Source organism: Paenibacillus polygoni (assembly GCF_030263935.1).
Classification (GTDB): Bacteria; Bacillota; Bacilli; order Paenibacillales; family Paenibacillaceae; genus Paenibacillus; species Paenibacillus polygoni.
On sequence record NZ_CP127162.1, the window covers coordinates 1,050,515 to 1,108,185 of the forward strand.

The 57,671-nt window shown below is 43.5% G+C and carries 48 protein-coding genes and 1 pseudogene (2 of these 49 running past the window's edge); 36 read left to right on the forward strand and 13 right to left on the reverse strand.

Going from position 1 to position 57,671, the window contains the following annotated elements; translation table 11 throughout:
- From metE to QPK24_RS05040, 3 genes are all read left to right on the forward strand, one after another.
- Window positions 1–2,009, forward strand: the 3' portion of a protein-coding gene (metE, locus tag QPK24_RS05030; RefSeq protein ID WP_285746689.1) for a 5-methyltetrahydropteroyltriglutamate--homocysteine S-methyltransferase. Its footprint begins 289 nt before the window's first position; the window shows 2,009 of its 2,298 coding nt (coding positions 290–2,298); the start codon falls outside the window, past its left edge; its stop codon occupies window positions 2,007–2,009.
- Between the two features lie 197 nt (window positions 2,010–2,206).
- Complete coding sequence (locus QPK24_RS05035; protein WP_285746691.1) at window positions 2,207–3,157, forward strand: MsnO8 family LLM class oxidoreductase; 951 nt, start codon at window positions 2,207–2,209, stop codon at window positions 3,155–3,157.
- 129 nt (window positions 3,158–3,286) lie between these two features.
- Window positions 3,287–3,715 carry a hypothetical protein gene (locus QPK24_RS05040; RefSeq protein ID WP_285746693.1) on the forward strand — a complete coding sequence of 143 codons (429 nt, stop codon included), beginning with the start codon at window positions 3,287–3,289 and terminating at the stop codon, window positions 3,713–3,715.
- Between the two features lie 25 nt (window positions 3,716–3,740).
- On the opposite strand, the gene QPK24_RS05045 is transcribed toward QPK24_RS05040, so the two are convergent.
- Window positions 3,741–4,832 carry a glycosyltransferase WbsX family protein gene (locus tag QPK24_RS05045; protein ID WP_285746695.1) on the reverse strand — a complete coding sequence of 364 codons (1,092 nt, stop codon included), beginning with the start codon at window positions 4,830–4,832 and terminating at the stop codon, window positions 3,741–3,743.
- A 74-nt stretch (window positions 4,833–4,906) separates the two neighbouring features.
- Window positions 4,907–6,049 carry a glycosyltransferase family protein gene (locus tag QPK24_RS05050; protein ID WP_285746697.1) on the reverse strand — a complete coding sequence of 381 codons (1,143 nt, stop codon included), beginning with the start codon at window positions 6,047–6,049 and terminating at the stop codon, window positions 4,907–4,909.
- Between the two features lie 245 nt (window positions 6,050–6,294).
- Here QPK24_RS05050 and QPK24_RS05055 point away from each other — a divergent pair, with 245 nt between their 5' ends.
- The 4 genes and pseudogenes from QPK24_RS05055 to QPK24_RS05070 all read left to right on the forward strand — a co-directional run.
- Complete coding sequence (locus QPK24_RS05055; RefSeq protein WP_285746699.1) at window positions 6,295–8,004, forward strand: methyl-accepting chemotaxis protein; 1,710 nt, start codon at window positions 6,295–6,297, stop codon at window positions 8,002–8,004.
- Between the two features lie 49 nt (window positions 8,005–8,053).
- Window positions 8,054–9,049 (forward strand): TRM11 family SAM-dependent methyltransferase, encoded by a 996-nt coding sequence (locus tag QPK24_RS05060; protein ID WP_285746701.1) that lies wholly within the window; start codon window positions 8,054–8,056, stop codon window positions 9,047–9,049.
- 105 nt (window positions 9,050–9,154) lie between these two features.
- Window positions 9,155–9,844, forward strand: a complete 690-nt coding sequence (locus tag QPK24_RS05065) for a helix-turn-helix domain-containing protein (RefSeq protein ID WP_285742199.1) — start codon at window positions 9,155–9,157, stop codon at window positions 9,842–9,844.
- A gap of 265 nt (window positions 9,845–10,109) precedes the next feature.
- Window positions 10,110–10,718 (forward strand): annotated as a pseudogene (locus QPK24_RS05070) (IS3 family transposase); the annotation flags it as partial.
- Window positions 10,719–10,840: 122 nt separating this feature from the next.
- Here QPK24_RS05070 and QPK24_RS05075 read toward each other — a convergent pair.
- Complete coding sequence (locus QPK24_RS05075) at window positions 10,841–11,797, reverse strand: D-2-hydroxyacid dehydrogenase (protein ID WP_285746703.1); 957 nt, start codon at window positions 11,795–11,797, stop codon at window positions 10,841–10,843.
- A 495-nt stretch (window positions 11,798–12,292) separates the two neighbouring features.
- On the opposite strand from QPK24_RS05075, the gene thpR reads away from it, so the two are divergent.
- The 7 genes from thpR (at window position 12,293) to QPK24_RS05110 (ending at window position 23,955) form a co-directional block, all read left to right on the forward strand.
- Window positions 12,293–12,865 (forward strand): RNA 2',3'-cyclic phosphodiesterase, encoded by a 573-nt coding sequence (gene thpR, locus QPK24_RS05080; protein ID WP_285746705.1) that lies wholly within the window; start codon window positions 12,293–12,295, stop codon window positions 12,863–12,865.
- A gap of 324 nt (window positions 12,866–13,189) precedes the next feature.
- Window positions 13,190–14,089, forward strand: a complete 900-nt coding sequence (locus QPK24_RS05085; protein WP_285746707.1) for a cell wall hydrolase — start codon at window positions 13,190–13,192, stop codon at window positions 14,087–14,089.
- 77 nt (window positions 14,090–14,166) lie between these two features.
- The gene (locus QPK24_RS05090; protein WP_285746709.1) at window positions 14,167–14,850 is read left to right on the forward strand and encodes a metal-dependent hydrolase; all 684 of its coding nucleotides are present in this window, start codon (window positions 14,167–14,169) and stop codon (window positions 14,848–14,850) included.
- A gap of 228 nt (window positions 14,851–15,078) precedes the next feature.
- Complete coding sequence (locus tag QPK24_RS05095; protein WP_285746711.1) at window positions 15,079–15,666, forward strand: TetR/AcrR family transcriptional regulator; 588 nt, start codon at window positions 15,079–15,081, stop codon at window positions 15,664–15,666.
- A gap of 327 nt (window positions 15,667–15,993) precedes the next feature.
- Window positions 15,994–18,456, forward strand: coding sequence for a YhgE/Pip domain-containing protein (locus QPK24_RS05100; protein ID WP_285746713.1), 2,463 nt, complete (start codon window positions 15,994–15,996; stop codon window positions 18,454–18,456).
- A gap of 493 nt (window positions 18,457–18,949) precedes the next feature.
- A complete protein-coding gene (gene gltB, locus QPK24_RS05105) occupies window positions 18,950–23,548 on the forward strand; it encodes a glutamate synthase large subunit (protein WP_285746715.1) in 4,599 nt (1,532 codons plus the stop codon).
- Window positions 23,549–23,802: 254 nt separating this feature from the next.
- A complete protein-coding gene (locus tag QPK24_RS05110; RefSeq protein ID WP_285746718.1) occupies window positions 23,803–23,955 on the forward strand; it encodes a hypothetical protein in 153 nt (50 codons plus the stop codon).
- A 132-nt stretch (window positions 23,956–24,087) separates the two neighbouring features.
- Here QPK24_RS05110 and QPK24_RS05115 read toward each other — a convergent pair whose 3' ends face one another.
- Window positions 24,088–24,456, reverse strand: coding sequence for a helix-turn-helix domain-containing protein (locus QPK24_RS05115; protein WP_160032346.1), 369 nt, complete (start codon window positions 24,454–24,456; stop codon window positions 24,088–24,090).
- 217 nt (window positions 24,457–24,673) lie between these two features.
- Between QPK24_RS05115 and QPK24_RS05120 the strand changes: the two genes are divergently transcribed.
- The gene (locus tag QPK24_RS05120; protein WP_285746721.1) at window positions 24,674–25,105 is read left to right on the forward strand and encodes a hypothetical protein; all 432 of its coding nucleotides are present in this window, start codon (window positions 24,674–24,676) and stop codon (window positions 25,103–25,105) included.
- 882 nt (window positions 25,106–25,987) lie between these two features.
- A complete protein-coding gene (locus QPK24_RS05125; RefSeq protein ID WP_285746723.1) occupies window positions 25,988–26,479 on the forward strand; it encodes a hypothetical protein in 492 nt (163 codons plus the stop codon).
- Window positions 26,480–26,590: 111 nt separating this feature from the next.
- Here QPK24_RS05125 and QPK24_RS05130 read toward each other — a convergent pair whose 3' ends face one another.
- The gene (locus QPK24_RS05130) at window positions 26,591–26,719 is read right to left on the reverse strand and encodes a hypothetical protein (protein WP_285746725.1); all 129 of its coding nucleotides are present in this window, start codon (window positions 26,717–26,719) and stop codon (window positions 26,591–26,593) included.
- A gap of 289 nt (window positions 26,720–27,008) precedes the next feature.
- On the opposite strand from QPK24_RS05130, the gene QPK24_RS05135 reads away from it, so the two are divergent.
- The 4 genes from QPK24_RS05135 to QPK24_RS05150 all read left to right on the forward strand — a co-directional run bounded on the left by QPK24_RS05135 (window position 27,009) and on the right by QPK24_RS05150 (window position 30,224).
- Complete coding sequence (locus tag QPK24_RS05135; protein ID WP_285746727.1) at window positions 27,009–27,299, forward strand: hypothetical protein; 291 nt, start codon at window positions 27,009–27,011, stop codon at window positions 27,297–27,299.
- A gap of 88 nt (window positions 27,300–27,387) precedes the next feature.
- Complete coding sequence (locus QPK24_RS05140; protein ID WP_285749096.1) at window positions 27,388–28,272, forward strand: ABC transporter ATP-binding protein; 885 nt, start codon at window positions 27,388–27,390, stop codon at window positions 28,270–28,272.
- Window positions 28,265–29,044 carry an ABC transporter permease gene (locus QPK24_RS05145; RefSeq protein ID WP_285746729.1) on the forward strand — a complete coding sequence of 260 codons (780 nt, stop codon included), beginning with the start codon at window positions 28,265–28,267 and terminating at the stop codon, window positions 29,042–29,044. Before QPK24_RS05140 ends, QPK24_RS05145 begins: the two co-directional genes overlap by 8 nt.
- Window positions 29,045–29,144: 100 nt before the next feature.
- The gene (locus QPK24_RS05150; protein WP_285746731.1) at window positions 29,145–30,224 is read left to right on the forward strand and encodes an AI-2E family transporter; all 1,080 of its coding nucleotides are present in this window, start codon (window positions 29,145–29,147) and stop codon (window positions 30,222–30,224) included.
- A 108-nt stretch (window positions 30,225–30,332) separates the two neighbouring features.
- On the opposite strand, the gene QPK24_RS05155 is transcribed toward QPK24_RS05150, so the two are convergent.
- Window positions 30,333–31,685 (reverse strand): hemolysin family protein, encoded by a 1,353-nt coding sequence (locus QPK24_RS05155; protein WP_285746733.1) that lies wholly within the window; start codon window positions 31,683–31,685, stop codon window positions 30,333–30,335.
- 308 nt (window positions 31,686–31,993) lie between these two features.
- Here QPK24_RS05155 and cls point away from each other — a divergent pair, with 308 nt between their 5' ends.
- Together cls and QPK24_RS05165 are read left to right on the forward strand one after the other, a co-directional pair.
- A complete protein-coding gene (cls, locus tag QPK24_RS05160; protein WP_285746735.1) occupies window positions 31,994–33,439 on the forward strand; it encodes a cardiolipin synthase in 1,446 nt (481 codons plus the stop codon).
- Between the two features lie 179 nt (window positions 33,440–33,618).
- Complete coding sequence (locus tag QPK24_RS05165; protein WP_285749098.1) at window positions 33,619–34,509, forward strand: YitT family protein; 891 nt, start codon at window positions 33,619–33,621, stop codon at window positions 34,507–34,509.
- A 135-nt stretch (window positions 34,510–34,644) separates the two neighbouring features.
- On the opposite strand, the gene ligD is transcribed toward QPK24_RS05165, so the two are convergent.
- The 4 genes from ligD to ku form a co-directional block, all read right to left on the reverse strand.
- Entirely contained in the window at window positions 34,645–35,535 is an 891-nt protein-coding gene (gene ligD / locus QPK24_RS05170) for a non-homologous end-joining DNA ligase (RefSeq protein WP_285746737.1), read from the reverse strand.
- Complete coding sequence (locus tag QPK24_RS05175; RefSeq protein WP_285746739.1) at window positions 35,535–36,494, reverse strand: ATP-dependent DNA ligase; 960 nt, start codon at window positions 36,492–36,494, stop codon at window positions 35,535–35,537. Before QPK24_RS05175 ends, ligD begins: the two co-directional genes overlap by 1 nt.
- 29 nt (window positions 36,495–36,523) lie before the next feature.
- The gene (locus QPK24_RS05180) at window positions 36,524–37,393 is read right to left on the reverse strand and encodes a VOC family protein (protein ID WP_285746741.1); all 870 of its coding nucleotides are present in this window, start codon (window positions 37,391–37,393) and stop codon (window positions 36,524–36,526) included.
- Between the two features lie 180 nt (window positions 37,394–37,573).
- The gene (ku, locus tag QPK24_RS05185; RefSeq protein ID WP_285746743.1) at window positions 37,574–38,485 is read right to left on the reverse strand and encodes a non-homologous end joining protein Ku; all 912 of its coding nucleotides are present in this window, start codon (window positions 38,483–38,485) and stop codon (window positions 37,574–37,576) included.
- A gap of 150 nt (window positions 38,486–38,635) precedes the next feature.
- On the opposite strand from ku, the gene QPK24_RS05190 reads away from it, so the two are divergent.
- The 6 genes from QPK24_RS05190 (at window position 38,636) to tsaD (ending at window position 42,206) form a co-directional block, all read left to right on the forward strand.
- A complete protein-coding gene (locus QPK24_RS05190; RefSeq protein ID WP_285746745.1) occupies window positions 38,636–38,941 on the forward strand; it encodes a hypothetical protein in 306 nt (101 codons plus the stop codon).
- 1 nt (window position 38,942) lies between these two features.
- Window positions 38,943–39,125 (forward strand): H-type small acid-soluble spore protein, encoded by a 183-nt coding sequence (locus QPK24_RS05195; RefSeq protein ID WP_285746748.1) that lies wholly within the window; start codon window positions 38,943–38,945, stop codon window positions 39,123–39,125.
- A gap of 206 nt (window positions 39,126–39,331) precedes the next feature.
- The gene (gene tsaE / locus QPK24_RS05200; RefSeq protein ID WP_407082951.1) at window positions 39,332–39,820 is read left to right on the forward strand and encodes a tRNA (adenosine(37)-N6)-threonylcarbamoyltransferase complex ATPase subunit type 1 TsaE; all 489 of its coding nucleotides are present in this window, start codon (window positions 39,332–39,334) and stop codon (window positions 39,818–39,820) included.
- Window positions 39,817–40,629 carry a tRNA (adenosine(37)-N6)-threonylcarbamoyltransferase complex dimerization subunit type 1 TsaB gene (tsaB, locus tag QPK24_RS05205; RefSeq protein ID WP_285746750.1) on the forward strand — a complete coding sequence of 271 codons (813 nt, stop codon included), beginning with the start codon at window positions 39,817–39,819 and terminating at the stop codon, window positions 40,627–40,629. The genes tsaE and tsaB overlap by 4 nt, the downstream gene beginning before the upstream one ends.
- Window positions 40,630–40,647: 18 nt before the next feature.
- Window positions 40,648–41,169 carry a ribosomal protein S18-alanine N-acetyltransferase gene (gene rimI / locus QPK24_RS05210; protein ID WP_285746752.1) on the forward strand — a complete coding sequence of 174 codons (522 nt, stop codon included), beginning with the start codon at window positions 40,648–40,650 and terminating at the stop codon, window positions 41,167–41,169.
- Complete coding sequence (gene tsaD, locus QPK24_RS05215) at window positions 41,166–42,206, forward strand: tRNA (adenosine(37)-N6)-threonylcarbamoyltransferase complex transferase subunit TsaD (RefSeq protein ID WP_285746754.1); 1,041 nt, start codon at window positions 41,166–41,168, stop codon at window positions 42,204–42,206. The genes rimI and tsaD overlap by 4 nt, the downstream gene beginning before the upstream one ends.
- A 497-nt stretch (window positions 42,207–42,703) precedes the next feature.
- Here tsaD and QPK24_RS05220 read toward each other — a convergent pair whose 3' ends face one another.
- Entirely contained in the window at window positions 42,704–44,650 is a 1,947-nt protein-coding gene (locus tag QPK24_RS05220; protein WP_285746756.1) for an ABC-F family ATP-binding cassette domain-containing protein, read from the reverse strand.
- 288 nt (window positions 44,651–44,938) lie between these two features.
- Between QPK24_RS05220 and QPK24_RS05225 the strand changes: the two genes are divergently transcribed.
- The 8 genes from QPK24_RS05225 (at window position 44,939) to QPK24_RS05260 (ending at window position 50,769) form a co-directional block, all read left to right on the forward strand.
- Window positions 44,939–45,598 carry a 5-formyltetrahydrofolate cyclo-ligase gene (locus QPK24_RS05225; RefSeq protein WP_285746759.1) on the forward strand — a complete coding sequence of 220 codons (660 nt, stop codon included), beginning with the start codon at window positions 44,939–44,941 and terminating at the stop codon, window positions 45,596–45,598.
- 56 nt (window positions 45,599–45,654) lie between these two features.
- The gene (gene moaC / locus QPK24_RS05230; RefSeq protein ID WP_285749101.1) at window positions 45,655–46,128 is read left to right on the forward strand and encodes a cyclic pyranopterin monophosphate synthase MoaC; all 474 of its coding nucleotides are present in this window, start codon (window positions 45,655–45,657) and stop codon (window positions 46,126–46,128) included.
- 16 nt (window positions 46,129–46,144) lie between these two features.
- Window positions 46,145–46,630: a MogA/MoaB family molybdenum cofactor biosynthesis protein gene (locus QPK24_RS05235; RefSeq protein WP_160032308.1), complete on the forward strand. Its 486-nt coding sequence runs from the start codon at window positions 46,145–46,147 to the stop codon at window positions 46,628–46,630.
- Window positions 46,631–46,765: 135 nt separating this feature from the next.
- Window positions 46,766–47,008, forward strand: a complete 243-nt coding sequence (tatA, locus tag QPK24_RS05240; RefSeq protein ID WP_285746762.1) for a twin-arginine translocase TatA/TatE family subunit — start codon at window positions 46,766–46,768, stop codon at window positions 47,006–47,008.
- A gap of 139 nt (window positions 47,009–47,147) precedes the next feature.
- Window positions 47,148–47,927, forward strand: coding sequence for a twin-arginine translocase subunit TatC (gene tatC, locus QPK24_RS05245; protein WP_285746764.1), 780 nt, complete (start codon window positions 47,148–47,150; stop codon window positions 47,925–47,927).
- 215 nt (window positions 47,928–48,142) lie between these two features.
- Window positions 48,143–48,424, forward strand: coding sequence for a co-chaperone GroES (groES, locus tag QPK24_RS05250; RefSeq protein WP_191797156.1), 282 nt, complete (start codon window positions 48,143–48,145; stop codon window positions 48,422–48,424).
- A 73-nt stretch (window positions 48,425–48,497) separates the two neighbouring features.
- Entirely contained in the window at window positions 48,498–50,132 is a 1,635-nt protein-coding gene (gene groL, locus QPK24_RS05255) for a chaperonin GroEL (RefSeq protein ID WP_285746767.1), read from the forward strand.
- Between the two features lie 193 nt (window positions 50,133–50,325).
- Entirely contained in the window at window positions 50,326–50,769 is a 444-nt protein-coding gene (locus QPK24_RS05260) for a hypothetical protein (RefSeq protein ID WP_285746769.1), read from the forward strand.
- 155 nt (window positions 50,770–50,924) lie between these two features.
- Here the strand turns inward: QPK24_RS05260 and QPK24_RS05265 are convergent, their stop codons facing one another.
- Both QPK24_RS05265 and QPK24_RS05270 read right to left on the reverse strand, forming a co-directional pair.
- Entirely contained in the window at window positions 50,925–56,489 is a 5,565-nt protein-coding gene (locus QPK24_RS05265) for a sugar-binding protein (protein ID WP_285746771.1), read from the reverse strand.
- 254 nt (window positions 56,490–56,743) lie between these two features.
- Window positions 56,744–57,671, reverse strand: partial view of a P-loop NTPase gene (locus QPK24_RS05270; RefSeq protein WP_285746773.1) — the 3' portion only. It continues 113 nt past the right edge of the window; the window shows 928 of its 1,041 coding nt (coding positions 114–1,041); the start codon falls outside the window, past its right edge; the stop codon is at window positions 56,744–56,746.

A 57,671-nucleotide genomic window follows, 5' to 3' on the forward strand; every position in this document is an offset into this window, starting at 1 on the left:
ATTACGCAATGGCTCGCGGTAACGATCAGGCAGCCGCTTCCGAGATGACAAAATGGTTCAATACCAATTATCACTACATCGTTCCTGAACTCGCTGATGCGAATCCTTCACTAACAGTGAATCGTCCACTTCATGCTTATTTGGAAGCAAAACAGGAACTTGGCATTGAAGGAAAGCCCGTTCTTCTTGGACTTTATACATTTCTTAAATTATCAAAAGGGTATGCGAACGCTGAACTTCCTTCCCTTGTAGAACGTTTCCTTCCGCTATATTGTGAAGTGCTTTCTGAACTGCAGCAGGCGGGAGTACAATGGGTACAAATCGATGAGCCTAGCCTCGTTACTGATATTCCAGCCGAAGATTGGAAACAAATTGAGCGTATTTATGAAGAGCTGAATAAAGTAGCGCCTGAGCTTAAGATCATTTTGCAGACGTATTTCGAAGCTGTAGGTGATTATGAGAAAGTGGTAAGTCTGCCTGTTCAAGGGATTGGTCTAGATCTTGTTCACGGCGGGGAAGCGAATCTTGAACATCTTCGTGAGTATGGATTCCCAGAGGACAAAGTCCTCGCTGCAGGTCTCATTGACGGCCGGAATATATGGAGAAGTGATCTGACGGAGCACACTCAGGTGATAAAAGAGCTCGGAAAGTTCGTATCCCCAGATCGTCTGATCATTCAACCGTCCAGCAGTTTGCTTCATACACCGGTATCTCTTGCAAAAGAGGATGCACTGTTACCTGTTCTTCGTAATTCATTAGCTTTTGCAGAAGAAAAATTGGATGAAATTCAGCTGCTGGTGAACATTGCGGCAGAAGATGAGAATGTCATTCAAGAAGCTTTGGCTGAGAACCGTAAGGCACTGAGCGAACTGAAAACATCCGTATTCCGCAGTAACGGTACGGTAAGAGAAGCTGTAAATAATCTGGATGAATCTTCATTCGTGAGAAAGTCTGATTTTTCAACAAGACATGCGGCTCAGCAAAAGAGATTTCATCTTCCTATTCTTCCTACAACGACAATCGGAAGTTTCCCGCAAACCGCTGAGGTTCGTAAGGCAAGAAGACAATGGAGAAATGGACAACTGGACAACCAGCAGTATGAAGCTTTTGTAGATGAGCAAACGAAAGAATGGATCGACATTCAAGAAGAACTGGGCCTGGATGTACTGGTTCATGGTGAATTTGAACGGACAGACATGGTCGAATTCTTCGGAGAAAAATTGGGTGGATTCGCCTTTACAGCAGGAGGCTGGGTTCAGTCTTATGGTTCACGCTGTGTGAAGCCGCCGATTATTTTTGGAGATGTGGTATACCAAGAGCCAATGACACTGAGAGAAACCGTATACGCTCAGTCCCTTACGAAAAAACCAGTAAAAGGGATGTTAACAGGCCCAGTGACGATTCTGAATTGGTCGTTCGTTCGTACGGATATTCCGCGCAGTGAAGTTGCTTATCAGATCGGACTTGCACTTCGTGAAGAAGTGGAAGCACTGGAGTCGGCAGGCATTGAGATGATTCAAGTAGATGAGCCGGCACTTCGTGAAGGGCTTCCCTTGAAAAAAGCCGATCATGAATCGTACCTGACGGATTCTGTAAAAGCTTTTAAATTATCCACTTCATCGGTTAACGATACAACGCAAATTCATACGCATATGTGTTATTGCGAGTTCCATGATGTGATTGATTCCATCGAGGCGATGGACGCGGATGTTATTTCTCTAGAAACTTCCCGCAGCCACGGAGAACTAATTGAGAACTTTAAAACACAGACGTATGACAAAGGAATTGGTCTTGGCGTGTACGATATTCACAGTCCTCGTGTCCCTTCCGTAGAAGAGATGAAAGAGGTTGTCGTATCGGCGCTGGATGTGCTTGATCCGGAACTGTTCTGGATTAACCCGGATTGTGGTCTAAAAACAAGAGGAAAAGAAGAAACCGTAGCAGCTCTTCGAAACATGGTAGCAGCTGCTGGAGAAGCACGGAACGAAATTCAAGTCCCTTCCTTATAAAAAATGATTCCGGCCGTTTGTCTCACCATATCGTGGTGAGGCAGACGGCTTTTTATGATGCTCCGCCGTTTATCTTCTTATAGACAGGTGAAATTTGATTTAGTAGAAATGGGGTTGCTATACTAAATTAACTGATTGTTTTTTTGTTAGAGGTAGAACGAGAAGCAAACTTAAGATAACCAGGGAGTTGAGAATATATGAACCCAATTGGTTCTACATCATTAGAATTAGGAATTTTAGACCTCGTTCCCAGATTAATGGATGTAACCGCCGAAGAAGCAATTCGCCAGTCTGTTCATCTCGCGATGAAAGGAGAAGAGTGGGGATATACAAGATACTGGACATCAGAACATCATAATCTTCCAGGTACAGAATCTGCGAGTCCAGAAGTATTACTATCTCACATCGGAGCAAAAACAAATCGGATTAGGCTTGGATCAGGAGCTGTACTGCTTCCCTACCATCATCCGATTCGGGTAGCTGAAAGTTATCATATGCTGGCTTCCCTCTATCCTGGACGTGTTGAGCTTGGAATTGGGCGCGCTCCAGGGGGATCGGCCCATTTATCAATGGCTCTTGCCGGTAATTACTTAGAGAAAGTGGCCAAGTATCCGGAACTTATTAAACAGCTTCAAGATTTGCTTCACGGAAAATATAGTTTTGATGGGGAGCCGATTGCGGCTAAGCCCGTACCGGAGATTCCTCCTGCTTTGTGGCTGTTAGGGACCAATGTGAAAAGTGCGGAATATGCCGCGCAGTTTGGAACGGGTTATGTATTCGGTCAGTTTATGAGTGAACAGGATGCTGCGGAGATGCTGCAAAAATATAGGGAGCAGTTTATCCCTTCCGAGAATCTTACGAAACCAAAAGCGAGTATTGCGGTCAATGTAATCTGTGCTCCTTCTGCAGATGAAGCTCTTTCCTGGAAAGAGGAAGCGCTCATCTTACACCGGAAAGCGACGGGCGGAATTGTAGAGGTGCCGCCTTATCCAGTCATCTTCGGAAATCCAAAACAGGTCAAAGAGGAGCTGCTAGTGCTTGCACAAAAAACAGGGTGTAACGAGATCCTTATCTCTACCCGTGTGGCATCCTATGAACAACGTTTATTATCCTATGGATTATTAGGGGAAGAAATGAGCAAAGGGTAATAGATTGGATTTTCACTCTCTTCCTATACTATTGATCTTTAATTTAAAAGATAGATAATTGTACTTTTGTTATAGAGCAAATCTCTTTCCTTTACATAGAATAGAGTAATAAGGAAGGGAGTGAAGTGTATGGCGACATTTGATAATATCAGTGTAACGGGAGACGCAGCGATTAACAGACATCTGCAAGTCCTTGGAGGGACAACTTTACAAGATGTGAACTCCCAGAACCAAACGATTCAGCAGAGCCTTAATGTGAATGGCAGCCAAACCATTGCCGGACATCTTCAGGTCAATGGCAGTGCAACCGTTTTGCAACATTTGGGTGCAGGACAAAGCCTCAGTGCGAACGAGAATGTGGTAGCTGGATCCAAACTTATCTCTTTAGGGGTTCCCGCCGTGCCGCCCGTCAGCGCTGCTCCAAGTGGTGTTACTTTCTATAATGCGACGAACAGCGGTCAGCCTGGTTTGGTACTGAAAGGGACAGACGGGAACAACTATGTTCTTTTTATTGATGTGTCTTCGGGTACACCAACCCTCGGTATCCATCGGATTTAAGAAATAAACGAAACGGTTTGTTATATTACCTCTTTTTTGAAAGCTTTGTGTTACCCTCCATGTACTTTTCATGGCGTGTAACAGCTTTTTGAACGGCCTCCAAATATGAAAAATGATGTTTCTTATCTGGTTCCAGATAAGTCCCCTCCGCCCATTCATTCCAAGCATTGATAAATACAAACTCCGATTGATAGATCGAAGCAGCCCGGTTCATCTGTTTCGTTAAATAATAACTAAATTTTTCGGGAGTAGACCCAATACAGCTTTGCCCGCGAGCTCCAATTCGAGGGGTGTTATCCCAATTGACATAGGCACCTGGGAAAATCGTTTCACCGCTTCGGTGCGGAGATCGGCCCAGTATCATTTCCCATACTCTGTCATAATCAAATACCAGATGTTCTCCATCCTTGGTGCTAATATAACTCCAAAGATTTGCATTATGTCCATGAGCAAACGTATAATGCGGTTCAAATTCAATACTTGCTTCAAAACCAGACTGCGGGGGGATCTCGAACCCCCCTAATGTTCTTGCAAAATAAATCCCTTCGAGACCACTTCTTATAGCCAGTTGATTCCAAAACCGAAGCATTTCTTCACAGCGGGGAATCGCGCCCGGACGATAAATAATAAATAGAGGTTTATTCTGAACCCGGATATATCTCGGGTCTTGAAAGGCAGTCAGAAGTTCATCAAAATGCTCTGCCCAGTCGTTTTCATCGCCATAATCTTGAGGCATGAGGATTTCATTATTTCCGCCATCCCATTTACGTGTCCAAGGTTCATTAGCCCAGGATAGACAAAAAGGAAAATCAGGTTCCCCTGATTTCAGAACAGATTGGAACGGCTTTTCAAGCAGACGTTTTCCTTTAAACCAATAATGGTAGTAACAAAATCCATAAATGCCGTGAGACCTAGCCGCATCTGCCTGCCATTTTCGAATGGAAGCATCCATTAAGTTATAATACAAATCTTTTAGCGGTTCTTTCGGCTGAACATGTCTTTTATATAATGGTTTGTTTTTTCGCGTATTGGTCCATTCGGTGAATCCCTCTCCCCACCAGGCATCGTTTTCGTCAATCTGATGGAACTGAGGAAGAAAATAAGCAATCAGTTTCATATAGAACTTTATCTCCTTTCCTCTATCTAAGACGTTCATATAAAGAGGTAAAGGCCCCTTTCGGAATACATAAATCACTTGCCTTCAAGAAGAGTATTCGTAAAATCCATCATCAGATGAAAAAAGGAATAATCAAACTCGCTTCGTACCAGAGCTCTGGAGCTGATTTTTCTCTTCTCCTCTGGATGTTCCTTATAATAAGTCACATGTGAGCCAAGTTCTTCAGGGCTATGAAAGGAGACAAAGTCTTCTCCCGGTATCATATAGTTATCCTGATTCATACCATGTTCCGCAAGCAAAAACCCTCCGCACGCCGCGATATCTAGTCCCCTTCGGTCATTCTCGCCAAAATTTATGATGATATCTGCTCCATTGTAGAGCTGTTTTATATCATTACTTGTTTCTGGGATCCATGGTTCTACTCTAGGAATGTCTCCCCAGTTATCACCTATTGCGATTATGCGTTCATCTGGACTGCTTTCACGAAGGGCTTCAAGATAAGGATGCAAACGAGGTTCGTAATCTCCAAGAAGGAGTAGATCGGACTGTATATGTGCAGGTGCTTTTTCTGGAGCGAATAGCTCTGGATCAGGACCGAAGGGGATATAGACTACCTTTGAGGTCGTTGTCTTTTGATAGGTGCGGATGTGCTTTGGATTTTGTGTAATAACATAATCCCAGACTAGAGAATCGGGGTTCGTATTTAAGCGGGAAAGAGGACCATGTACATCCTGTAACCAAAGGACCGTTTTAAGGTCTTTATGATAAGATGCCTGACCAGCAAGAGGCAGGTTGGATCGGTTTCCCACGACAAGGAGGACATCGGGCTGATATAGTGCGACTGCATTGACTAAGTTATCCTCAACTTTCAGCGGGAATACCTCTTTAAAAAGCATACGTAAAGATTGTCTGAACCGGATTTCTGTTGAAGGTAATCCTGTATCGTGTTCCCAGAGTAGTAGAATTCGTAGTTTCTTAGCATCACGAATAGAAAAAGTTGGCTTTTTAGAGGGAATAAGGGGAGCAGCCGAGCTCCGATTCTCAGGAAGAGGATGGTTCAGCTGCACACCTGGGTTAGAAATCTTTGGCGGAAAAGAGAGGACTTTAGAAGCTGTAGTTAATTTTGCTGGTTTTCGCTTTTTGGTGACAGTACGTTTCCTTCTGGGTACATCTGTTTTTTTATGCAAAGAAGATGCCGACTTTTCATTTTTTTTCATGACTGGTTTCGTTCCTTTGTATTTCGCATTTTAAGGTAGTTTATGATGAATGACTGCTTTGTTTCATGACACATACCCAAAATAAGTGAAAAAGGTGATTATTTAGGCTAAATATATAGTAAGTAACTCACGTTTTCACCTTCACTTACCGACATATTAGAAAGAAGTTAATCAATCATGAAGCTTTATCACAGAGAAACTCATAGAGAGAAGTGTGTTAGAGGCTTTCGGTAGGGGGAGAACCATTGTTTAAGAGGAAAACAATAGGGCGGCGAATTACGTTTGTAATGGTGATGCTGCTCATCTATGTGATCGTGGTTGGATCTGTTTCCATATTACAGACCAAATCTATGGAAACAAATGCGAAGGACATTACTCAAAAAGTAATGCCTGCCATGAACCAAATTAATAATATCACATTTGCTTCCGAGCATATTCAGAAGCTGAGTTATGATTATTACTTAGCAGCGGATGATGAGGGAAAGAGAAAGGCGATCGGAGAGGAACGATTACAGACCATTCGCTATCTTAGCGAGTCGAAAACAGCATATGAAGCAAATATTACTAATGAGGAAATTCAAAATCAATATGATGCTTTTACAGCGGAATGGAATGCCTATAGTAAAGTGAATACGAAAGCCATTGAGAAAGTAGATTTGAATGATCACGATTTGGCTTATGAAGTATTGCTCAAATCAGAGAGTTCCTACCGGAAGATGCTGGTCCAATTAACATCCTTGGCTGAACTGAATCAACAAGAGGCAGATCAATCGACCAGTATGCTAGAAAAAAGTTCGTTTAGAGCTGTAGGGGTCTTGATTCTTGGTATCAGCTTAATCCTAATTGCAACACTTGTCAGTAATTTTGCATTAATTCGTGCGCTGGTGAAACCAATTAAGGATATAGAGAAGAATGTACAATCCATCGCGGATGGAGACTTAACTATAGAAGATATTTACCGGAAGAAAGAAGATGAACTCACATCGCTCGGTAGAGGAGTTAATCAAATGAAGGCAAATCTGGTTGAGATCGTGAGACAGATCAGCGCCTCATCCAAGCTAGTAGAATCGCATAGCAGCGATCTCGCAGTTACATCCGAAGAAGTGAAACTCGGAAGCCAGCAAATTGCCATCTCGATGGAGGAATCCGCAAAAGCAACCGAAAGTCAGGCAGAAACCGCTACTTCCGCCGCTAGAACGGTTGAGGTGCTGAATGAGCATATCCAGGATCATGCTTCGAAAGGAGAACAGCTTAAAGGCATGTCTGAACTTGTTCTGGAACGAGGAACTCGCGGAAAAGAAATTATGCAGAAGTCAATTGAACAGATGAACCAAATTGCGGACCGAGTATCCTCCTCTATGAATCAAGTGAACCAACTGGATAAGAGTAACGAGAGTATATACGAACTTGTTCATGTGATCCGCGAAATTGCAAGACAAACCAATCTGTTGTCTTTGAATGCATCGATTGAAGCAGCGAGAGCAGGGGAGCATGGACGCGGATTTGCTGTTGTCGCGGAAGAAGTAAGATCATTGTCAGACGCCGTTCAGCATACGGTGGGTCAGATTAGTGAACTGACTGCTCAAATTCAGCAAGGTACGAGATCGGTTGTGGAGTCACTCGAAAGCGGAGTACAGGAAACGACGCGAGGAACCCACCAAATGGAAGAAGTAAATGATGCATTTGAACAGATTACGTCTTCGGTCGTTGAAATGGTGGCTGTCATTAATGAGGTGACATCGAGTCTTGGTGGGATGCAACAACTAAGCGGCGAAATGAACGATTTCAGCCAGCAGATTTCTGCGATTTCACAGCAGTCAGCAGCGGGTGTAGAAGAAGTGTCTGCATCGGCAGAGCAACAAGTTGGATCGCTTGAAGTGGTAGCCGATCGAATTGGGAAGCTCAGAATGTTGTCAGAGGAACTACTCGCTTCCATCTCTCAGCTTCGGGTATAATAGAAGCGAGTATGAACAATACGAGATGAGAAGGGATTTACGGTTACTCATGATCATTCACAATAAAAATAGAACGAGCGATACCTTTTTATATACCTTTGCCTGTCACGAAAGTGAACAGGCTCTTTGTCATTTAGAGCTGAAACGACTGCTTGGAATGCAGGAGGCTTTGGACCATTCATTTTATATAACGAATCACTGCATCGATCCTTCGCGGAGTCCCTTTCTTAACATGAGAGTAGATGTATTATTCTTGGCTCCTGGCCTAGATGAATTGTTAGTGCTTGCCGAATCTATAGAACTAGAAGAGGGTTCCACTTTTAAAGTATTGTATCTGAAAGAAGGGATTCCTTACACCTATGACGAGCAAAGAACGCTTGAACGTTCGGTAGGGAGCCGGATAAAAGGTACAGCGAGAATGAAAAAACCAGATGTTACACTGGGTCTCATTCACTTGGAATCAGGATGGATGCTTGGAAGATGTCACGAAGCAGAGAGTGTGTGGCTGAATCACAAAAATAAACCGCATAATTATTCCACTGGCCTCAGTTCCAGGGTTGCCAGAGCGCTCGTTAATATAGCAGCGCCTGAAGCCACAGGGGTAACGATGATTGATCCTTGCTGCGGGATGGGGAATGTCCTAATTGAAGCTTTATCCATGGGAATATCCATCCGCGGTAATGATATCAACCCGCTTGCCGTACAAGGGGCTCGTAAGAATCTTCGTCATTATGGTTATGATGATACTCTTGTTACGCTTGGAGATATGACGCATCTCGAAGAAAAGGCCGATCGCGCTATATTGGATCTACCATATAATGTGTGTTCCGTGTTGCCGGTAGAAGAACAGCTGCAGCTGCTAAATCACCTTGGAAAACTAGCCGGAGAAGCAGTCATTGTAAGTACACAGCCCATTGCGGAGCAGTTCCGGCAGACGGGATGGCGAATCGAGGACCACGTAACCACATCAAAAGGTTCTTTTGTTCGGGAAATCTGGTACTGTAAGAGGCTAACGGAAATCACGTTAGAGAATAAAGCTCTTTAGTTAAAAATAAGAAAAAACCCGCTTCAAGATATATGATACGCTCCCATCATAGTAGACAGTAGAAAAAACAAAACTTCTACCTCTATCATGATGGGAGTTTTTGTAATGTCTAAAAGAAGCCCAATTCCATATGAAATTAAGATTCAGGTTGTAAGACGTTGCCTGCAGCATGAATCCAATCCCAACTACGAGGCAAAACAACTGGGGATCCATAAAAGCACGGTTACCGAATGGATAAGAAAATATCAAGCAGGTGGAGTGGAAGGTTTAAAAAAATCGAAAGGTTGGAAAGCTTACTCCAAAGAGTTACGACTGGCGGCGATACAAGATGCACTTTCTGGTGAACACTCTGTACGATCAGTGGTGAAAAAGTACCATATTTCGAGTAAATCTGTGTTAGAGAGCTGGATTTCCAAGTATACTGAAGGGGCGAAAATGAAACCAACTCCGAAAAGGATGGGATCCCCTCATATGAATAAAGGACGGAAAACGACTTACGAAGAACGTATTGAAATTGCACAATTCACCATCGCCCATGATTTAGATTACCAGAAAGCCATCGACAAGTACGATGTCTCTTATCAGCAAGTCTACGCCTGGGTTCGTAAATATCAAACGAATGGTCACGAAGGGTTAAAAGACCTCCGAGGTCGTAAAAAACCGCTAGAGGAGCTAGATGAACAGGAAAGATTAAAGCTTCGGATTAAGGAACTCGAAGCGCGTAATGAGTACCTTGAAATGGAGAATGCACTCGCAAAAAAGTTGGCAGAGATCCGGCGAAGAAATACACACTAACCTACGTTCGGCATGCAGACATCTATCAAGCGATTAAGGAACTGCATGGCGAAAAGGGATATGCACTCACCAAGCTCTGTGAGCTCGCAGGAATCGCCCGATCTGCCTATTATAAGTGGCTGAAATGGACGCCATCCACCAGGGAACTCGAAAATCTTAAACTCGCCAAGGAAGTCAAGTGTCGCTATGACAAACGAAAAGGGATACTCGATTATCGCCAAATGCGTATTCAGTTAAATCGCAAACTAAAAAAGGCTACAACCGTAAACGCTATTACCGTATCATGCGCGCCCTTGAACTAAGGGCAGTGATTCGCAAAAAGCGGCCAAATTACGTGAAAGCTCCAGCCCTTCATATTGCAGAGAATGTCATGAACCGAAAATTCCAAGCGGATGCCCCTAACCAAAAGTGGTGCACCGATGTAACAGAATTAAAGTACGGAAATGGCCGTAAGGCCTATTTGAGTGCCATTATTGACGGATATGACAACTCCGTGGTGTCATGGGTACTCAGCCATTCCAATAACAATGAACTCGTTATGAATACAGTAAAGAAAGCTTACAAAAGGAACCCAGGTGCTAAGCCACTCTTGCACAGTGATAGAGGTTTTCAATACACCTCACATGAATACCAACGACTTCAAAAGAAATACAAGTTTAGAACAAGTATGTCTCGTGTAAGTCGGTGTTTGGACAACCAACCTATTGAGCGATTCTGGGGTACCTTTAAAACAGAAAGCTTTTATCTGGAGAAATACGATACATACGACAATCTCCTTCGTAGTGTAAGAACTTATATCCATTATTACAATAATTTTCGATACACCGAACGACTTAACGGCTTATCCCCTAACGAATATCGGCAAGCAGCATAACTAAGAAAAAATAATCCCCTCAGCTTTGATAACCGAGGGGATTGAACATTTATAATTTTGTTTTTTTATCTGTCTACTTGACAGGGTGCACTTCAATATGTCTTGAGCGGGTTTTTGTAATTCTAATAAGAACGACTGTAATCGACTAGATTACGTGGAAGAGTCTCGTTCTTCACATAAGCTTTCAAGTTCTCTATAAATATTTCAAAAGCACGTTCCTTATAATAAGGAGTGCTTCCGGCAATATGAGGTGTAATCAGTACATTATCCATCGACCATAAGGGATGATCGCTCGGCAAGGGTTCTTCTTCAAATACATCGAGTGCAGCAGATGCGATCTGTTTTTCTTGTAGGGCTTTCAGCAGTGCAGAAGTATCTACGGTTGCGCCGCGGCCGACATTGATGAAGCATGCCTCTTTTTTCATCGCTGCAAAAGCCTGCTCATTAAATAGATGGCGGGTATCATCGGTAAGCGGAAGAATGTTAACCACATAATCTCCGTCAGTCAGTACTTCTTCAAAACTTTCCATGGAGACCATTTTGCTGACATGCTCTACTTCTTTACCCGATCTGCGAACACCAATTACGTTCATGCCAAAAGCTTCGGCAAGTTTAGCTGTGGCCTTCCCAATCTCACCTACGCCAACGATGACCATCGTTTTTCCATGAAGTTCGCTCATGTTATCTTCACTTGCATCCCATGTGCCGTTAGCCTGATTAACAGCAGCTCTTTTAAGATTACGGGATAAAGACAGCATCATACCAAGAATCATTTCTGAGATTGGAATCGCATGAATTCCGCTTGTATTGGTGAGTAGAATATTTCGTTCTTCAAAAGTTTCTTGAGGAAGATAGTCTACGCCGGCAGACCAAGTCTGTACCCATTTTAATTTGCTGTCAGGATGTAATAATTCATCTGGTTTACTTTTTGGCCAACCCACTAGAATCTCTGCATCTCGCAGGACGGAGGGATCAAGCTCCTTTGCTTTGCCTGTAGTTATCGTATAATGAGGTGCTATATCCTGGATACGCTTCTGCTCTGTCTCTGTAAAAGAAATTAAACTTACAATTTTGCTCATTCGCGTAGATCCTCCTCGTTTTATGTATAGTTACAGTGTAGCAGATGATAAGGCAGACGGGCAATTGAAGCAGGGGAGAGTACCCCGTCATCTATACCATCTATTTCCTGACACTTATAATAGAAGAAACCCATCTTTATTGTTGTATTAGAACAGGTGTAACTATATATAGAAACCTATTATATAGAAATAAAAAAATTTTAACGTTGATTAAGCGGGAAATCGACATCTAATTATAGGTTATTTACCCAGAAAACAGGAGTGATATAAATTTACTTTTGTTACCATATTTTATGGAGTGAGTGACAATTAACTTATGATTGTTACCTTATTCAATTCCTTTTGATCTTTTTGGGAGTAAACATACAATATGGGAAATTAAACCTTTTATAATAATTTAGTACCTGGTACTAGTACTAGGATATTAGTATTATAATTTGGTTAATACTAGGTAAAGATATATAGATAAAATTGAAAATAGAAAGGGAGTTTCGAATGACGCAAATGCCACAAGATAAAGTACGCATCTTCACAGCTGTTTCTCTACCAGATCATGTGAAAGAAGAAATACAGCGCTGGACAATCGATAATAAAGATAAACTTTCCTTCCGTAATTTTACACATAAAGAAGATTATCATATTACACTTCAATTTTTAGGGGATACGGAAAGAGGTACCATTAACGCGCTGTGTGAAGCTCTGCGAGAAGCCGCTGTTAAGATGCAACAGTTTCCTTTAAGTGTTGGAGATGCAGGTGTTTTTGGTTCGCCATTACGTCCTAGGGTTTTATGGAGAGGAGTCGAAGGAGAGATTGATGAGCTCGCTGTGCTTTTCCAGTATATTCTAGATGCAACTGCTCCGTTAGGATATATTTCTGAGAATCGTCCTTATCGACCCCATATTACGATTGCTCGCAAATTTGATGATTCTAAGAAGATTAATTGGAACTTGGAGAAATTTCCGGCACAGGAAAAAATTGAACCATGGCTTGTCAAAGACTTTGTATTATTTCAGACGATACTTGGTCAAAAACCGATGTATAAAATAATCGAGAAATTTGATTTTTGATTGTCTCTATTCTCTTAACTTCGCTCCAAAATGGGCTTTTTACTTATTATCCTAAAAATATACAATCAACCCAAATATATTAAAGGAATTAATAGAGTTAAAAAAATTCACAAAAATTATTCAAAATTTTTTATTTTATGATGCAGAGCAGGTGTTCGTGTGTTAAAAATCCTGATGTATCAACGAATTTCTGAGTTTAGCATTACCCTCACTTGAGGGGCTTACAGGGATATCAGACGCATAAAATAGTTTACTCTATGTATTCAAACCTTGCATTTTTGGTTACAGTTAAGTAGAATTGTGCCGATATAACAGGAGGTTATTATGAATACAAATAGAGAGACTCGCTGGGTAGCACCGCTCATGTATGTGCTGCTTGTGTTTATATTGGGGGCAAGCCTGATTACGAAGGCTGTTGAAGTATATGGGGAAAGTACAACTCAGGGTAGTACGGAATCCGGAACTCCTATGAATCAAATAGCAGTAAATCATAACAGCAGGATGTACTCTGATCGGGACGGAGTCGCTATGCTTACTTCCGTGACGGATTTTACAGGAGTAACCACTGTAACAACGGCACAGCTGACACAAGAATCAGGACGTTCGTCTTCGGAAGACCATGTCTTGCTCAAAACAGCTGCACTTTCGGCTGAAACGAATGCCCAAAATGAGAAAGAAGCGGAACGTAAGGCTCTAGAAGCCAAAAAAGAAGCACAAAGAAAACTACGTGAACAACAAAAAGCAATTGCGTTAGCAAAAGAAAAAGAAAAACAAACTACTCCCCCAAAAACTCTATACTTTACCAAGACGGAATTACTAACCCAGGAGGAAAAAGACAAGGCCACCTGGAACTACAACGTCTCGGATAAAGAGCTGCTTATGCTACAAAAAATTGTCATGGCAGAAGCAGAAGGTGAACCGTACGAAGGCAAAGTTGCAGTAGCTAACGTTGTCTTAAACCGGCTACGGTCAGCCAATTATCCCGATACCATTAAAGGCGTTATCTATCAAAAGTATCAATTTAGTCCCGTGGCGAACGGCCGAATGGACCGTGTGACGCCGAACGAGGACACCATTCGTGCTGTCAATGAAGCGCTCAACGGACGGAAAGAAGTGCCTGACGAAACACTCTACTTCTTATCTATTACCCTAGCTGACGACTTAACAGTACATCATTCACAAATAAAAGTTAAGAGAATCGGAAATCATACATTTTATAAATAAGCTCCAAAAGTGATATACTAGAAAGATAGTTCCTTTAAGAAATGTTCATTTCTACTGACTAGGAGGCGTATCACTCTATGAAAATCACATATTATGGACACTCATGTATCCTTGTTGAAGAAGCAGGCAAACGTGTTATTATTGATCCTTTTTTAACAGGGAATCCTACCGCTAAAATAGCTGCTGAAGACGTCAAAGTAGATGCAGTGCTGCTAACACATGGCCACTCGGATCACTTCGGTGATACACTCACGATCGCTAAACAGAATGATTGCCCCGTTGTAGCGGTCTATGAATTAGCAGAGTATTGCCAGAGTCAAGGAGTACAAGTACAACATATGAATATTGGCGGGAGCTGCCAGTTTGATGGTTTCAAAGTGAAGTATACGCTCGCCTTCCATAGTTCCTCTCTTGAAGTGAACGGGACAACCGTATATATGGGACAGCCTGCGGGAATCCTGTTAACGATGGGTGATAAAACGATCTACCATGCAGGAGATACAGCACTTTTCGGTGATATGAAAATCATCGGTGAAATGAACGATATTGATACAGCGATCCTGCCAATCGGTGATGTGCTAACAATGGGTCCTGAGGATGCTGCAATCGCCGCTGAATGGCTGAGAGCAAAAAAGGTCATTCCAGTTCATTACAACACCTTCCCGTTTATTAAACAGGATGCAAATTCGTTTACTGAGCTTCTAGAGCCCAAAGGGATAGTAGGAGTCGCTTTAGAGCCGGGGGCTAGTACAGAAATTTAGTTCTTACTGAATCAATTTCACCATTTTCATGAGTTATGATATTGATTAAATAGATAAGAAAGAGCTGCTTATGATCTTGCTGGGTAAGCCGGATGGTGAGCTGCTCTTTCTTTTTTTTTGATTATGTAATTTTTTTCTTGCCAATAGAACAGAAAAGTGGTAAAGTGATTTTTGACCGAATGACTGAATTGGATTTATAGTCAATTAGAGATTAGAGGAGGAGAGGCAATGGCTCCGATAGATCGTCGCAAACAAATACTCAAAGCAGCAGCGAAGTCCTTTGCTTTGTTTGGTTATAAAGCAACGACGATGGATCAGGTGGCGAAGATTGCGAATGTAGGTAAGGGAACAATCTACACCTTTTTTACCAATAAGGAAGAATTGTTCGATGAGATTTTGCATGAAGTCATTATAGAAATGAAAAATGTGGCAGAGAGAGAATTAGATCATGAGCAGACGTTTTTTAATAACTTGTTTCGAATATTAGATTCCTTACTTGAGTTCAGAGAGCAGCATGATCTGCTCATTAAGCTTTCTCAAGAAGTGAGGGAGTTTGGAACACTGCAGGCAAAAACGGGCAATGCCAAGGTGGAAGGTGTAATCACAGGTTATCTCGAGAAAGAACTTCGCTTAGCGCAAGAAAAGGGAGAGATAAAACCTTGTGATCCAAAAGTAGCGTCTTTCATTATGTTTAAGATCTACATTGCACTTACTTCGGATTGGAGTCATGGGAATGATCCTCTCAGCAAAGAAGAAATTAAGCAGTATATTGAGTTGTTTTTGGTGCATGGACTAGTGCCAGATCTTCCAGTATAAAAATACTTACGGAAAGCCGGCTGCGATATATAGTAGATAGATAGAAATAGCCGGCTTTTAAAAAAACTTCCCTGAGACAAAGTAGAAAGTATGCGATAAAACAAAAAAATGTTTCATTGCTCAGGTAGAGGATTATATAAATAATGCAGTAACTAGGTTGTATCTTTGAAAAAGCATAGGAGAAAGGTTATTTTTTTTCATCTCATATGACTATTTGGGGAAAACAGTCATGAAGTTCGCGCTTTCATTTTTCATACTGCGCTTATGAAATGAAATGACAACTAGAAAGTTCGAAGTGAGATAGCGTAAAGGGAGAGAAAGAAGTAAATGAAGACATTATCCGTATTTTTTCAAGATGTATGGCGAGCACTGAAGAACCCCAAAGTTCTTATTCCGCTCATCGCAGTGATGCTGATTCCTATTCTGTATACAGGCGTATATCTTACCGCCTTTTGGGATCCTTACGGCAAGCTGGATACACTGCCTATAGCGGTGGTGAATCAGGATCAGGGTGCTGAATTTGAAGGCAAGCAGCTTCAGATCGGCGAAGATCTCATCGAGGAACTGAAAGAAGGACAAGATTTCAATTGGCAGTTTGTTGATCTCGATGAGGCAAGACAAGGAATGGATAATAACGAGTACTATATGATGATTACCATTCCAGAAGATTTTTCACAAAAAGCAACGACATTAATGGATGATGAACCAAATCCTTCTGAACTGATCTATGAACCAAATGCGAGCTATAACTTTGTTGGAGCTCAGATTGGTGACACGGCAATGAAGGAAATCAGCAAGAAGGTATCTGCTGCGGTAACCGAATCCTATACAGAGACGCTGCTTGATAAATTCACAGAAGTAGCGGATGGATTCGAAGAAGCAGGAGATGGAGCAACCAAAATTAATGACGGTGCCGGTGAACTGAATGATGGGGCGCTGACCCTTCAAGAAAATCTTCAGAAACTGACAGACGGAACGCTGGAACTAAAAGAAGGCATTGCTCCACTTGCAGACGGGGTCAAAACCTTGGATGATGGAGCGGGTCAATTAAGTTCAGGTGCGAGTGATCTTTCTTCAGGACTTTCTCAGCTCGTTGATGCAGAAGGCCAGCTGGCTGGCGGAATTGGACAGCTTCAGGATGGTGCGGGTAAGCTAAAGGACGGTATTGAAAGTTCTCGTGAAGGTGCAGGCAAGCTTAGTACGGGTCTTTCTGCTGCGTCGGATGGTGCGGACTCCCTAGTATCCGGTCTTGAAGATGCATCGGCAGGAAGTGAAAAACTAGTAGCTGGACTTACTGCTACCGAAGCAGGTGCCAGCAAACTTTCAGATGGACTAAAAAGTGCAGCTGGAGGAAGTGAGCAACTTGTAGGTGGTCTCACTGCATCACAAGCGGCTAGTAAGCAAATAGCTGAGGGTGCACAAGGTGTAGCAGCTGGAATTAAACAGCTGACTGAACAGAGTCCAGAACTCGCAGCAATTCCTGAGGTGCAAAAGCTGCTTGCAGCGAGCCAGGCTGTTGCAGAGGGAAGCAGTGAGCTTAGTGAAGGACAAAGTAAGCTCTTAAGTGGAGCACAGGCTCTGAATGAGGGGAATTCACAGTTATCCTCAGGAGCGGACGAACTTCTTGCAGCTCAGAAGCAATTACTTAATGGAGCGCAGTCTCTTAATGACGGACACGGACAGCTGTTAAGCGGAGCACAAAAGCTTGCTGATGTCCAGAAACAATTAGCAGAAGGGGCAAGTACCCTTGCTGCAGGTCAAGATCAGCTTCTCGCAGGGGCGGATCAGTTATATAGCGGTCAAGGAGAACTTTCTAGTAATATGAACTTGTTCGGAGAAAAATTAAGTGAAGCAGCAACGGGAAGCAGCAAACTCAGCTCAGGTGCAGCCGATCTTAAAACAGGAACAAGTACGCTTGCTGGCGGTGTAGGTGAACTTACTGGAGGGGTAGATACTCTGGCAGACGGTTCTGTAAAACTTACGGATGGTGCAGGCGAACTTCATGATGGATTGACAGAATTGAAAGACGGATCAGAAGAGCTTGCAGATAAGCTTAACGATGCGGCTGACGAGACTGCAGAGATGAAAGGCAAAGACGATAGTTTTGTTGATATGTTCGCGGAGCCGGTTCAAACCGTAGAGAATGAATCAAGACTCGTTTCGAATTACGGAACAGGACTGACACCTTACTTTATGTCGATCGGATTATTTGTAGGTGCATTGATTTCAACCATCGTGATGAACATGCGTGAAACGAGTGTACCAGGTGCAACGCCTTGGGCACGCTTTGTGAGCCGGTTCTTTGCTTTTGCAGGAATGAGTGTTATTCAAGCCATTGCAATCGCTACGTTTATGATCTATGGGTTACACCTTGAAGTACAGAGTGTTCCTTATTTCTATCTGTTCTCCATCATCACAGGTATTGCTTCTATGATGATTGTTCAGGCACTCGTAACTTGGCTGGATCTAGTGGGACGTTATCTTGCGATCGTTCTACTCGTACTTCAACTTGCTACAAGTGGCGGTACATTCCCGCTTGAAACACTGCCAAGTTGGATGAGTCCAATTAGTCATTTGTTGCCGATGTACCACAGCGTTGTCGGTTACCGTGCTGTAGTGATGAGCGGAAACTATGATCTAATGTGGAAACAAGCTGAAATGTTAAGTGTTTATGCTGTAGTGGGCGTGTTATTAACACTCGGATACTTCTTATGGAGCGGTACTAAAAAAAGTAAGGATCAATCAGAAAATCAAAACCATACGCACAGTGGTGAAGCACTGACCGCATGATGAAGCAATTCAAAATAGTAATATCAAAAAAATATGGAATACACCCATAATACAGCCTATCATAGATAGACTTGTTTGAAAGTGTTTCTTGTCACACAAAGCCCCGCCTTCCATAAGAAGGCGGGGCTTTCTAATTTCTGAAAGATTGTACAAATTTTCAGAGTATTGGTCCATTCAAATATAACACCGTTATGGCAAATAATTAAGAACAATATATAGAGTTTATAGGGAATGAGCAGGAATAAAAGATCGAAGAAAATACCGGGAAAAACATCGGTATATTGGGGAATAAACACAAATTTTTTCTTATGACGACCATAGAAATTTTAAATTGCACCGAGTTTACACTCGATGTTAAAATGAGGAAACTATATGACCTTTGATCTTCTAATACGGACTATATATTCCCCTTCCTCATTCCCTTTGTCCCTTCGTCATTTTTCGCTTATCACGGATGTTCCTAAAATTCATGATCATAGAAAGGTTGCGTTCCATGAGACAGACTGGATTACCTCCAAAACAGGGGCTTTATGACCCGCAGTTCGAGAAAGACGCTTGTGGTATGGGGTTTGTAGCTAATATTAAAGGGGCTCCCTCTCACGATATTGTGAGTCAAGCTTTGACGATGCTGAGTAACATGGAGCATCGCGGAGGACAAGGGAGTGAGCCAAATTCAGGTGACGGAGCCGGAATTTTAATTCAGATCCCTCATCAGTTTTTTGCAGAAGAAGCACAGCGGCTAGGATATGAGCTCCCAGAGCCAGATCATTATGGTGTAGGGATGATTTTCACCTCACGTAACGAAGAGGTTCGCGAGGAGCATTTGGATATTCTGCGCAAGATTGTAGAAGATGAGGGACAGCAGTATCTTGGTGTTCGTGAAGTCCCCACATACGATGGAATGCTCGGCAGATCAGCGCTTGCTGCGAAGCCTTATGTATGTCAGGTGTTCATTGGCACGAACGAGGAGAAGCTGAGCGGACTGGAACTCGAACGGAAGCTGTATATTATTCGCCGCCGCGCAGAGCAGCAGATTCGGTATGCTGACCAGGTAAGAGACGCAGAAGCATTTTATATTCCAAGTATGTCTTGTCGTAAGATTGTATATAAAGGCATGCTGACCACTGAGCAGGTAGGTCAGTTCTATCTTGAACTGCAAGATGAACGGGTAGAATCAGCAATGGCACTGCTGCACTCTCGTTTTAGTACCAATACCTTCCCAAGCTGGGAGCGAGCGCATCCGTATCGGTACATGATTCACAATGGTGAGATCAACACGATGCGAGGTAACGTTAACTGGATGCATGCACGTCAGTCCCTGTTTGAGAGCGAACTGTTCGGAGAAGACTTATCCAAAGTAAAACCTGTCATTAACCCAGATGGTTCAGATACAGCAATGTTTGATAACACGCTTGAATTTCTATATTTAAGCGGACGTTCCCTGCCGCATGTCGCCATGATGATGGTGCCTGAACCTTGGAATAACGATGCTGGTATGGATGAAGATAAGAAGGCTTTCTATGAATATCACAGTACTTTAATGGAACCATGGGATGGACCGGCTGCAATGGCCTTTACAGATGGAATCCAGATCGGAGCCATACTAGACCGTAATGGGCTGCGTCCTGCAAGGTATTATGTAACGAAAGATGACCGTATTGTGCTGTCTTCGGAAGTGGGAGTCCTTGATATTGCGCCAGAGAATATTCTGTACAAGGATAGATTACGCCCAGGGCGTATGCTTCTCGTGGATACTAAGGAAGGACGTATTATTTCGGACGATGAAGTGAAATCGCAGATTGCGTCCGAACAACCATATAAAGAATGGCTGGATGAGCATCTCGTCGATCTTCATGAGCTGCCTGATGCGCCGGAACCGCCAGAACCAAAACATGAGAATATCAATCAGCTTCAGCTGGCATTTGGATATACCTTTGAAGAGCTGCGTAAAGTTCTGGAGCCGATGGCTTCTACAGGAATGGAAGCAACCGGTTCCATGGGGTACGATGCACCCCTGGCCATATTATCAGATCGCCCTCAGCGGCTTTATAACTATTTTAAACAGATGTTTGCTCAGGTTACCAATCCGCCAATTGATGCTTTGCGCGAGGAGATTGTCACTTCGACACTAACTACGATTGGTCCTGAACGTAACTTACTGCTGCCGGAACCCGAAAGTGCAAGACAGATTCGTGTATCTTCACCTATTCTCTCTAATGAGGAGTTTGCCAAACTCCGCCATATACGCAGACCCGGTTTCCGTTCCATGACGATTCCGATCTTCTTCCCTGCCAGTGAAGGTGCAGAGGGAATGAAGAAGGCGATGGATGTACTTTTTGAAGCAGCAGATCGTGTTATTGAGAAGGGGCATAATATTCTGATTCTCTCAGATCGGGGTGTAGATGCAGAGAATGCGGCTATTCCTGCGTTACTCGCTGTCTCAGGTCTTCACCATCACCTGATTCGTCAAAAAACCCGTACGAAAGTCAGCATATTGCTGGAATCCGGTGAACCCCGTGATGTTCATCATTATGCAGTCTTGCTAGGTTATGGTGTGAGTGCTGTAAATCCATATCTAGCATTCGAAACCATGGATGTGATGATCCAGCAAGGTATGCTGCGCGGAATTACGCATGAGAAAGCAGTGAAAAACTACATTAAAGCAACGACAAAAGGGGTAGTAAAGATTTTATCCAAGATGGGAATCTCTACGATTCAATCCTACCGAGGTGCACAGATTTTTGAAGCAGTGGGACTGAAGAGTAATTTTGTCGATGAATACTTCACTTGGACACCTTCTCGCATCGGTGGTATTGGCCTCTCGGAGGTAGCAGCTGAGACACTAGTGCATCATGAGCGCGCATTTTCAGATAAAGATGGTAACGATAAAGTGCTGGATTCCGGAGGAGATTACCAGTGGCGCAGTGATGGAGAAGACCATTTATTTACGCCGCAGACGATTCATACGCTGCAGCACGCGGTTAGAACGGGAGATTATTCGCTGTATAAGAAATATGCAAAACTTGTCCAAGGTGAGAACGAGAAGAAACTTACCATTCGTTCGCTATTAAAATTTAAACCCGCAGGTCCAAGGGTTCCGCTTGAGGAAGTAGAGTCAGCTGAATCCATTATGAGACGATTTAAGACAGGAGCTATGTCTTTTGGTTCCATTAGTAAAGAAGCTCATGAGGATTTAGCGATCGCAATGAACCGGGTTGGCGGTAAGAGTAATACGGGAGAAGGGGGAGAAGATCCCGCTCGTTTTGTAAAAGACAGTAATGGAGACTCTCGACGCAGTGCGATTAAGCAGGTAGCTTCTGGACGTTTTGGAGTAACCTCGAATTATTTGGTAAATGCTGACGAGATTCAGATCAAAATGGCGCAAGGAGCGAAACCAGGAGAAGGCGGTCAGCTTCCAGGACGTAAAGTATATCCATGGGTAGCTGAAGTCCGCGGCTCAACGCCGGGTGTAGGTCTTATTTCGCCTCCGCCGCATCATGATATTTACTCGATTGAAGATTTAGCAGAACTGATCTATGACCTTAAGAATGCGAACCCTCGTGCAGATATTAATGTAAAGCTAGTATCCGAAGCCGGAGTAGGAACCATTGCAGCGGGCGTGGCTAAAGGACGTGCAGATATTATTCTAGTCAGCGGATATGATGGAGGAACTGGGGCTTCCCCGCAAGGTTCCATTCGTCATGCTGGTATGCCTTGGGAGCTGGGACTCGCAGAGACGCATCAGACCCTGATGATCAATAATCTGCGTGACCGTGTTGTTCTGGAGACAGATGGTAAGATGCTAAGCGGCCGAGACTTAGCTGTGGCAGCCTTACTTGGAGCAGAAGAGTATGGATTCTCAACGGCTCCACTAGTTGCACTGGGCTGCATTATGATGCGTGTCTGTCAGATGGATACCTGCCCTGTAGGGGTAGCGACTCAGAATCCGGAACTTCGTAAGAACTATATGGGTGATCCAGCACACGTCGTGAACTTTATGCGTTTTGTTGCGGAAGATACAAGAGAGATTATGGCGGAACTTGGTTTCCGTACGATCGAAGAGATGGTAGGCCGTACGGATTGTCTGGATGCGGAACATGCGGACAGCCACTGGAAGAAGAGCGGAATTGATCTTTCGCTGCTCCTCCATGTGCCAGAACAAGCTGATGGAACAAACCGTGTACGTACTCAAAGACAGAATCATGGTCTAGAAGAGACCCTGGATATACAGAAACTTCTACCGATGGCTGCTCCCGCACTGGAGTCTGGCCAATTCGTAGAAGGTGTGCTTGGTATTACGAATGTGAATCGTGCAGTCGGAACCATCCTTGGCAGTGAAGTGACACGTAAATATGGCGCTGCAGGTCTTCCGGAAGATACAATTAAGTTCACGTTTATTGGATCGGCAGGTCAAAGTTTCGGTGCCTTTGTACCGAAAGGAATAACGCTTACGGTCGAAGGTGATTGTAATGACTATGTAGGGAAAGGTCTGTCTGGCGGCAAGTTGATTGTAAAGCCGTCGCCTCAGTCAACTTTCCCTGCGGAAGAGAACATCATTATCGGGAATACTGCACTTTACGGTTCGACAAGTGGAGAAGCCTATATCCGCGGCATTGCAGGAGAACGGTTTGCGGTTCGTAACTCAGGAGCTCGTGTAGTAGTTGAAGGAGTAGGAGATCACGGCTGTGAGTATATGACCGGGGGGCGTGTCGTTATCCTTGGGGATACAGGTCGTAACTTCGGAGCAGGGATGTCAGGCGGGATTGCTTACGTCTACGACTCAGACGGTACGTTCCTAAACCGTTGTAACCTCGAGATGGTTCTTCTGGAGCGAATCGAAGACACGACTGAAGCTGCGGTTTTGCATGGTATGATAAGCCGTCACGTAGAATATACGGGAAGTACAGTAGGTCAGCATATCCTAGATTACTGGAAACAGGAGATTGGGTATTTTGTTCGGGTGATTCCAAAAGACTTCAAACGTATGCTGGAACAGATTGATAAAGTACAAGCGAATGGACTTACGGGAGACGATGCTCTGCTTGCTGCTTTTGAAGCAAACATGCGTGAATTAACGAGAGCGGGACAGTAGTAATTCAACATTATTTTAACAAGGTAATCCTTATTACAGACAGATTGAGAAAAAGACCTTAAAACTAGGACCTCTTGTTAGGTCGGTTTTAAGGTCTTTTTATGTTTTCGACAAAAATAGAAGCAAAATCCCCTTAGATTCTGCCATGAGACGACAACAAAAATAGGCTTATTTACGTATAATAGGTCTAGTGTTTCAGATCAATAAAAAATACATATATATTATAAATCTAAATAAATGGAGTGGTTGTCGGCATGAACATGGATTATCCAAGCAGGAACAATGATCAGAACTTAGAGCAGCAGGACAACCCGCGCAAACAAGTGGATATCATGGAAATACTTAAGCAATGCGGTATTGATCCAAGTCATTGGGAATCCCTTGTGCTTCCAGAGAAAGATTCATAAGAGCCCGTCAAGAACGGATTCTGCTCAACTACAATAGAGAAACCATACACAAAAAGAATAGCTGCAAAATATTGGCTGGAGTCAGCAATATTTTGCAGCTATTCTTTCTATACCTTATGACTCAGAAATAAGTTATTTCATATCTCGTTCCATTCGTACAAACGCAATAAATCGTTTTGCCTCTTCCTCTGACAAGGGTTTCCCATCAATCATGAGTTCGAACTTACCGAGTACTTCACGATCTGACAATTCTAAGGAATCAACAAAACCTCGCACATCTTCATCAAGTACCATGTCTGGATTATTCGTTCTTCCAAGTAAGTAATCTACCGACACATGAAACGTATCAGCAAATCTGGTGAGTGTTTCAAAATCCGGTTTTCTGCGGTTTTTTTCATAATGGGAGAGAGAGGCTCTTGTAATATCAAGCATATTGGATAATTCCTCTTGAGTAAGACCTCTTTTTTCTCTAAGTTCCGCAATTCGGTGTCCGTAATCCATCTATATCTTTCCTCCTGGTTTCTAATAAATGCTCCAAACATATATGTCTTTTTGTATTAAAAATGGAATATTAGCTAATTACTGCTTGACACGATACTATATGTATCGTAAAGTTTTATTAATTATACAAATTGTATCTTTTCGTCTTACTTTTTAGCTTTTACCTCAATCATATTATTCATACCTTGAAATATGGTTGCAAAAGGGAATGAATCTAATGAACCAGATTAATGTAGATGAGCACGATCTAAAAGCAGCAGTTATGTATATTCACAAGTATCAAGAACAAATTATTAATAGCAAATCAAGACCCATTATGGTTATGGGGATAAGTGGAAATTGCATTACTTTTGTGAGTGACCTGTACATCCCGGTTATACCACAGCTTGAAATTGGACTGGTCATTCAAGATGAACTTAGTAGTATTCATTCATTTTGTACTTTGAAATGGAAACAAGATTTCGGAAGCTTTACGTTATATCATGCATTTCTACATAATCTTGAGGAACAAAAACCATATATAAATGGACAATTGAACTGGATGATTCAGCGAATGCCATATCTATATGAATTGCGTCCGTTAGATCGAATTGAAGAATGGTCTCTGATAAGAGACAAGATTTACAATAAAATAGACTTATTTATCTAGACATATCGCCATTTTACTATATTTTAATAGTTACTGCATTAGTTGTTTGACCGCAATATCTTAGTGTGCAACATAATTAACTGTTGGAATAAGGTATTGATGGGGATTGTCATTGACAATCATAGTCTATTTTAATCTTAATGAGGTTTCTTTAGCGGGGAAATATTTCCCGCTTTGGCTGAGAATTATATCTTGGTTTGGACTAAGAAAGAGCTGGATTAATAAGATCTAGTTTATGCCATCACATTTACGCAAGAAGGCAATTTTTCTTCGTTGTTCGACACTGAACAACGAAAAACATCGTTTTATCAAGTGGTTGCTGAATATAATCATATAGGTTTGTCGAGTGTGCTGGAACAAGATACCCAGTTATAGATCGAAAAGAATTCGGTTATTTTATCCTGAAGCTTATATCGAAACATTTTCATCAGACCCTATCCCAAGATTTAGATCATGCAAGTTGATCGCGTACGGTCCACTGAAAATCTCTGTAAAGTTTTATCAAATACTTGACACAATAACAACAAAAACTAACGGAAGAATATAGCTGTATAGACTTCTTCCCCACTTTGTCTTAATCAGAAGCTACTAATACTTATATCAGCTCAAGTTACCAAGTATTCAAATCAGCTAAGCTACTCCTCAACCTTCTTGCTTAAAACATTCGTCATTTCTTCAATGTTGAGCATTGTTCCACGGCTATCGATCGATGCATTTTATAAAATGATATAACCCCTATGACGTTCTCCTAGACTTCACCGGTGGATGCATCGCTCTACTTCTCATGATCCTGATTGAAAGGTTCTTACGCAGACGAAGGTCTAAAGATTCCTCCTCGCTCATAACCTGAGAAAGATACAAAGGACAAGGGGAGGGAGCATCATGCTTCGCAGACGCCGAGGGAATGGACTTATCAAATTGCTCACTGCCGTCCTGGTAGTGGGCTTGATTATTCTTTTGTTCTTCAGTGTACGTGGGATGGTTAAATCAACAAATGAAGAAGAAGCAATTAAGATCGTAGAACAATTCTATGACTATGAGCAAGAAGGGGACTTTGGGAGTTCATGGGAACTGTTTCATTCGCTTATGAAGGAACGATATAAGAAACCCGACTATGTTCAGACCCGGGCGCATGTGTTCATGCAGCATTTCGGTACGAACACCTTCCAGTATGAAAGGAGCGAACCAGAGCGGAAATTTGATGTGCAGTTGGTCGAAGGAACAGATGCCTTGAAGGAAGTTTATCTTATAACCATAACACAGATTTATCATTCATCCTTCGGTAATTTTAAGATCGTCCAGCCTGTATATGCTGCTGAAGAATCAGGTAATTGGCGGGTATTATGGTCATTTCAGAAATCGGAAGACTTCTAATGTATATACATAGGTAGAGCCCCTCTGTGCACGAAGAAATTCCGTGCATTAGAGGGGCTTATTTTTGCTCTATTCCTGCTTTTTTTTTCGAGATTTCTACACAAAGTTGTCCTAACGTACAAGCAGTAAGCGTACAATAAAGTAGGTCAAGACGGGTGCGCCTACAATGACAAGTACAGGTAAGAGGCTGATGTGCCTCGATGCATTCCTCCTCCATTTTTTCACTGTTCTTCTCATCATTATCCCTCCTCAAATAACTATATTTCATAATACAAATTGTATCATTCCTCCTTAGGTGTGTGAATGCGAAAAATGACTTATTTTCGTAAATATGATGCATTTCCATCCTTGTTTTCAGAAAAAACGCGATTTAACCCCTAAATTACAGGTTATATTTGTAATATGGAGTGATTATTCTTGACAAAGATATAGGACTCCATTATGTTCAAGATACAAAAAGTATCGAAAATGATCGATTTTTGTAGTTCAAGAATGTGTTACACGTTACTTGAATGGGAGGGGATTTTTAGTGATAGGTACTCGCCGTTTTTATTGTGTGGCCTGCAAGAAAATTATGTGGGTCGAGAATGAGTCTGTAAGTACTTTTGACTCCGATCGCATTAATGCCGATCTTATCTTCCGGACGGGATTCTATCGAAATGAAATGCCGCTAGGATATTGTGGTCACTGCCGTGAAATTCACCATCATCTACAAGATCAAGAGCAGGCTGTGCAGCAGGAAAGTCATCATCTTCCTTCCATGTATTCTCAAAAGAGTGCTTCACCTCTCGAATGTGGTACAGGTTGTATGGTACACTAGCTTCTGAGCTTAAGTCTCGATACGAATCTGTATGATATTTGATAAATAAGGAGTGAACTTGTCCGTGCATCAAGAACCGGTTGTTCGAATGCAAGGGGTCAGCAAAGTCATTTCTTCCCGCTATCTAGTACGAGACCTGACTCTGGATATCCATCCAGGCCAGGTCTTTGGTTTTTTAGGACCCAATGGTGCGGGAAAAACGACGACGATCCGTATGATGGTTGGACTGATTTCGATCAGTGAAGGCGATATACATATTGCGGGGCACAGTATTAAACATGATTTTGAAGAGGCAATTCGCGAGGTAGGGGCGATCGTGGAGAACCCGGAAATGTATAAATTTATGACCGGGTACCAGAACCTGTTACATTTTGCCCGGATGTCACCAGGTGTAACCAAAGAACGAATTCAGGAAGCGATTGAACTCGTCGGACTTACACAGCGCATCCATGATAAGGTGAAGAATTACTCGCTAGGCATGCGGCAGCGACTTGGCGTGGCACAGGCTATACTCCATCGTCCGAAACTGCTTATTCTAGATGAGCCGACGAATGGACTTGATCCTCAGGGAATCCGTGAACTGCGGGATTACCTCCGCAGACTATGTGATGAAGAAGGGACGACCGTCTTCGTATCCAGTCACCTGTTATCGGAGATGGAGCTGATGTGTGATACGGTGGCTGTCATACAAAATGGAAACCTCATCGATGTGAGAAGCGTAAGAGAAGAGGGAGTAGTAACAGCTACGGAATATGTCTTTGAGGTAAGTAACGTGGATATGGCGTACAAGCTGCTAAAAGGTGAAGGAAGAGTCGAACAAGGGATGTTATATCTATCTGGAACGAGAGATGAGGCTGCAGCGCTGAATGCTCTTCTAGTGCAAAATGGTATACAGGTATATGGAATTCGTGCGAAAAGGAATTCTCTAGAAGATCGGTTCCTAGCCCTTACAGGAGGTGAATCGATTGAGTAATTTTTTGATGCTTGTCCATAATGAGAATATGAAGATATACCGGCGTATGCGGACATGGGTCATGCTGGGCATTTTGGCCTTTATGTCGATCATCATTCCCTATCTCTTTTCCGGCAACGGGGGAGGAGAGACGACTTCTTTCTGGGAGGGAGCGATGCTCTCCGTTACGTTTGTCAGCTTCCTGAATACGATCTTTGCCGTCGTGATTGCAGCAGATTCCGTAGCAGGGGAGTTCTCTTGGGGAACAATTAAGCTCTTGCTGATCCGTCCTTGGACGCGAAGTAAGATTCTTTTCTCCAAGTATCTTTCTGTTCTGCTATTCAGCATACTCAGTACACTTACGATGATTCTGCTGGCTCTTGGTACATCGTATCTGCTTCTATCTTCTACAGCTGATGTGGGGATGATACCTGAAAATATGACTCCCGCGAGTTATGCAGTGATTAGTTGGGTATTTGAATATGTAGATCTATTTATTACGATTGCGATTGCTTTTATGGTATCAACCGTATTTCGTTCGGGTGCGCTTGCGATTGGCTTGTCTCTATTTATCCTATTTACTCAGGGAATCTTCGGAATGATCTTTAATCCTGAACGTTATGTATGGGCGAAGTACATACTTTTTACGAATATGGATCTTAGTCAGTATATGTATGGGGATGGTCTTGGAGGCATGACCCTTGGTTTTTCCATGCTGATTCTCGCCGTGTATTATGCGCTCTTTATGGGAATCTCCTGGTACGTATTTAATAAAAGAGATGTGGCTGCATAAAGCAGCATGACCGGAATGTAGTTACGCTTATAAAGGATATCCATACAGAAGCTTCCTTTGCATATCGTAGACAAAATTTATGTGGATGGAGGGTCTGGCATTGACTCAAACTAACCGATTTTTCCGATTTTTGATCGGAATTATTCTGGTCTTTCTTGTGATTTACCTGGGTTCAAAAGTAAACTTTATTTTTGACCCGATCATCTCCTTTGTCAGTATTATTCTTGTTCCGCTGATGCTGGCGGCATTTTTCTATTATCTGCTCCGGCCTTTAGTAGAAATTATGACAAAAAGAAAACTCAATCGTACGGTGGCCGTTCTCCTGATTTATCTGGCGATTACTCTCATTCTGGTTGGATTTATTCTAGGGGTATGGCCGTCTCTTCGGGCGCAGTTCCTTGCCTTCATCGAGAGTGCACCTGATCTGCTTAATATGCTAGGAAAGCAAGTGAAGGAATTAGAGCAGAGCGGTGTTCTGGCCCAGTTTTTACCGGAGGGTACAAGTGTATTATCCAAAGTGACGGACTTTATCGATCAGGGATTCACGGTAGTCACTAACTATCTGTCAGGGCTTGTGTCTTTCTTCTCGTCCTTTGTCGTTGTGCTCTTTGTATCTCCTATTATTCTATTCTTCATGCTCAAAGAGGGCGGTAAATTTGGAGAGAACATTGTCAGCTTCTTGCCAAGACGTTTTCGAGATGAAGGTACAGACTTACTGAATGATATTGATAACTCACTTAGTGGTTTTATTGTTGGCCGCGTCATTGCAAACGTTGCATTAGGTGTGCTGATGTACATTGGTTTTCTTATTATTGGTTTACCGTACGCGTTACTTCTTACCGTCGTCTCCGTAATTATGAATTTCATTCCGTTCATTGGAGCGATTGTATCTTCGATTCCGATTGTGATTATCGCCTTTACGGAGGAACCGATGATGGCAATCTGGTCGCTGGTTATTATCTTGGTTGCGCAGCAAATTCAGGATAACCTGCTGGCCCCATACATTATGAACAAGACACTGGATATCCATCCAATCACGACGATTGTTGTTGTCCTTGTGGGCGGAGATATCGGCGGTCTTATGGGTATGCTTCTTGCGATCCCTGTTTACATGACGGCAAAGATTATCGTTGGGCGTGTATATAACGTATTCTTTAAAGATCGCTGGGAGAAAGTATAGCGGAACCAGAAAAGAATAACCACATGTATTGTATTTTGAAAATAAAGCAAAATAAGGCCCGCATCCTCACAACAGAGGAAGCGGGCCTTATTCTATATAACAAAAGAATTACTCAGCCATAACAGTTTCTTCATTCAGAGTACTTGCGATAGGAACCTTCGTTGTAATCGCTACTTTGAGGAAGCGATTCTTCTCTTTTTCAATCAGAGTAAATGTAAGGCCGTCAAATTCAAATTCTTCTTGTACTTCCATTTCGGGCTGATGACTGTACAGCCATCCACCGATTGTATCCCATTCATCGGTATCCAGAGCAGCAGAGAAAAGATCGTTTACTTTTGAGAGAGCGACTTTTCCGTCAAAAAGGATATGGTTATCATCCATGATTTGAATTTCTTCTACCTCATCGGAGTCAAATTCATCCCTTATTTCACCGACAATTTGTTCCAGGACGTCTTCAATCGTAACCATGCCTGATGTACCGCCGTATTCATCGACCAAGATGACAATATGATTGCCTTCTTGCTGCATTTTTTTCAGCAGGTCTTTGACCGGTGTAGTCTCATGTACTGCCGGAATTGGGTGAATCAAACTTTGGATATCAATCGTATTTGAATCGTTGCCGTAGTAGTCCAAGAAGAACTGTTTGGTATGAATAATTCCGATAATATCATCTTTGTTCTCATTCACGACAGGGAAACGAGTATACTGTTCTTCTTTAATAATAGCGAGGTTCTCTTCGACCGATTTACTGGCATAGAGACATACCATATCTGTACGTGGAACCATAATTTCTTTGGCCAACATCTCATCAAAAGCAAAGATTCGGCTTACATATCCAAATTCACTTTGGTTGATCATGCCGCTTTCGAAACTCTCATTAATGATGATTTGCAGTTCCTCTTCTGAGTGAGCTTCTTCTTGTTCCGAAGCCGGTTTTACACCAAACAATTTAACTAGCTGGTTAGCAGAGCTATTTAAGATGAAAATAAATGGGTACATCACTTTGTTAAACCAGATAATGGGTCCCGCAGTCCACATCGCCACGGTTTCGGCTTTACGAATCGAGACGGTCTTAGGGGCCAGTTCCCCTACAACAACATGTAAGTAAGTAATCAGCATGAAAGCAAGTACGAAAGATATCACCGATCCTACGGATTCGGGGATTCCCCAGCTTTCTACAAGCAGCGGATGCAGAATTTTCTCAATCGTTGGTTCACCGAGCCATCCGAGTCCCAGTGAAGTGATGGTAATCCCCAGCTGACAAGCAGACAGATAACCATCCAGATTGGCAACCACTTGCCTTACTGCGGCTGCTTTCTTATTGCCCTCCGCAATTAATTGATCGAGCCGACTTGTTCTTACACGTACTATGGCAAACTCAATGGCTACAAAAAAAGCAGAGAATCCTATGAGCACTGCCACCATTACTAAATTTAACGCGTACCTACTACCTTCGTCCATTTCACATCTCTTCTCCTTCATGATTTTAAAATATATAAAAGTTTAACGAATATTATATCGCATCTTTCCTCTTATGACCAACTTGACATAAAGCCAAATCAGTGTTCTTAAGAAAAATAACGCTCCAATACGATATGTATAGACTTGTATATATATTATTGAAACATTTTATTGTGATCCGAAACCGATCACAGGCGGCCGAAAACAGAATTCTATACAGATGAGTGCATGAAATACACTAAAGATTGTCAAACTGTATAGATGACTGTATTCAGTCGGTTTACTCAGATCAGAGGAGGGGCTTAGCGATGATAGGGACGGTTATCCTTTTTCTTATCCTGCTGTACTTGTTTCAGACGATGCTGCTGTTATTGCTGGAGTATAAACGGCCAGAGAAAGCTGCTGTGTGGATCTTTATATCGTTCTGTCTGCCTCTGATTGGTATATGGTTGTATCGGATTGCAGGAAGGCCTTATGGCAAGAGTGTGTCTATGACAAGCGAAGAGCGAATGGTATGGAATGAGATGCACTCACAGATTTCTGGAAAAGTAAGCAGAGTTACTTCCATAGAAGGCATGAAGAACGAAGATTTTGCACATAATCTGCGGCTGTACAATCTATTATCGGAAATTCCTAATAGTACAATCACAAGTTGCAATCATACGGATTATTATGCGGAAGGAGATCCCTTGTTTACTGCTTTATATCAAGATCTCAAAGAGGCTAAGGAACATATCCATCTCGAGTTCTATATTATTCGGCATGATATTATGGGCACGATATTTCAAGACTTGCTGATCAAGAAATCGCTGGAAGGGGTCCAGGTGAGAATCATATGTGACGGGTTCGGAAGCAAAAGTCTGTCGAAACCTTTCATCCAGCGGATGAAGGATGCAGGGGTAGAAGTTCATTTCTTCTTACCGCCGCTGCATGCCTTAAAACTTAGGAAAATAAATTATCGAAATCATCGAAAAATCGTAGTGATTGATGGCAAGATTGGTTATACGGGCGGGATGAATATCGGTGATGAGTACAAAGGCGAATCGCTCAAATTGGGATTCTGGCGTGACACTCATATGCGTATGCACGGTGATGCCGTGTACTATTTGCAGATGGCTTTTATTAAAGATTGGAGGCTCGTGAGCGGACAGACTTTACGTTCTTCTCTAGTTCCCGTTTTATTTCCTGAGCATCATTGTAAGGGGACGGAGCAAATACAAGTGATCGCGAGCGGTCCTGATGAGACTAGGCATCCCATCCAGGAGATGTGTTTTAATGCCATTGCAACAGCGCACTCAAAAGTGTATATTACTACCCCTTATTTTATTCCCGATGTAGCGCTGATGACGGCGATTAAAACAGCAGCCCGAAGCGGGGTCGATGTAAGAGTGCTTATCCCGGGGAGAGCGGACTACAAGATTGTGCTGCTTGCCTCCCTGTCTCATCTAGAAGAGTTAATGGAAGCAGGGGTTACGTTTTACCGTTATCAGAAAGGGTTTGTTCATGCCAAAGTGGTGATTGTGGATCAATTACTCGCAGCGGTAGGGTCAGCGAACCTTGATATGCGCAGTTTCTACAGCAACTTTGAACTGACAGCTGTGATGTATTCTCGCAGGGCGTTAGATCAGCTGACAGCCGATTTTGAACATGATTTACAGAATAGTAAACAAATTGAATTGAGTGAATTCAAGCAGCGTTCTCGGGCCTCCAAGTGCGCTGAAGTCGTATGTAGGTTACTATCTCCGCTGCTTTGATTGTATTTACCGAATTTCTAAAAGAAAAACAACTTTCTAATCGTTTATCTCTGTTTTGCTTCGTTTTTGTGACTTTTGTAACTTTGATATGTTATAATAAAGGTATCGAGTATGTCTTATGGCATAGAAAAAGTGATAAGAAAAGGGGGAGTTCTATGTCAGAGATGACAACCAAAGAAATGGTGCCAAGTCAAAGTAAACAGACGAAGGCAAGCAGTTCTCCGCTTAGTCTCAAGCTTCTGCAACGAGCACTTTTAATCATTGTGGGAGCTACATTAATGGCAGTAGGTCTTGAAATTTTTCTGGTTCCAAATGGCGTTATTGACGGGGGAATTACGGGGATATCGATCATGTTATCCAAAGTAACCGGTATGCCGCTGGGTGTCCTGCTTACCGTACTTAACCTGCCTTTTCTCTTCATCGGCTATAAGCAGATCGGCAAGACATTTGCGATTTGTACCTTCTTCGGGATCGTAGTGATGTCGATCGGCACACAAATGCTGCATCATGTCAGTGCGCTTACACCGAACGAGCCGCTGCTTGGGGCTGTATTTGGCGGTGTAATCCTGGGAATTGGTGTAGGTCTTGTTATTCGTTCTGGCGGATCGCTGGACGGTACCGAGATTGTTGCTATTCTCCTTAGTGAAAAATCCCCCTTCTCCGTTGGACAGATTGTTCTGTTCATTAACTTATTCATCTTCGTTATGGCCGGATTTGTATTCGGATGGCCGAATGCACTGTATTCCATCATTGCATACTATATTGCGATGAAGATGATCGACATCACGATCGAAGGTATGGATCAATCCAAATCGGTATGGATCATCAGCGACAAGTTCCGAGATATCGGTGAAGCACTTACCGACAGATTGGGACGCGGCGTTACATACCTCGATGGTGAGGGCGGTTTTAGCGGAGAAGAGAAGAAAGTAATTTTTGTTGTTATTACCCGATTAGAAGAAGCCAAACTGAAGAGTATTGTGGAAGATTGGGACCCGCACGCATTTCTTGCGATTGGTAACATTCACGATGTAAAAGGCGGACGCTTTAAGAAAAAAGGAATTCATTAATATACGAATCCATTTCATGATTTCATGAGATTCATGAAAATGAGATGGATTCCACACATCACAGCCCGGCTGTTCCTAAGTTTATAGGAAGGCCGGGCTGTTTGTTTTAACAAATCCAATATATTACATAGGATCTCATGTCCTTGCCAAATGAGCGAGGAGAGGATTTAGCGGCTGAGCCGGGAGAGCTGCAATCAAATCCCCTTTTTCGGCGAGGCGCGCTCCAATGTTAAGTAACGTGAAATCTTTAGGTGATACATCACGTGCTACTTCCTCCCATAAGAGAGGGGTAGAGACCGTTGCATGTTTTCTAGCTCGCGGCGTATAGGGAGCAGCAAGCGTCTTTCCTCCATAATGCTGTAAATAGTCAAAATAAATTTTGTCGCCGCGATCTTTTTTGAGGCGCTCTAGGGTGAACAGCTTCGGATGTTTCTCACATACATACCTGCCAACAAAATGACCGAGCCTTCGAAGCTGTTCAAACGTAATCCCTTTCCTGATCGGCACAATGATCTGAACACCGGTTGCACCGGATGTTTTGGGAACCGATTGAACCCCGAGCGAAGAGAGGACCTGGCCTACAATATGCGCGGCTTCCATGATTCTTGGTTCTTCTTGAAGTGTAGGGTCAAGGTCAATCATCCATTCACATGGCAGAGTGCTACCTACCGCATGAAGAGACGGATGAAATTCCAGTGCAGCCAGATTGCCAAGCCATAGTAGTTCGGGCAGGCCGCTTAGCACAACGTAATTGATCTTCTCATGAACCGCCGTTTGAACAAAGGGCGGCAGCGGCTCGGGAGCGTTCTTCTGATAAAAGAATTCACCATGTACCCCATGCGGATAACGAATCGTAGTTAATAGGCGATCCCTGCAGTAAGTCAGAAGGTAAGGCGAAAGTTCGGCTAGTTTCTGTAAATAAATTGCCTTTGTTACACCCGCCTCCGGCCACAGCGGTTTGTCGGGATTCGTAATGGTCAGGGTCTGTCCTTGAATCTGAATACTTCCTTTTACCGTTCTAGCCATTACGAATCTTCCTCCTTCTGTGATAAAGTACAGTCCTTTGGCTGGATATGAGGAGCAAAGCTTTCGATAGTTGGATGACGCATCGTCCCCCCAGGTGTCCATTCGAGAAAGGTGATGCGAACGACGATCTCTGGACGAATCCAGAGTGCTTCTTGATATCGACCAGGCAAATGATCAAAAGGCATTTCGCAGGTGAGAAGGGGCTGAATGCGATCGGTAAGATCCCGCCACTCCTGAGCTGTGAATCTTCCGGTTCCCGCATGACCAATGTAGGAAAGCACTCCATCCTCACGGTATAATCCGACAAGCAGAGAGTTTACGATGTTGTCACGTAGCGTAACGCCGCCAATCACCGCATAGAGATCACCGTTTTTCTTGCGCTTCTGCCAGCGATTATCTTTACCGCCCAGCGCATAGGTACTCGTCAAATCCTTAACTACAACCCCTTCAAGTTGCTGCGCTTTCGTCGCTTCAAAGAGAGCATTTCCATCCGGGAAGTTCTTCACAAGCTGTACAAGAGGCTGAGGTTTAATGATCTGGTTTAGCCGTTCCTGGCGTTCAGAGAGCGGAAGATGAGTGATCCATTCTCCATTCAGATAGAGAAGATCAAACACCATATAGGTAACAGGTACACTTCGTAATCCTTGCCTTATACTTCGTTCACTTCGCAGGCTGTCCCGCCGCATGATTTCATGAAAAGAAGGTTTACCGCCCGCAAACGCGATGAGTTCTCCATCCAAAATAAAAGAAGAAGCGGATGAATATACATCCGCCTGACCAAGTTCCGGGTATTGTATTGTTCGATCGTTTCGCTTGCGGTTCACGAGCCGTACTTCCTCACCATCATAATAAGTAAGCATTCGAACACCGTCCCATTTTACCTGAGCAATCCAGGGATGTCCTGAAGGGAATCGTTCGGTTCGAACCGGTTCAAAAGGAATGACGGGTGTAAGCTTCATATATCGCTTCTCCTTATGTGTAAGAGAGATCAGGCGTGAGTGATGCGGATCTGGATACCGAAGGGATCCATGACTCTAGCTTCTTCCGCTTTGCGGCTGACAGAGACTCCGTTCTGCTCAAGTCTTGTGAGAGCTTCTTCATACACGGTCTGATTCTCAAAGATAATGGTAAAATAATCAATGCCAACAGCATCTGATGGAACTTTCGGTGCACCTTTGCCTGCCCACACATTAAGTCCGATGTGGTGATGGTATCCGCCTGCGGATGCAAAAAGGGCATGCATATAGCGGGAAGCGTCTACCACAATATCAAAACCAAGCAGATGATTGTAAAAATGGCGTGCTACTTCTAGATCAGAGATATGAAAATGCACATGTCCAATGATGGTCCCTGCAGGCAGACCTGTAAATGGTATATTTCCCGCAAGCTGCAGCAAGCCTTCTACATCGACAGGGTCGGTTCCCATAATGTAGTTGTGATGCTCATCTTTCTTCCACGTGCTTCTTGGACGATCGGCGTAAATCTCAATTCCATGTCCATCCGGGTCATTGATGTATAATGCTTCGCTGACCGTATGATCGCCTTGCCCAATCTCAATTCCAGCTTCGGCAAGATGTCGTAGTGCAATGCCTAGAGAAGTACGATCAGGCAGAAGAATGGCAAAATGATATAGTCCTGCATGGCTTCTTGGTGTAACCCTTTTCGCATTCGGAATCTCTTCGAGAATAAGAAGCGGTGTAGAACCGCCTTTTGCTGTAAAGCTGGCTGTATGTTTTCCACTGCGGGATAACACGGTTAGCCCAACTACTTTTTCGTAAAAAAGAATGGACCGTTCCAAGTCACTTACACGAAGTTTTACTTCACCGAGCACGGTATTTGGATGTATAGAATAAGTCATATGATAAATCCCCCTTAGTTAAGTAAAGCTCACTTTGTATTACTAAAATAAATATACTTAGTTACTTTGTGTAAGTAAGTATAAAGTGATAATCGCTTTACGTCAACAAGAAGAATTTATATAGATAGATTCTACGTTTGTTATACTCCTGTTTCGTTTGTTTTTCTCCTAACTCTTTCGTTATGCTCCTGATTCTTTCGTTTTGGCAGTTTTGCGTTTCTTAGGTTTTGGCGTAACGACGGGAGTCGCTTCTTCTGATTTAGCTGCAACTGCCGTTTTGCGCGTCCGTTTCTTGGCAGGCGGTTTCCCTGGGTCGGTTGGTATCGGCTGCGTAGCTTCAATGCTTGCCTGAAGAGCGGCCATGAGATCAACAACATTCGTCTCTGGCTTAGCAGGAGCTACTTTGAATTCTTCTCCCGCTACTTTATGCTGAATCGCATCAAGCAGGCGCAAGCGATAGTCATCCGTATATTTTTCAGGCTCAAATGGAGTAGACAACTGATCGATCAGCATTTTAGCCATCGTGAGTTCTTTATCATTCACTTGGATGTTTTCCGGAAGATTCGGAACCTGAGAGATGGGGCGGATTTCGTCAGGATAAAAGATCGTTTCGATCGCCAGACATTCATCTAATACACGGATGGCAGCGAGGCTACTTTTTGAGCGAATTGAGATTTTGGCAATACCAATCTTGCCTGTATCTCTCATTGCGGACATCAAGAGCTGATAGGCGTTAGCACCCGCTTGATCGGGGGACAGGTAATATGTTTTTTGAAAATAAATAGGGTCAATGTCGGTTAAATTTACAAAATCAAGAATGGCAATATTCTTATTAGCCTGATCTGACAATTGCTCTAACTCCTCTTTTTCAAAAAGGACGAACTTCCCTTTCTCATATTCATATCCTTTCGTGATTTCCTCCCATTTCACTTCAATATCACACGAAGGACATTTACGGATATAAGCAAGCGGACTTCCGCACACATTGTGAATGTAACGCATTGAGATATCTTTATCTTCGGTAGCCGAGAACATTTTGACAGGGACATGAACAAGTCCGAAGCTGATGGCTCCCTTCCAGACGGTATGCATGATTTCTCCTCCTTCTTCTTGAATCTTTATCAAACCTGTTTTACTGCTATTATGGTCAAGAAAAGCCGGATCTATCCTGATTTCTGACGCATGTTCTTCCTTTCTAGAGGGCATAGTACATAAAACATTACTAAAGGGGGATGCTAAAAGATGACATGGGATGATTCGGATTCACTTGAAGGAAGAGATGGAAAAGATAATTGGAATCTTTCCTCTAATTTTGGAGGACCGGACATGATAGCTGTCGATTTAGTCAACTGGGAAGCTGTTACTGCCCCAGAAGATGAAGTCGAGGAATCATTCGAGAATACCGCATTTGACGTTGATCGAATGGTGAATGAAGGACTGGGCGGCGGCGAAGTTACACGGGATAACGGATATACCCAGGACAGTACAAATGATGCTCTTTTTGATGAAAGCGAATTTCAGATTAACGAAAAGAAAGGGGAGGAATAGGATGGAAGCAGCTCGCGCAAAAGCAATCTTTGATGCCAAAGAAAATTATGCTGTAAAATTAGACGGTGAAAAACCGGTATGGATCGAGCATGTGGATCTCGATAATAAAATGGCAACGGTGCAAATTGGAAACAATCCGCTGGACACGCATACCGTGAATGTAGAGAGACTTGTAGAAGGCTAATAGGTAACATGACTTGAGATGATTTTAATCATTCCATTGAGTATGCCATGAACAGCAGAAGATTAGGAGAACTCGGGGGAGAGGTAAGTTCCTTCGGGTTCTTTGACTTGTTTTCGCCTTGCGAGTGATAGTGTGGAACTATATAATGAGATGAAGTATTTTGTTATCCTTACGTAAGGATAATGGACCGAAAGAAGGTTGGCACATTGGTACAAGAACATCAGGAATGGGTGTTTCACTCTAAAGGTGTACAAGATACAGACAAATTGGCGGCTGTCCTTGCGAATTTAGCGGCTCCTGGAACCGTCATTGCACTTGATGGAGATTTGGGTGCGGGAAAGACGGCATTCTCTCAAAGCTTTGCAAAACATCTCGGTGTAGAAGGGGTTGTGAACAGCCCTACGTTTACACTGATTAAAGAATATATGGGAAGACTTGCACTATATCATATGGATGTGTACCGTATTTCTCTAGATGAGGCTGAAGGACTCGGTCTTGATGAATATTTCTACGGTGATGGTGTAAGTCTGGTAGAATGGTCGAGCATTATCCCTGAACTGTTGCCCGAAGCTCATCTTCATATTCAGATGGAAGTTACGGGAGTCGAAGAACGAGTGATTCGTTTAGATGGGTACGGAGCACCTTATGCTGCATGGTGTCAGGAATTAAGCAGAAGTGGAGTCGATAAGGGATGAACGAAGAACATCAGCCGCGTCAGCGGTTTTTGGCGCTTGATACATCGACAGCTGTGCTTGCCGCAGCGGTCATGTCAGAAGAGTCACTAGTAGCTGAAAGTAATACAAGAGCAGATCGTAATCATGCCGTGCATGTAGTGCAGGCTTTGAAGGATCTGATGGAGAATAATCAAATAACCAAAGAAGATATAGCGGGTATCGCTGTCGGTATTGGACCCGGTTCTTATACTGGGGTCCGCATCGCGGTCACGGCGGCCAAAACATTAGCTTGGGCTTGGGGTGTACCTGTAGCTTCGGTATCAAGTCTTGCAGCACTTGCTTTAGGCGGACTTCATACTTATGAGAACGATACGAACTTAGTGGAAAATCCTCAAGGATCAATAGAGGAGTCTGACAGCCGCTACTGGGTTGTACCGCTGATGGATGCGCGTAGAGGTCAAGCTTACACCGCTCTATTCGAAGGAGAAGGAGTAAGTTCAGAGCTTCACCGTATGGAGCCTGATGCGATCAGACTGGTTGATAGCTGGGTAGATGCGATTGCATCGCTGCTAAGTGAACTGGATTCTTCGGATAGACCGGATGGAATACTCTTTGTAGGAGATGTAGAGCCGCATAGGCAGACGCTTGAGAAACTTCAGACGATGCAGCCTGAAGTTACGATTCATCTTCGATCTTATGAGATGGAAGGGCGTTATGTTGGCAAGCTCGGAGCAGCGAAATTGCTTCAAGGGGAGCAGGAAGATATTCATAGCTTACTGCCGAATTACACGCAGCTTGCCGAAGCGGAAGCAAATCTTCTGCGTAAATGAAGGGAGTCGTAGAACTCTATGGATGGTAACGAAGAAAAAGGACAGCTCGTTTTCCGGATGATGACGATGCAAGATATACCGGATGTCCTTATCATTGAACAGGATTGTTTTACATTGCCATGGACGGAAAGTGCGTTCGTGAATGAACTTACACATAACCATTTTGCGAAATATATGATTATGGAACTAGACGGTAAACCGATTGGATATGCAGGAATGTGGACGATTATTGATGAAGCCCATATTACGAATATTGCCGTACTGGAAGCTTACCGTGGCAGGAAGCTTGGAGAGAAGCTGCTTACGGAACTGATGAAGACAGCAGCTTATCTCGGAATGACTCGAATGACACTCGAAGTCAGAGTCTCGAATACGGTAGCACAAGGTTTATATGAGAAAAAAGGATTCAGACCTTCCGGACTCCGCAAAGGATATTATTCTGATAATAATGAAGATGCAATGATTATGTGGGCTGACTTACCCGCAAGCGTGCACCTGGGGACGGAAGGAACAGAGGAAGGAAGTCTAAGAGATTCATGACACAATCGTCCTTACAAAATACAAGTTATATACTCGCAGTAGAGACAAGCTGTGATGAAACGTCCGTTTCTGTGATTAAGAATGGTCGTGAAGTATTGGTCAACCTGATTGCAAGTCAGATAGAAACCCATAAAGCTTTTGGCGGAGTTGTACCGGAAGTTGCTTCCCGTAAACACGTTGAGGTCATTACACTCATTATGGAGCAGGCGATTGAAGCATCGGGTATCCAGCCAAAGAATCTATCCGCGATTGCGGTTACGCAGGGACCAGGTCTTGTAGGTGCACTGCTTGTAGGCATCGTTGCTGCCAAGACGCTCGCGATGGCTCTTGATAAGCCGCTGATCGGAACCCATCATATTGCAGGACATATCTACGCAAATCGTCTCGTGGAAGAGATTGAATATCCAGCGATGGCGCTGGTTGTATCCGGCGGACACACAGAGCTTACTCATATCCCTTCGGAAGGAAAGTTTGAAGTGATTGGGCGTACGCGGGATGATGCAGTAGGTGAAGCTTATGATAAAGTCGCACGCGCACTCGGTTGTCCTTATCCGGGGGGACCGCATGTGGACCGGATGGCACATGAGGCGAAGACGGTAACACCGCTTCCACGGGTATGGCTTGAACCGGATTCTTATGATTTCAGCTTCAGTGGTCTAAAGTCCGCTGTGCTGAACATTGTTAATCAAGCGTCGATGAAAGGCGAGACTCTTGATCGCAGCAGTGTGGCGCGTGGTTTTCAGGAATCAGTCGTTGAAGTGCTCGTGGAGAAAGCCGTTCGTGCAGTTCGGGCTTATGGTTCGAAGCAGCTTCTGCTAAGCGGAGGGGTTGCAGCCAATAAAGGTCTGCGTAAGGCGCTCGAGGAACGCTGTGCCAAAGAAAATATCAAACTTCTCATTCCGCCAATGGAATATTGTACTGACAATGCAGCGATGATTGGAGCAGCAGCCTACCTGAAATGGGAACGCGGCATGTTTTCGGATCTGAAGATGCAAGCAGAACCAGGTTTATCACTGGAGAATTGGTCTGTAGAGTAAGAAATGAAACGCAATGAGTGTGGGATTAAGAAGAGTATAGGACCATCAGATAGTAAGATGAAAATACAAAAAATATGATAAAGAGCATAAAGATCAAAAAGTCGACATCTTCTATAGATGATCGACTTTTCTTTTGTATGGAGACCAATAATGAGATTAACGTCATTAACTATAAAAAGGTAAATCTGTCAAGTTGTTAACAAAGTTATCCACATATCCGGAAGGAAATGGGGATAAATCCAAAAAAATGAGACATATTACGTTTTCGCAAATAAATGAAAATAACAAAAAACCTTAACATGCATATGTAAGGTAAATTGTGGATAATGTGGATAGAATAGTGGATAATATTGGGTTTTCTGTGAAAATGGCTTTATAAAGCCAAAAAAAACAGCCCAATGGGCTGTTAAATTGGAATTGTTATCCACTTTTTCTGTGGATATAATTGTTAATTACTTCTTCATACTGTAAATATGTCAATTTAAAGATTTATTTTTTTATTCCGCGAGCTCTTCCCACTCTGCATAGACTTCGCTGAGCTTGTTCTTCCAAGTTTCGATGGACTGCTGAATTTCTTGTAGTTTCATGTAATCTTGGTAGACCTCAGGTTTCGCCATTTCCGTTTGCTCTTCTTCAATCTTACTCTCGATATCTGCAATTTGTTCTTCAAGACTTTCCAGCCTGCGTTGTCTGTTCCGCTCTTCCCGCTTTGCCTGCTTCTCTGCTTGGAAAAGATCAGCTCCAGATTTCCCAGCGGTAGAAGATGCCGAAGACTGTTTCGTTGTTGCCGCCTTCAGTTCTTGGCGTTCCTGCTCAATTTCTTCGAGTTCCTGTTTCTTCATCACATAGTCATCATAATTTCCTAGGAAATGCTTAGTTCCGCCAGGGTGCAGTTCGACAATGCGTTCCGCCATTTTATTCAGGAAATAGCGGTCATGTGAAATGAAGAGCAGGGTTCCCTCGTAATCGATCAGTGCGGATTCTAGTACCTCTTTGCTGAATAAGTCCAAATGGTTCGTCGGCTCATCGAGTATAAGTACATTGGATTCTTGCAGCATAAGCTTCGCTAATGATACACGGGCTTTTTCCCCGCCGCTCAGCGCACTGATTCGCTTCTGCACATCATCTCCACTGAAGAGGAAGTTACCGAGTACCGTACGAATACGTGCTTCTTCCATATGTGGATATTCACTCCACAATTCTTCGAGTACCGTATTTTTATCATTGAGGTTTGTCTGTTCCTGATCATAGTATCCAAGTTTAATCTTGGTACCCCAATCGATCTTTCCTGAGCGAGGGGTCATCTGTCCTGTCAGGCATTTCAGCAGTGTGGATTTCCCGATTCCATTCGGTCCAATGAGAGCAACGGTTTCTCCTCTGCGCAGATCCATATCGGCATGTTCGAAGAGCGGCTGGCTTTCTTTATCAAAAGCGACAGATAAATCCCGCACATGCAGCACTTCTTTTCCAGACATATAAGCAATATCAAAAGAAAAATGGGCCCGTTTCAGATCCCCTTGCGGGCGGTCCATCACTTCCATTTTATCCAGTGCTTTGCGCCGGCTTTGAGCGCGTTTGGTAGTGGAAGCACGTACAATGTTCCGCTGAATAAATTCTTCCATCTTGGAAATTTCATCTTGCTGCTTCTCATATTGTTTCATCTGAGCTTCGTATTCTGCTGCTTTGATCTCCATATAACGGCTGTAATTTCCCGTATACTTACGGGAACGATGCCGCTCAATTTCCACAATACCCGTAACAAGCCGGTCAAGGAAATAACGGTCATGAGAGACAACTAGGATGGCGCCTGAATAAGCGCGAAGATAATCCTCTAGCCAAGTCAGTGTTTCAATATCGAGATGGTTCGTCGGCTCATCCAGCATAAGCACATCGGGAGCTTGAAGGAGAATTCGGGCAAGAGCAAGTCTTGTCTTTTGTCCGCCGCTGAGCGTAGAAATTTTCGTATCTACAGGAAATTCACCGAATCCCATCCCGTGAAGGACACTTCGAATTCTTGTTTCAATCTCATATCCGCCATGATCTTTGAACCAGTCTTGACGTACAGCGTAACGCTCCAGCAGATCGGCATATTTTTTCTCATCATTCATTTCTTTTGGATCAGCAATTCGCTGTTCCATCAGTCTAAGTTCCGCTTCAGCTTCCGTAAGGTGAGCAAAAACTTTCAGCATCTCTTCCCAGATGGTTCCATCCGATTCTAGTCCGCTGTTTTGGGCGAGGTACCCGATGGTTGTTTCTTTGGCTTTGAAGATTTGACCGCCGTCATAGGACATTTCACCAGCCAAAATTTTGAGTAGAGTAGATTTTCCTGCACCATTGACCCCTACAAGTCCAATTCGTTCACGTTCTAATATCTGCAGGCTGACACCTTCAAGAATGCTGTCTATGCCATATCGTTTTATAATTCCAGATGCTTGAAAAAGCATGATGTTTCCTCCTGTCTAGAAAGCAATAAACTAGTCCTAGTTTACATGAAAAAGAGAGGCTTTGCACCGCTTAGAACAAGTTATAACCGAAGTTACCCGTCCGCCCTTGATAAAAAGGGTTGAACTTTGTCTCGCTTATAGTCTTTTCATGAAATAGGTGATAAACTTAAGGGTAGAAAAAGCCGAATTGTGTTTCGCATGAGTAGACGTCAGCAGGTGGGGATGAATGCTAATAAAAGGGCTTTGAATAACCACTTTTCACAGGGCGGATAAGACGGAGGGAAGTGGATGGAAGTACATCCGGACAAGCTCCAATTAAAAAAGAAGCTTCGAAGAAGAATGCTTGCGGTGCGCGAAGCAATGCCGCCTGAACAGCGAACAGAAGCATCAAGGCAGATCTGTAAGTATGCCACTCAGGAGATGGACCTTTTGCGCAGCAAGCTTGGGCAGAAGAATCTAACTCTTTTTCTATATATGACCTTTCGTAGTGAAGCCGATACTTTTATGCTACTCAAAAAGGCACTGGCAAAGGGAGACACGGTACTTGTGCCGAAGGTGAAAGAGGATTCGGACTTTATGGAACTTAGGGAGATTAAGCGGATGACGGATGTGGAACCGGGAAGATGGAACATTCCTGAGCCGGCAGGTCATACCCTAATCTATCCTGTAGAGAGATGGCCTGAGATTGATCTTGTCATTGTTCCCGGACTTGCTTATGACATTTGTGGAGGAAGAATTGGATACGGTGGAGGGTATTACGACCGCTTTGCCGAAAAGATGTATATGGAAGTCCAGAAAAAGCAGATCGAAGGTCAAAATGTAACTTTACCTCTATATGCAGGGCTTGTTCTTCCCGGACAACTGCTTCCACCGAATGATATTCCTATGGAACCGCAGGATTTTAGACTGAACCTTCTTTTTACAGAGAAGGGCGTTTTACATACTTAAATAAAAAAGGAACGTGATGGAACATGGATGCGAAGTCACAAAGCGGACAGAATGAAATAAAGCAGCTGACTCATTTCAATGAGCAGGGACGTGCGAGAATGGTGGATATCTCGGGAAAAGAGATTACGGTTCGTACCGCGGTCGCACAGTCGAAGATTACAATGAATGAAGCAACACTCCAGGCGATTAAGGCAGGTACAGTGGGAAAAGGGGATGTACTGGCCGTTGCACAAGTAGCCGGTATTCAGGCTGCCAAGCGTACTTCCGATTGGATTCCGATGTGTCACCCGCTGCCGCTTACGGGTGTTAACATTACTTTTGCAGATAACGGAGAACGCGAACTGTATATCGAAGTGTCCGTTAAGACAGAAGGAAAGACAGGAGTGGAGATGGAAGCTCTAACAGCTGCGTCAGCAACTGCCCTTACCATTTACGATATGTGTAAGGCAATGCAAAAAGATATGATCATAGGTCCAACACTGCTGAGTTCCAAAACAGGCGGTAAAAGTGGAGATTATAAATTCAAATAGAGGGATGGGTGATCTTATGTTGTGGAAAACAGCGATCCTTACAGCAAGTGATAAGGGAGCGAGAGGAGAGCGGGAAGACACGAGTGCGCAGGTCATCCGTGAACTTGTCGAAGAAGAACTGGGCGGTGAGATTATTGAATACCGCATTGTACCTGATGAACCAGACGAGATCATTGCTGCGTTGATCGAAATGACGGACTATTTTCATGCGGATCTTGTTCTTACCACAGGCGGGACTGAACTTGCGATACGAGACGTAACCCCAGAAGCTACGCGCAGAGTCATTGACCGTGAAGTACCGGGTATGGCAGAGGCCATGCGGATGACGGTGCTCCAGAAGAACCGGGGAGCGATGCTCTTTAGAGGAATCTGCGGTATTCGCGGAAGAACTCTAATTGTGAATCTGCCGGGAACTCCAAAGGGTGTACACGAGAATCTCGCAGCGATTATGGACCAGCTCCCTGAGGCACTTTTGATGGTTACAGGACAATTTAGACAGTAAAGCCGGCTGAGTATTCCTTCCTTTTTCTTGTAAATACGGCTATGTATGTGATTACATTTGTGGTATGATTTCATGTAGATGGATGATTATGGATGCTAATCCATATGTATAGTACAACAAGAAGGAGGGGTATACATGCCAAATATCGGAGGAACGGGCTTTATTCTGCTTGTCATTGTTGCCTTGTTGTTATTCGGACCTAATAAGCTTCCTGAACTGGGACGAGCTGTCGGCAGAACGTTCCGTGAATTTAAGAATGGTGCGCAGGAGATCATGTCAGATGAATCATCGTCCCGTAAGGGACCTTCAGCAAGTGAAGTTAAGCCAGCTGAAGCAGCAACGGTTCAGAAAACAGAGGATAAGCGCCTGCCGGAGTAACTGTATATACCTTATGCTTGCGCGCTTTAAGTCAGGGTGCCTTGCTAAGCGCTTATTTCAAGCAAATATCGATCCCTTCTTTGTAAGAAGGGTTTTGTTTTTTCTTCTAGCTGATGAGCAGAGAGAGGGAGTGTTACGTTTGTCTGAACAAGAAGAAGGCATGACGCTGGTTAATCATTTGGGTGAACTGCGAAGACGTCTTGTCGCTGTACTGGTCGTTCTTCTGCTCGGACTGATTGGCGGGTTATTTATTAGTGATCCGATCTATCAATATTTGATAACCTATGGGCCTCTTCCGGGTATTGAACTGCATGCCCTTACGCTATGGGATGGACTAGGGATGTATATGAAGATTGCCCTGATTTTTTCACTCGTGATTACGTTGCCTTTTACTGCCTATCAGATTTGGAAATTTGTAAGTCCAGGTCTGACGCCAAGTGAGCAGAAAGCGACTGTACGTTATATTCCTTTTGTCCTTTTGTTGTTCTTATTAGGGATTGCTTTTTCCTACAAAATATTGCTCCCGATGGCCACTTCCTTTACAAGCAGTATTAATCAGAATCTTGGCCTTGTCGAAACGTACGGGATGGCACAATATTTTACGTTTATGTTTAATCTAATCTTGCCTGTATCACTGTTATTTGAACTGCCTGTTGTGGTTATGTTTCTGACAAAACTGCGAATTCTCAATCCACTGCGTTTACGTAAAATGCGCCGGATCTCCTATTTTATACTTGTATTTATCGCTGTATTTGTAACCCCGCCTGATTTTATTTCCGATATTTTGGTTACAATTCCTTTGATTCTGCTTTATGAATTCAGTGTCTTTCTGTCATCTGTGGTTTACCGGAAACAGCTCGAAGAGACGGAGGAATACGAATCGAGATATGTGAAGATCGATGCAGGGGAGAAGGTTTAGGATAGAGCATAATTTTTACAGGATTGGAGAGAATGGAAGATGGCTTCATGTATAACTGAAAAGATCTGCTAAAAATCCTGAAAAGGACTTGAAATCATCTTCTAATTTCAGTATCATGAAATTGGTTGTTAGCACTGACGACTGTCGAGTGCTAATATAGAAGAGTGCAACAACCGTAAGATATGTAACTTACTTATTTAAGGAGGCTATTTTTCATGATCAGACCTTTAGGTGAACGCGTATTGGTAGAACCGATCGAACAAGAAGAGACAACAGCTTTCGGGATTGTACTTCCGGACTCTGCTAAAGAAAAACCGCAAGAGGGTAAAGTTATCGCTGTTGGCGCTGGAAGCTTAAAAGATGGCGTTCGTGTTCCTTTGGAAGTAAAAGAAGGAGACCGCGTTATTTTCTCCAAATACGCTGGAACAGAGCTTAAATACGAAGGTAAAGAATATTTGATTATGAAGGAAAGCGACATTCACGCAATCTTGGGTTAATCTTCATTCGTGAAGAGCTTGAATATATGAATTGAATCGTTGATTTCATAATATATTAGGAGGTTTTATCACTATGGCTAAAGATATTAAATTCAGTGAAGACGCACGTCGTTCCATGCTTCGTGGTGTGGACGCTTTGGCAAACGCAGTAAAAGTAACACTCGGACCTAAAGGACGTAACGTTGTTCTTGAGAAAAAATTTGGCAGCCCCCTCATCACGAATGATGGTGTGACGATCGCAAAAGAAATCGAACTTGAAGATGCATTCGAGAACATGGGTGCTCAACTCGTTAAAGAAGTAGCTACAAAAACAAACGATGTTGCTGGTGACGGTACGACAACAGCTACAGTTCTTGCTCAAGCCCTCATTACAGAAGGTTTGAAAAACGTAACTGCAGGTGCAAGCCCAATCGGTATCCGTAAAGGGATCGACAAAGCGGTTCGTGCTGCTGTTGAAGAACTTCACAAAATCTCCAAACCGGTTGAGAACAAACAATCCATCGCACAAGTTGCTGCTATCTCCGCAGCTGACGAAGAAGTAGGCGAACTGATCGCTGAAGCAATGGAAAAAGTGGGTAACGACGGTGTTATCACAGTTGAAGAATCCCGTGGATTCGAAACTGAACTTGAAGTGGTTGAAGGTATGCAATTCGACCGTGGATACATTTCTCCATACATGATTACAGATACAGATAAAATGGAAGCTGTCCTAGACAACCCATACATTCTGATCACTGATAAAAAAATTACAAACACGCAAGAAATCTTGCCTGTTCTTGAAAAAATCGTTCAACAAAGCAAACCGCTTCTGTTGATCGCTGAAGATATTGAAGGCGAAGCGCAAGCTATGCTGATCGTGAACAAACTGCGCGGAACATTCAATGCAGTAGCGGTTAAAGCTCCTGGATTTGGTGACCGTCGTAAAGCAATGTTGCAAGATATCGCTGCTTTGACTGGCGGCCAAGTGATCACTGAGGAACTCGGACTTGATCTGAAATCCGCTACAATTGATCAACTGGGTACTGCTCGTCAAGTACGTGTTACCAAAGAAAACACAATTATCGTTGATGGCGCAGGAAGCAAAGAAGACATCGATGCTCGCGTAAAACAAATTCGTTCCCAACTCGAAGAAACAACTTCCGAGTTCGACAAAGAAAAATTGCAAGAGCGTCTTGCTAAACTTGCTGGCGGCGTAGCTGTTATCAAAGTTGGTGCAGCATCTGAAACTGAGCTGAAAGAACGCAAACTTCGTATCGAAGATGCACTGAACGCAACTCGTGCAGCAGTAGAAGAAGGAATCGTATCCGGTGGTGGTACAGCTCTAGTGAACGTATATGGCGCTGTAGCTGCAGTAGCTGAGCAACTTGAAGGAGACGAGCAAACAGGTGTGAACATCGTACTTCGCGCACTGGAAGCTCCAATCCGTACAATCGCTGCTAACGCTGGTGAAGAAGGTTCCGTAATCGTGGACCGTCTGAAACGCGAAGAAGTAGGCGTAGGTTACAACGCTGCTAACGGTCAATGGGTAAACATGATCGAAGCAGGTATCGTCGACCCAGCGAAAGTAACTCGTTCCGCATTGCAACATGCTGCATCTATCGCGGCTATGTTCCTTACTACGGAAGCAGTTATCGCTGACAAACCAGAACCAGCAGCTCCTGCAGGTCCAGACATGGGCGGCATGGGTGGAATGGGCGGCATGATGTAATAACAAGGTTTAAACCTTGTTGCTTCAATACATCGAAGTAGCCACATTTTAATTGAGGCATCTCAATAGTTCTCTAAACTATTGAGATGCCTCTTTCTTTTTATTGATTAGAATCTTATAAATTAATTGTTGAGTTATACTTTCATCTTTCGAACTATTAAGGCGAATTAGCAATGATAAGGAGTTTATATTCATGTTTTTGAAATCAGCACAACTTTACAGTAATAACGAGAAACAGTTTATAATATCTAATCAAATTCTACTAAACGGTTTTTTAACAGAGTACGGAGAGGTTACCGAATTGGAATGGAATTGTAGTGAAGAGATCTTACAAAAAACGTTACTTGAAGCGTTAAATAAATCAAATACTATAACTTTGGAAAAAGAAGATAAAGTGGATCCTTTAGCAAAGCATCTAGGAATAAAAAGTTGGAAAAAGGCAAAAAGTGATAAAAAACTAGTTATGGTGAATCATCATTTTGATGACGATCCTTATTTTAAAGTTACTGCTACAAAAAAGATGAAGAATGGAGCGTATCCCGGCATAAAGAGTGTAGAGATTCTTGATGATGAAGCTCTACAAGACAATAACCTTGCTAAAAGTGTGCTAAAGGCTATGAAATTATCTAGCATTTAAATAATAAATAAAGCATAAGACCCCTGACTCATTAAAGAGCCCAGGGGTCTTACACTTGATTAATAAATAAGTTCCTCTGCAAGATGAGTAAATACTTCACCGATTACAGAAACCTCGTCATAGACGGAGGGGTCTGTATTTTTCTGCTTACGTTTTTACTTAGCGAGATATTCCACGAATCTTGTAAAGATGGTAGCTACCTCGGCGCGGGTTGCGTTGGCGTTGTGGTCAAATAGGTTGCCCGGCTTACCTGATACAATGCCGATGCCCTGCAGTGCCTGAACGGCCTCGAGCGCCCATGAGCTGATCTCACTCTCGTCCGCGAAGGACATAGTTTGGCTTTTCGGTATCTCAAAGCCTTTGTACTTCATATAGTTGTACAGGATCACCAGTATCTGCTCACGTGATACTGTTGAATTGGGTTTAAATTGGTCTGCGCTTATACCGCTGACTATGCCTTTTTCGGCTGCCCACTCGACTGCCGCGGTGTACCACTGATCCTTCGGCACGTCATTAAAGCGGGAACTTGCGCCGCCCGAGCGGTTTACGTTCTCAAGGTTGGCTAGTGCCTGCACAAACATCGCACGTGTCATAGCAGTTTCCGGTGAGAACGTTGTGGACGTCGTTCCGTTGAAAAGATTAAATGAGTAGGCGAAGTTTACATAGCTGTAGAACCAGTTGTCATCGTTTACATCATTGAAAGGGTTACCCGATACGACGATAAAGCCCAGTGCAGTATCGTCATCGAGTACAAGCTCCGTACCCTTTTGAATATTCAACGATACGCCGTTTTCTAAGCTAACACTCGCGCCAGCAGATCCTACCACGATCTTACCGTTCGAGTCTATTGTTGTGCCTTTTGGCACCTCAATCTTCGTACCTTCCTTGGTCACAATTTCACCACCGCCAGGGAGGGTAGTGATGCCATTTTTGTCCGTGACCGCAGGCTTATCTTTCGGTGTGTTCACTGTATAGGTTGGCTTAGAAGAACCCGTGTCTGTCACTGTGCCAGTATTGTTGGTGTTGTCTCCTGAAGGTTTAGGCACAGTTGGATTCGAAGGTGTCGGAGTCGGTGTAGGTGATGGTGACGGATTTGGATTTTGAGTTGAAGTCTGTTTCGGCGTAGCTGTCACACTTTTCTCCGCACTGTCGCCCTTGGCAGTTACTGCTACGATCTTGAAGGTGTATTCTTGATTGTTGGTCAGACCCGTAAAAGTGTACTCGTACGTCGACTTATCCACGGTGATTGGTGTCTTGTCACCATACCAGACTTTATAACTTAAGATCGTGCTGCCGCCGTCGTTCGCTGGAGCAGTCCATTTCAGTGTAACCTGTTTATCGCCCGCCGTCGCTGTGAAACTGCTTGGAGCATCAGGCACACCTGGTTTTCTTTGTGAGAACATCCAATCAAAAACGTCTGTGTAGTCATTGTTCCAAGCTGACAAGTTAGAAGACTGTGCTGTTGGAGCTATGCTCCAATTCCCCATCGTAATCTGGTTGTAAAGAACCGCCGCTTCTACTTCGTGTGCTATATAGTCGGGCAGGGGAGGGTTGTTATTTGGATTTGGTCTTTGATTTGGCTGATCAAATTGGTTGTATGGCCAAGTAAGAGCCTCATTGTTCTCAAAACGTGAAGCCCTTGCGTTCGTCATTTTCGGCATATTGTTATTTATGAAGTTATTGAGGTTAGTCTGGTATCCTCCTACGTTATGAGTGTTTACAAATATCCAATAGGCCAAATCTTTATGAGCTTCATTTACGCTTGCTTCCGGTGAGCCGAATACCGGGGCCATAGGTGCACCTGCTGCGAAGAATCCAGGATAAGTGTTAATTAAGGTGTTCGTATATGCGCCGCCCCATGAAAAGCCCGCAACGTAAATACGGTTAGGATCTACTAATCCTTCTGCCACTAAGTCGTCAATCACTTTCTTAACATCGTCTGTTTTAGGAGTGGAAGTCCCATTATAGGAAATATTCAGAATATGGCTAGCGTATTTACTAGGATCTTTCTCCATATTCTTCATCAGGGCAACCGAACCGTTAGCAGATTTCATAGACGCTTTTTGATCGATTTTTGACTGTGTGCCGCCTCGCGACATCCCGTGGGTATACACATATAGCGGCATTCCTTGCAACGCTTCGCCTTTTCCATCCTCGTGAAGGTAGAGGGCGTAATTGAATGAATCCTTCGTACGTGTTGTAAACTTGTCGAGGATTGGATTCACAACATTTGTCTGTTTAAAGACGGCGTTATTAAGCGAACCGCCTTTCGTCAGCACGATATCGCCTTTTTGAACAATGCTGTAACTTTGCTTTGTCGAGTTACTGCTTCCATCCAGGGTTGTTCTACCTCCGGCCTCTGTATAAAATTCAAGCTCAACTACGATGTAACGGCCGCTTTCCAGTCCAGCTTGATAATCCGGCGAATTGCTTACTTTCCCAACATAACCGCGTACTTTCGGTTCGTTGTTGGCATATACTCTTGAAATTTTGCGTGTTCCTTCAAAGACCAACTGGTCACCGACCAAGGTTGTGTTCTTTGCCAATACGTTAAACAAGCCTGCTTGAAGTTTGGAACCTAATGCTTCTTTTCCTTCGCCTAAGTCAATAATGACGGCAGTTGTGTACTCACCGCTAGCAAAGTTGTCATTCCATACGATAAAAGGAAGTTGATCAGCGGCTGGATCATCTTTGAACGTGACACGAATCTCATGATCAGCACGAATATTGGTTAAAGAGAAAGTATTATCGCTGGATATATTCACAGCCTTGCCATCAACCGTTACTGTATCAACAACATTGCCTTGATTAGGGGTAATTGTAAATGTGATATCTTCGCCTTTCTCCATTCTCAAAACATTGCCGGGTGCGTTTGGCGTTATTTTGCCGCCCGTATCCGCCTGGATGGAGATGGAGAATCTAGTATCCACTTCATCGGCTTCAATAAGCATCAAGCTGTCTCTAAATGCAGCATCGCTGCCATAACCCGTGTCCGGATCTCCAAAAGCGGAAACGACTTCATAGCGATCCGCGCCTTTTTCACTCGAGTTATTAATGTAAATATCGAAGGTAAACTTGCCTGGCTCTAAGATCAGGTCTCTTTTTGGAATTCTCATCTCTACGATGTATCCAGTTTCCGTAATTTGGGTCCACGCAGCTCTGTCCGTATGGGACTGTCCTGAGTATATGCCTGTTGAACTAACACGCCATTGGTTAGAACCATTGGATCCTGGGCCGACATAAAACTCTAAGCTGTCGTACGTATGATCCCCGCCCGGTCCCTGATACACATTGCTATCCTGTACAACTACGCGGGAATAGAGATAATCATTGTCCCATAGGATTTTGGCTGTGCCTGTGGCGTGAGGTCTAGAATCGCCAGGAACCGTACTTTTATTAATAGGATACTCCGTTGTTTTGGACCACAGTGGGTCGTTCGATCCAAGCTCAGGAGTTCCATATGATGCGGTTGAAGCATCTGGCAGTACCATTTGTTTACTCTGTGAGTACATCCAATCAAAGACGTCCGTGTAGTCATTATCCCAAGATGGCAAATTAGGGGACTGTGCTATTGGAGCCATGCTCCAAGTTGTCTTAGTAAAAGGATTCTCCATATTGATCTCATTGTAAAGAACCGCCGCTTCTACTTCGTGGGCTATATAGTCACGCAGGGGAGGAGTAGTATTCGGATTTGGTCTTTGATTTGGTTGATCAAATTGGTTGTATGGCCAGGTAAGAGCCTCATTGCTCTCAAAACGAGAAGCCCTTGCGTTGGTCAAATTCGGAATATCATTTTTAATGAAGTTATCGAGCTGCGATGCATTTACTCGGGTGTCATAAGCGTTTACAAGTATCCAATAAGCTAGGTCTTTATGCGCTTCGTTTGCACTCGCTGACGGCCCGCCACTTGCAATTCCCAGAGGTGCAGCTGCTGCGAAAAAGTCTGGGTATGTGTTAATTAAGGTGTTCGTAAACATGGCGCCCATTGAAAAGCCAGAAGCATAAATACGGCTAGGATCTACTAACCCGTTGGCAACCATATTGTCTATAATCTTCTTCACATCGCCTATTTGTGGAGCAGAACCGCCACTAAAGGATATATTCAAAATATGGCTGGCATATTTGTCAGGATCCTTCTCCATTTTCTTCATTAGAGCAACCGAACCGTTAGCGGATTTCATAGACGCTTTTTGGTCGATATGTGCCTGTGTGCCGCCGCGTGAGAAGCCGTGAGTATAAATATATAGCGGCATTCCTTGCAGCACTTCACCTTCTTCATCTTGATGGAGGTAGAGTGCGTAATTGACCGAGTCGCTTGTATGTGCTGTAAACTTGTCAAGGATTGGATTTACAACTTTCTCCTGTTTGAAGACAGTGTTTCTAAACGGATCGCCTTCAGTTAGCACGATATCTCCTTTTTGAACAATGTTGTAATTTTGCTTTGTTGAGTTACTTCCATCCAGCGTTGTATTCCCGCCGACTTCTGTATAAAACTCAAGCTCAGCCACGATGTAACGGCCGCTTTCCAGTCCTTCCTGATAATCCGGTGAATTGTGTGCTTTTCCAAGATAGCCGCGCACTTTTGGTTCGTTGTTGGCGTATACTCTTGCGATTTTGCGTGTTCCTTCAAAAACCACTGAGTCACCGCTAAAGGTTGTGTCCCTGGCTGATATGGTAAACAGGCCTGGATGAAGTGCGGAGCCTACTGCTTCTTTCCCTTCCCCTAAGTCAATGATGACAGCAGTGGTGTATTCGCCTCTAGCAAAGTTGTCATTCCATACAATAAAAGGAAGCTGATCTGCGGCTGAATCATCTTTAAATGTCATATGAATGTTAAGATCTGTCTCAATATTTGTTACAGAAAAAGTATTATCGCTGGATATAGTTACAGGCTCACTATTTACTGTTACGATGTCTACAACTTTTCCGTTATTTGGAACGAGCTTGAATGTTATGTCTGAGCGAGGAGTGACCCTTAGAACATTGCCGGGTGCGTTCGGCGTTATTTGTCCGCCCGTATCCGTCAAGAGGGTGATGGAGTGTCTTGTATCCTCTTCACTGGCCTCAATGAGCTCCAGGCTGTCTGTAAATGCAGCATCACTATTAAAACCTGTGTCTGGATCACCGAAAGCGGAAACAACTTCATAGCGATCCCCGCCAGTTTCAGTCGAGTTATTGATATAAACCTCGAAGGTAAGTTTGCCTGGCTGAAGTGTTAGGTTTCTTTTTGGGATTCTCATCTCCACGATGTATCCCGTATCCGTAATTTGGGTCCATGCAGCTCTGTTCGTATCGGACTGCCCTGAAAATACGCCCGTTGTACTAACGCGCCATTGGTTTGAACCGCTGGAACCTGGGCCGACGTAGAACTCAAGACTGTCGTATGTATGATTCGGACCGGATCCCTGATAAACATTGCTGTCCTCTACAACTACGCGGGAATAAAGGTATTCGTTGTCCCAGAGGATTTGGGCTGTGCCCGTGGCATGAGGTCTAGGATCGCCGGGGATAGTGCTTTTGTTGATAGGATAATCCTTTGTCTGTGCCCATAGTGGGTCGTTTGACCCGAGTTCGGGAGTTCCGAAAAGGGCTGTTAGCGTTTCATTCGCTTCTGCATTCTCGATGGTGTCGTTTTCGGCGGCAAAGCTGACAGGCATTAGCGACGTCGTCATTACCAGGCAACAGAAGAACGCGAGCATTTTGCGGAACCGTTTTGACATCAATGAAAAACCTCCTTGTTTTTTGATGGGGGCCACCTAAGGCTTACTCGCATCGTATTTGGGAAACGTCGTCAATTTGACCAGTATCAAACTATTTGTTATGGTCATTTAAATAGTTTACAATGAAATTGATTTTATCGTTACCTGGGAACGCCTTGCTATTTATATGAAGCATATGAAAAAAGAGATTAACGTTCATATAAAATGAAAACCCCTGACATTAAAGAGCCAGGGGTTTTAGCTTTATTTTACTATTAATAAATAAGCTCCTCTGCAAGATGAGTGAATACTTCACCGATCACCGAATCCTCGTCATAGACGGAGGAGCCTGTATTCTCCTCAGGCTGAGCAAAAGGCACTTGAGCAATGATATGGGAATGAAGCTCCTCTGCTAATTTTTCGGCACCGCCTTGACCGAAGAGGTAGTTCTTTTCACCGTTCGATTCAAAGTAGGCCATGTTTTCAACCACACCAAGAATCGAATGTTTGGTATGCTGCGCCATGACTCCCGCACGAGAAGCGACATGAGAAGCTGCATAGTGAGGGGTGGTCACTATGATCTCCTGCGCTTGCGGAATCATGGCTGCCACATCAATGGCGACATCTCCTGTACCGGGAGGCAAATCGAGCAAAAGATAATCGAGCTCACCCCAATGGGTGTTCGTAAGGAAATTGCGAATCCACTTGTTCAGCATTGGGCCGCGCCACATGACAGGTTGGTTATCTTTTGCAAAGAATCCCATCGACATCACTTTTACCCCATGACTTATAACAGGAATTGCGGTTTGGTCAATCATGGTTGGCTTTTGGCCAATCTTCATCATCGCAGGAATACTAAACCCATAAATATCTGCATCTAAAATCCCCACACGTTTCCCAAGCCGGGCAAGTGCTGCGGCTAAGTTAATCGTAACCGTAGACTTACCAACACCGCCTTTACCGCTCGTCACCGCAATGAAGGTAACACCAGACTCAGGCAGAAGCATTTTCGGCATACCTTGTTCCGTAGCATTTTGTGTTTTTAATGAAGAGGTTATATTCCGGCGTTCTTCCTCTGTCATGGAACCAAACGTAATCGAAACGCTGGATGCGCCGATTTCTTTTAGTGCTTGTTCAATATCCTGCTGAATCTTTGCTTTTAGCGGGCAACCTTGGATGGTTAAGATAACGTCCAGAGAGACA

Excerpts from the sequence above, each read along its gene's own strand:
- QPK24_RS05035 (WP_285746691.1), top strand. The coding sequence starts at position 2,207 with ATGAACCCAATTGGTTCTACATCATTAGAATTAGGAATTTTAGACCTC.
- QPK24_RS05040 (WP_285746693.1), top strand. The coding sequence starts at position 3,287 with ATGGCGACATTTGATAATATCAGTGTAACGGGAGACGCAGCGATTAAC.
- QPK24_RS05045 (WP_285746695.1), bottom strand. The coding sequence starts at position 4,832 with ATGAAACTGATTGCTTATTTTCTTCCTCAGTTCCATCAGATTGACGAA.
- QPK24_RS05050 (WP_285746697.1), bottom strand. The coding sequence starts at position 6,049 with ATGAAAAAAAATGAAAAGTCGGCATCTTCTTTGCATAAAAAAACAGAT.
- QPK24_RS05060 (WP_285746701.1), top strand. The coding sequence starts at position 8,054 with ATGATCATTCACAATAAAAATAGAACGAGCGATACCTTTTTATATACC.
- QPK24_RS05065 (WP_285742199.1), top strand. The coding sequence starts at position 9,155 with ATGTCTAAAAGAAGCCCAATTCCATATGAAATTAAGATTCAGGTTGTA.
- QPK24_RS05075 (WP_285746703.1), bottom strand. The coding sequence starts at position 11,797 with ATGAGCAAAATTGTAAGTTTAATTTCTTTTACAGAGACAGAGCAGAAG.
- thpR (WP_285746705.1), top strand. The coding sequence starts at position 12,293 with ATGACGCAAATGCCACAAGATAAAGTACGCATCTTCACAGCTGTTTCT.
- QPK24_RS05085 (WP_285746707.1), top strand. The coding sequence starts at position 13,190 with ATGAATACAAATAGAGAGACTCGCTGGGTAGCACCGCTCATGTATGTG.
- QPK24_RS05090 (WP_285746709.1), top strand. The coding sequence starts at position 14,167 with ATGAAAATCACATATTATGGACACTCATGTATCCTTGTTGAAGAAGCA.
- QPK24_RS05095 (WP_285746711.1), top strand. The coding sequence starts at position 15,079 with ATGGCTCCGATAGATCGTCGCAAACAAATACTCAAAGCAGCAGCGAAG.
- QPK24_RS05100 (WP_285746713.1), top strand. The coding sequence starts at position 15,994 with ATGAAGACATTATCCGTATTTTTTCAAGATGTATGGCGAGCACTGAAG.
- gltB (WP_285746715.1), top strand. The coding sequence starts at position 18,950 with ATGAGACAGACTGGATTACCTCCAAAACAGGGGCTTTATGACCCGCAG.
- QPK24_RS05110 (WP_285746718.1), top strand. The coding sequence starts at position 23,803 with ATGAACATGGATTATCCAAGCAGGAACAATGATCAGAACTTAGAGCAG.
- QPK24_RS05115 (WP_160032346.1), bottom strand. The coding sequence starts at position 24,456 with ATGGATTACGGACACCGAATTGCGGAACTTAGAGAAAAAAGAGGTCTT.
- QPK24_RS05120 (WP_285746721.1), top strand. The coding sequence starts at position 24,674 with ATGAACCAGATTAATGTAGATGAGCACGATCTAAAAGCAGCAGTTATG.
- QPK24_RS05125 (WP_285746723.1), top strand. The coding sequence starts at position 25,988 with ATGCTTCGCAGACGCCGAGGGAATGGACTTATCAAATTGCTCACTGCC.
- QPK24_RS05130 (WP_285746725.1), bottom strand. The coding sequence starts at position 26,719 with ATGATGAGAAGAACAGTGAAAAAATGGAGGAGGAATGCATCGAGGCAC.
- QPK24_RS05140 (WP_285749096.1), top strand. The coding sequence starts at position 27,388 with ATGCAAGGGGTCAGCAAAGTCATTTCTTCCCGCTATCTAGTACGAGAC.
- QPK24_RS05155 (WP_285746733.1), bottom strand. The coding sequence starts at position 31,685 with ATGGACGAAGGTAGTAGGTACGCGTTAAATTTAGTAATGGTGGCAGTG.
- cls (WP_285746735.1), top strand. The coding sequence starts at position 31,994 with ATGATAGGGACGGTTATCCTTTTTCTTATCCTGCTGTACTTGTTTCAG.
- QPK24_RS05165 (WP_285749098.1), top strand. The coding sequence starts at position 33,619 with ATGGTGCCAAGTCAAAGTAAACAGACGAAGGCAAGCAGTTCTCCGCTT.
- ligD (WP_285746737.1), bottom strand. The coding sequence starts at position 35,535 with ATGGCTAGAACGGTAAAAGGAAGTATTCAGATTCAAGGACAGACCCTG.
- QPK24_RS05175 (WP_285746739.1), bottom strand. The coding sequence starts at position 36,494 with ATGAAGCTTACACCCGTCATTCCTTTTGAACCGGTTCGAACCGAACGA.
- QPK24_RS05180 (WP_285746741.1), bottom strand. The coding sequence starts at position 37,393 with ATGACTTATTCTATACATCCAAATACCGTGCTCGGTGAAGTAAAACTT.
- ku (WP_285746743.1), bottom strand. The coding sequence starts at position 38,485 with ATGCATACCGTCTGGAAGGGAGCCATCAGCTTCGGACTTGTTCATGTC.
- QPK24_RS05190 (WP_285746745.1), top strand. The coding sequence starts at position 38,636 with ATGACATGGGATGATTCGGATTCACTTGAAGGAAGAGATGGAAAAGAT.
- QPK24_RS05195 (WP_285746748.1), top strand. The coding sequence starts at position 38,943 with ATGGAAGCAGCTCGCGCAAAAGCAATCTTTGATGCCAAAGAAAATTAT.
- tsaB (WP_285746750.1), top strand. The coding sequence starts at position 39,817 with ATGAACGAAGAACATCAGCCGCGTCAGCGGTTTTTGGCGCTTGATACA.
- rimI (WP_285746752.1), top strand. The coding sequence starts at position 40,648 with ATGGATGGTAACGAAGAAAAAGGACAGCTCGTTTTCCGGATGATGACG.
- tsaD (WP_285746754.1), top strand. The coding sequence starts at position 41,166 with ATGACACAATCGTCCTTACAAAATACAAGTTATATACTCGCAGTAGAG.
- QPK24_RS05220 (WP_285746756.1), bottom strand. The coding sequence starts at position 44,650 with ATGCTTTTTCAAGCATCTGGAATTATAAAACGATATGGCATAGACAGC.
- QPK24_RS05225 (WP_285746759.1), top strand. The coding sequence starts at position 44,939 with ATGGAAGTACATCCGGACAAGCTCCAATTAAAAAAGAAGCTTCGAAGA.
- QPK24_RS05235 (WP_160032308.1), top strand. The coding sequence starts at position 46,145 with ATGTTGTGGAAAACAGCGATCCTTACAGCAAGTGATAAGGGAGCGAGA.
- tatA (WP_285746762.1), top strand. The coding sequence starts at position 46,766 with ATGCCAAATATCGGAGGAACGGGCTTTATTCTGCTTGTCATTGTTGCC.
- groES (WP_191797156.1), top strand. The coding sequence starts at position 48,143 with ATGATCAGACCTTTAGGTGAACGCGTATTGGTAGAACCGATCGAACAA.
- groL (WP_285746767.1), top strand. The coding sequence starts at position 48,498 with ATGGCTAAAGATATTAAATTCAGTGAAGACGCACGTCGTTCCATGCTT.
- QPK24_RS05260 (WP_285746769.1), top strand. The coding sequence starts at position 50,326 with ATGTTTTTGAAATCAGCACAACTTTACAGTAATAACGAGAAACAGTTT.
- QPK24_RS05265 (WP_285746771.1), bottom strand. The coding sequence starts at position 56,489 with ATGTCAAAACGGTTCCGCAAAATGCTCGCGTTCTTCTGTTGCCTGGTA.